Annotated in this window: 48 protein-coding genes, 3 tRNA genes, 1 pseudogene and 2 riboswitches; of the genes and pseudogenes, 45 read left to right on the forward strand and 7 right to left on the reverse strand. The window is 27.2% G+C overall.

Going from position 1 to position 56,533, the window contains the following annotated elements; genetic code table 11:
* The 5 genes and pseudogenes from QZ321_RS10835 to QZ321_RS10855 form a co-directional block, all read left to right on the forward strand.
* Positions 1 to 139, forward strand: a pseudogene (locus QZ321_RS10835) (restriction endonuclease subunit S); the annotation flags it as partial.
* A gap of 43 nt (positions 140 to 182) precedes the next feature.
* Positions 183 to 416 carry a hypothetical protein gene (locus QZ321_RS10840; protein ID WP_290458801.1) on the forward strand — a complete coding sequence of 78 codons (234 nt, stop codon included), beginning with the start codon at positions 183 to 185 and terminating at the stop codon, positions 414 to 416.
* 1 nt (position 417) lies between these two features.
* On the forward strand, positions 418 to 951 hold the full coding sequence (locus QZ321_RS10845) for a hypothetical protein (RefSeq protein ID WP_294196817.1): 534 nt from the start codon (positions 418 to 420) through the stop codon (positions 949 to 951).
* Between the two features lie 406 nt (positions 952 to 1,357).
* Complete coding sequence (xerA, locus tag QZ321_RS10850) at positions 1,358 to 2,338, forward strand: site-specific tyrosine recombinase/integron integrase (protein WP_294196819.1); 981 nt, start codon at positions 1,358 to 1,360, stop codon at positions 2,336 to 2,338.
* 20 nt (positions 2,339 to 2,358) lie between these two features.
* On the forward strand, positions 2,359 to 2,934 hold the full coding sequence (locus QZ321_RS10855; RefSeq protein ID WP_294196821.1) for a restriction endonuclease subunit S: 576 nt from the start codon (positions 2,359 to 2,361) through the stop codon (positions 2,932 to 2,934).
* A gap of 142 nt (positions 2,935 to 3,076) precedes the next feature.
* Here QZ321_RS10855 and QZ321_RS10860 read toward each other — a convergent pair whose 3' ends face one another.
* Positions 3,077 to 3,496, reverse strand: a complete 420-nt coding sequence (locus QZ321_RS10860) for a hypothetical protein (RefSeq protein ID WP_291748490.1) — start codon at positions 3,494 to 3,496, stop codon at positions 3,077 to 3,079.
* A gap of 182 nt (positions 3,497 to 3,678) precedes the next feature.
* Here QZ321_RS10860 and QZ321_RS10865 point away from each other — a divergent pair, with 182 nt between their 5' ends.
* The 3 genes from QZ321_RS10865 (at position 3,679) to QZ321_RS10875 (ending at position 9,908) form a co-directional block, all read left to right on the forward strand.
* A complete protein-coding gene (locus tag QZ321_RS10865) occupies positions 3,679 to 7,020 on the forward strand; it encodes a DEAD/DEAH box helicase family protein (protein WP_291748492.1) in 3,342 nt (1,113 codons plus the stop codon).
* A gap of 183 nt (positions 7,021 to 7,203) precedes the next feature.
* Entirely contained in the window at positions 7,204 to 9,633 is a 2,430-nt protein-coding gene (locus QZ321_RS10870; protein WP_291748495.1) for a heavy metal translocating P-type ATPase, read from the forward strand.
* A 65-nt stretch (positions 9,634 to 9,698) separates the two neighbouring features.
* Positions 9,699 to 9,908, forward strand: a complete 210-nt coding sequence (locus tag QZ321_RS10875) for a heavy metal-associated domain-containing protein (protein ID WP_291748497.1) — start codon at positions 9,699 to 9,701, stop codon at positions 9,906 to 9,908.
* Between the two features lie 228 nt (positions 9,909 to 10,136).
* Here QZ321_RS10875 and QZ321_RS10880 read toward each other — a convergent pair whose 3' ends face one another.
* Positions 10,137 to 11,369: a cation:proton antiporter gene (locus tag QZ321_RS10880; RefSeq protein ID WP_291741594.1), complete on the reverse strand. Its 1,233-nt coding sequence runs from the start codon at positions 11,367 to 11,369 to the stop codon at positions 10,137 to 10,139.
* Positions 11,370 to 11,491: 122 nt separating this feature from the next.
* On the opposite strand from QZ321_RS10880, the gene QZ321_RS10885 reads away from it, so the two are divergent.
* Together QZ321_RS10885 and QZ321_RS10890 are read left to right on the forward strand one after the other, a co-directional pair.
* Complete coding sequence (locus tag QZ321_RS10885; RefSeq protein WP_291741591.1) at positions 11,492 to 11,992, forward strand: DedA family protein; 501 nt, start codon at positions 11,492 to 11,494, stop codon at positions 11,990 to 11,992.
* A 155-nt stretch (positions 11,993 to 12,147) separates the two neighbouring features.
* Positions 12,148 to 14,538 carry a L,D-transpeptidase family protein gene (locus QZ321_RS10890; protein WP_291748500.1) on the forward strand — a complete coding sequence of 797 codons (2,391 nt, stop codon included), beginning with the start codon at positions 12,148 to 12,150 and terminating at the stop codon, positions 14,536 to 14,538.
* A 230-nt stretch (positions 14,539 to 14,768) separates the two neighbouring features.
* On the opposite strand, the gene QZ321_RS10895 is transcribed toward QZ321_RS10890, so the two are convergent.
* Together QZ321_RS10895 and QZ321_RS10900 are read right to left on the reverse strand one after the other, a co-directional pair.
* Positions 14,769 to 15,089, reverse strand: coding sequence for a hypothetical protein (locus QZ321_RS10895; protein WP_291741584.1), 321 nt, complete (start codon positions 15,087 to 15,089; stop codon positions 14,769 to 14,771).
* Positions 15,050 to 15,289 (reverse strand): hypothetical protein, encoded by a 240-nt coding sequence (locus QZ321_RS10900; RefSeq protein ID WP_291741580.1) that lies wholly within the window; start codon positions 15,287 to 15,289, stop codon positions 15,050 to 15,052. Before QZ321_RS10900 ends, QZ321_RS10895 begins: the two co-directional genes overlap by 40 nt.
* A gap of 336 nt (positions 15,290 to 15,625) precedes the next feature.
* Positions 15,626 to 15,726: riboswitch (purine riboswitch) on the forward strand.
* An 85-nt stretch (positions 15,727 to 15,811) separates the two neighbouring features.
* Between QZ321_RS10900 and QZ321_RS10905 the strand changes: the two genes are divergently transcribed.
* Complete coding sequence (locus tag QZ321_RS10905; RefSeq protein ID WP_291741578.1) at positions 15,812 to 16,381, forward strand: xanthine phosphoribosyltransferase; 570 nt, start codon at positions 15,812 to 15,814, stop codon at positions 16,379 to 16,381.
* 95 nt (positions 16,382 to 16,476) lie between these two features.
* On the opposite strand, the gene QZ321_RS10910 is transcribed toward QZ321_RS10905, so the two are convergent.
* A complete protein-coding gene (locus QZ321_RS10910; RefSeq protein WP_291741574.1) occupies positions 16,477 to 16,779 on the reverse strand; it encodes a hypothetical protein in 303 nt (100 codons plus the stop codon).
* A gap of 410 nt (positions 16,780 to 17,189) precedes the next feature.
* Here QZ321_RS10910 and QZ321_RS10915 point away from each other — a divergent pair, with 410 nt between their 5' ends.
* The 27 genes from QZ321_RS10915 to ligA all read left to right on the forward strand — a co-directional run bounded on the left by QZ321_RS10915 (position 17,190) and on the right by ligA (position 50,134).
* A complete protein-coding gene (locus QZ321_RS10915) occupies positions 17,190 to 17,558 on the forward strand; it encodes a metalloregulator ArsR/SmtB family transcription factor (protein WP_291741571.1) in 369 nt (122 codons plus the stop codon).
* Between the two features lie 28 nt (positions 17,559 to 17,586).
* The gene (locus QZ321_RS10920) at positions 17,587 to 19,758 is read left to right on the forward strand and encodes a heavy metal translocating P-type ATPase (RefSeq protein ID WP_291748503.1); all 2,172 of its coding nucleotides are present in this window, start codon (positions 17,587 to 17,589) and stop codon (positions 19,756 to 19,758) included.
* A 430-nt stretch (positions 19,759 to 20,188) separates the two neighbouring features.
* Positions 20,189 to 20,818: a redox-sensing transcriptional repressor Rex gene (locus QZ321_RS10925; protein WP_291740993.1), complete on the forward strand. Its 630-nt coding sequence runs from the start codon at positions 20,189 to 20,191 to the stop codon at positions 20,816 to 20,818.
* A 259-nt stretch (positions 20,819 to 21,077) separates the two neighbouring features.
* Positions 21,078 to 21,887, forward strand: a complete 810-nt coding sequence (locus tag QZ321_RS10930) for a short-chain-enoyl-CoA hydratase (RefSeq protein ID WP_291740991.1) — start codon at positions 21,078 to 21,080, stop codon at positions 21,885 to 21,887.
* Between the two features lie 50 nt (positions 21,888 to 21,937).
* Positions 21,938 to 23,077: an acyl-CoA dehydrogenase gene (locus tag QZ321_RS10935; RefSeq protein WP_291740989.1), complete on the forward strand. Its 1,140-nt coding sequence runs from the start codon at positions 21,938 to 21,940 to the stop codon at positions 23,075 to 23,077.
* Between the two features lie 15 nt (positions 23,078 to 23,092).
* Positions 23,093 to 23,872: an electron transfer flavoprotein subunit beta/FixA family protein gene (locus QZ321_RS10940; protein ID WP_291748505.1), complete on the forward strand. Its 780-nt coding sequence runs from the start codon at positions 23,093 to 23,095 to the stop codon at positions 23,870 to 23,872.
* A 23-nt stretch (positions 23,873 to 23,895) separates the two neighbouring features.
* Positions 23,896 to 24,924 carry an electron transfer flavoprotein subunit alpha/FixB family protein gene (locus QZ321_RS10945; RefSeq protein WP_291748508.1) on the forward strand — a complete coding sequence of 343 codons (1,029 nt, stop codon included), beginning with the start codon at positions 23,896 to 23,898 and terminating at the stop codon, positions 24,922 to 24,924.
* Positions 24,925 to 24,946: 22 nt separating this feature from the next.
* A complete protein-coding gene (locus QZ321_RS10950) occupies positions 24,947 to 25,795 on the forward strand; it encodes a 3-hydroxybutyryl-CoA dehydrogenase (protein ID WP_291748511.1) in 849 nt (282 codons plus the stop codon).
* Between the two features lie 96 nt (positions 25,796 to 25,891).
* Positions 25,892 to 26,317, forward strand: coding sequence for a C-GCAxxG-C-C family (seleno)protein (locus QZ321_RS10955; protein WP_291740981.1), 426 nt, complete (start codon positions 25,892 to 25,894; stop codon positions 26,315 to 26,317).
* Positions 26,318 to 26,396: 79 nt separating this feature from the next.
* On the forward strand, positions 26,397 to 27,320 hold the full coding sequence (locus QZ321_RS10960) for a DNA glycosylase (RefSeq protein WP_291740979.1): 924 nt from the start codon (positions 26,397 to 26,399) through the stop codon (positions 27,318 to 27,320).
* Positions 27,321 to 27,482: 162 nt separating this feature from the next.
* On the forward strand, positions 27,483 to 28,526 hold the full coding sequence (locus QZ321_RS10965; protein ID WP_291748514.1) for a M28 family peptidase: 1,044 nt from the start codon (positions 27,483 to 27,485) through the stop codon (positions 28,524 to 28,526).
* A gap of 240 nt (positions 28,527 to 28,766) precedes the next feature.
* Positions 28,767 to 30,254, forward strand: a complete 1,488-nt coding sequence (locus QZ321_RS10970) for a 4Fe-4S dicluster domain-containing protein (protein WP_291740975.1) — start codon at positions 28,767 to 28,769, stop codon at positions 30,252 to 30,254.
* A 212-nt stretch (positions 30,255 to 30,466) separates the two neighbouring features.
* Positions 30,467 to 30,751 (forward strand): co-chaperone GroES, encoded by a 285-nt coding sequence (gene groES / locus QZ321_RS10975; protein ID WP_291740973.1) that lies wholly within the window; start codon positions 30,467 to 30,469, stop codon positions 30,749 to 30,751.
* Positions 30,752 to 30,768: 17 nt separating this feature from the next.
* Positions 30,769 to 32,397, forward strand: coding sequence for a chaperonin GroEL (groL, locus tag QZ321_RS10980; RefSeq protein WP_291740971.1), 1,629 nt, complete (start codon positions 30,769 to 30,771; stop codon positions 32,395 to 32,397).
* Between the two features lie 275 nt (positions 32,398 to 32,672).
* Positions 32,673 to 33,422, forward strand: a complete 750-nt coding sequence (locus QZ321_RS10985) for an A24 family peptidase (RefSeq protein ID WP_291740969.1) — start codon at positions 32,673 to 32,675, stop codon at positions 33,420 to 33,422.
* Positions 33,423 to 33,496: 74 nt separating this feature from the next.
* Positions 33,497 to 33,594, forward strand: a riboswitch (purine riboswitch).
* Between the two features lie 160 nt (positions 33,595 to 33,754).
* Positions 33,755 to 35,209 (forward strand): IMP dehydrogenase, encoded by a 1,455-nt coding sequence (gene guaB, locus QZ321_RS10990; protein WP_291740967.1) that lies wholly within the window; start codon positions 33,755 to 33,757, stop codon positions 35,207 to 35,209.
* Between the two features lie 190 nt (positions 35,210 to 35,399).
* Positions 35,400 to 36,941: a glutamine-hydrolyzing GMP synthase gene (gene guaA / locus QZ321_RS10995; protein WP_291748517.1), complete on the forward strand. Its 1,542-nt coding sequence runs from the start codon at positions 35,400 to 35,402 to the stop codon at positions 36,939 to 36,941.
* A gap of 302 nt (positions 36,942 to 37,243) precedes the next feature.
* Positions 37,244 to 38,071: a M15 family metallopeptidase gene (locus tag QZ321_RS11000; RefSeq protein ID WP_291748520.1), complete on the forward strand. Its 828-nt coding sequence runs from the start codon at positions 37,244 to 37,246 to the stop codon at positions 38,069 to 38,071.
* Between the two features lie 96 nt (positions 38,072 to 38,167).
* Positions 38,168 to 38,914, forward strand: coding sequence for a DUF6241 domain-containing protein (locus QZ321_RS11005; RefSeq protein ID WP_291748522.1), 747 nt, complete (start codon positions 38,168 to 38,170; stop codon positions 38,912 to 38,914).
* A gap of 104 nt (positions 38,915 to 39,018) precedes the next feature.
* Complete coding sequence (locus QZ321_RS11010) at positions 39,019 to 40,371, forward strand: glucose-6-phosphate isomerase (protein WP_291748526.1); 1,353 nt, start codon at positions 39,019 to 39,021, stop codon at positions 40,369 to 40,371.
* A gap of 307 nt (positions 40,372 to 40,678) precedes the next feature.
* On the forward strand, positions 40,679 to 42,679 hold the full coding sequence (locus QZ321_RS11015; protein WP_291748530.1) for a triple tyrosine motif-containing protein: 2,001 nt from the start codon (positions 40,679 to 40,681) through the stop codon (positions 42,677 to 42,679).
* Between the two features lie 324 nt (positions 42,680 to 43,003).
* Positions 43,004 to 43,216 (forward strand): hypothetical protein, encoded by a 213-nt coding sequence (locus QZ321_RS11020; RefSeq protein ID WP_291748532.1) that lies wholly within the window; start codon positions 43,004 to 43,006, stop codon positions 43,214 to 43,216.
* A gap of 62 nt (positions 43,217 to 43,278) precedes the next feature.
* A complete protein-coding gene (locus tag QZ321_RS11025; protein WP_291748535.1) occupies positions 43,279 to 43,512 on the forward strand; it encodes a hypothetical protein in 234 nt (77 codons plus the stop codon).
* 186 nt (positions 43,513 to 43,698) lie between these two features.
* On the forward strand, positions 43,699 to 44,241 hold the full coding sequence (locus tag QZ321_RS11030) for a hypothetical protein (protein ID WP_291748538.1): 543 nt from the start codon (positions 43,699 to 43,701) through the stop codon (positions 44,239 to 44,241).
* Between the two features lie 361 nt (positions 44,242 to 44,602).
* The gene (locus tag QZ321_RS11035; protein WP_291748541.1) at positions 44,603 to 45,319 is read left to right on the forward strand and encodes a pseudouridine synthase; all 717 of its coding nucleotides are present in this window, start codon (positions 44,603 to 44,605) and stop codon (positions 45,317 to 45,319) included.
* 417 nt (positions 45,320 to 45,736) lie between these two features.
* Positions 45,737 to 48,064 carry a DNA helicase PcrA gene (gene pcrA / locus QZ321_RS11040; RefSeq protein WP_291748542.1) on the forward strand — a complete coding sequence of 776 codons (2,328 nt, stop codon included), beginning with the start codon at positions 45,737 to 45,739 and terminating at the stop codon, positions 48,062 to 48,064.
* A gap of 84 nt (positions 48,065 to 48,148) precedes the next feature.
* On the forward strand, positions 48,149 to 50,134 hold the full coding sequence (gene ligA / locus QZ321_RS11045) for an NAD-dependent DNA ligase LigA (RefSeq protein ID WP_291748544.1): 1,986 nt from the start codon (positions 48,149 to 48,151) through the stop codon (positions 50,132 to 50,134).
* Between the two features lie 120 nt (positions 50,135 to 50,254).
* Here the strand turns inward: ligA and QZ321_RS11050 are convergent, their stop codons facing one another.
* Positions 50,255 to 50,539 carry a hypothetical protein gene (locus tag QZ321_RS11050; protein ID WP_291748547.1) on the reverse strand — a complete coding sequence of 95 codons (285 nt, stop codon included), beginning with the start codon at positions 50,537 to 50,539 and terminating at the stop codon, positions 50,255 to 50,257.
* A 212-nt stretch (positions 50,540 to 50,751) separates the two neighbouring features.
* Between QZ321_RS11050 and QZ321_RS11055 the strand changes: the two genes are divergently transcribed.
* On the forward strand, positions 50,752 to 52,245 hold the full coding sequence (locus QZ321_RS11055) for an ABC transporter substrate-binding protein (protein WP_291748549.1): 1,494 nt from the start codon (positions 50,752 to 50,754) through the stop codon (positions 52,243 to 52,245).
* Between the two features lie 47 nt (positions 52,246 to 52,292).
* Here QZ321_RS11055 and QZ321_RS11060 read toward each other — a convergent pair whose 3' ends face one another.
* Positions 52,293 to 53,993 (reverse strand): hypothetical protein, encoded by a 1,701-nt coding sequence (locus QZ321_RS11060; RefSeq protein ID WP_291742838.1) that lies wholly within the window; start codon positions 53,991 to 53,993, stop codon positions 52,293 to 52,295.
* Positions 53,994 to 54,117: 124 nt separating this feature from the next.
* On the opposite strand from QZ321_RS11060, the gene rph reads away from it, so the two are divergent.
* The 6 genes from rph to QZ321_RS11090 all read left to right on the forward strand — a co-directional run bounded on the left by rph (position 54,118) and on the right by QZ321_RS11090 (position 56,476).
* The gene (gene rph, locus QZ321_RS11065; RefSeq protein WP_291748551.1) at positions 54,118 to 54,861 is read left to right on the forward strand and encodes a ribonuclease PH; all 744 of its coding nucleotides are present in this window, start codon (positions 54,118 to 54,120) and stop codon (positions 54,859 to 54,861) included.
* A gap of 1 nt (position 54,862) precedes the next feature.
* On the forward strand, positions 54,863 to 55,465 hold the full coding sequence (locus tag QZ321_RS11070; protein ID WP_291748553.1) for an XTP/dITP diphosphatase: 603 nt from the start codon (positions 54,863 to 54,865) through the stop codon (positions 55,463 to 55,465).
* A gap of 85 nt (positions 55,466 to 55,550) precedes the next feature.
* Positions 55,551 to 56,027 carry a metallophosphoesterase gene (locus QZ321_RS11075; protein WP_291748556.1) on the forward strand — a complete coding sequence of 159 codons (477 nt, stop codon included), beginning with the start codon at positions 55,551 to 55,553 and terminating at the stop codon, positions 56,025 to 56,027.
* Positions 56,028 to 56,121: 94 nt separating this feature from the next.
* Positions 56,122 to 56,197 (forward strand) — tRNA-Pro (locus QZ321_RS11080).
* A gap of 55 nt (positions 56,198 to 56,252) precedes the next feature.
* A tRNA-Gly gene (locus QZ321_RS11085) sits at positions 56,253 to 56,326 on the forward strand.
* Positions 56,327 to 56,399: 73 nt separating this feature from the next.
* A tRNA-Arg gene (locus QZ321_RS11090) sits at positions 56,400 to 56,476 on the forward strand.
* Positions 56,477 to 56,533: the final 57 nt, after the last annotated feature.

Genomic DNA, 56,533 nt, shown 5'->3' on the forward strand with positions numbered 1-56,533 from the left:
AGAATTACAAAATGAATATATTAAATTTATTGAACAAGTAGATAAATTAAAATTTAAAATGGAGAATAGTTTAAAAGAATTAGAAGATAACTTTAATTCATTAATGCAGAAAGCTTTTAAGGGAGAGTTATTTATTTAAAAATGTAATAAAAATATAAAGTTTAATAGGAGTGGGATAATAAATGGGAATAGAGCAATATGATAAAATAATTAATAATACTAAAATTACATTAGATAAAAGTATCTTAGAAAAAATAACTGAATTTAAATATAAAGAGTTAGATGGTTATTATGTAATAGAAGTCTATGTGAAATCCAATATAAAAGCAAAAGAAATGGGTGAAATTCTTACTAATATTGAAGAGTGTGCAAAAGAGTGTGGATTTAATATTTTAGTGGATTTCTTAAGAGGTTAAAATGGAAAATTTAATTGATAGATTTACACTACAATGTAGAACAAATAAATCAGGAAAATTAAAAAAGTTCAAACCAAACTGTGTAAATAAGGAGTTATATAAATTTTGGAAAGCAGATTCTAATGTAATTATTAGAGATGCCATATTAGCAAATAAAGCAGGATTATCATATCCACGTCAATTAGAGATGATACATGGAGCATTAGAGAGAATACTTAAATCATATATTATTAAGGAATATGGAATAGAAATATTAGTTCATGAAACAAGAGTAATATATGATTCAATTAAGTATGATTTTGAAGTAGAAATTGAAACAGATGATTATGATACTTTAAAACTATTAGATAATAACTTTATTTTATATAGATATCCTACAGCAAATCGATTTTATAATGAGGATATGATTGATTCAGCTTTTAAAACATTAATAAATTTAAATACTTTAATAGAAGAAGCTTTAAATTTAAGTAATAGAGCAAAAATAGTAATTAAAAAGGTTGAAGATGAGATAAGTGTTTCAAAAAATATATAATAAAATATTATATTAAGATGTAAATTAAAATGGAGAATAGTTTAAAGGAATTAGAAGATAACTTTAATTCTTTAATGCAAAGAGTATTTAAGGGAGAGTTAATTTAATAATAATTAAAAATAAATTTTAAAAAATGACTATTGAACTATAGTTCAATAGGGGGATATTAAACTATAGTTCAATATTGAAATTTTAATTGATTAATTTAAGAGTTTAAATAATTTATAAAGGCTAAATATTCGATATGAATATTTAGTCTTTTTCTTATAAATATAACTATTAAAATAAATAATTTTTTAGTGGAAATAGAATTAAAGGTATATAAGGAATATGTTAAAAGGAATATGAGTAAAAGGGGCGTAAGTAAATATTATATTTATAATATTTAAAAGAGAGGTATATTTAAATGATAGAAGTTATTAATAAAATAGAAAAGGAAATGATTGAATTACTTGATAGTGAACAAATGAAAAAGCTACATGAAATATTAATAAATAATTTAAGTGGTTTATCAATCTATAAAGAAAAGGGTGAAAAGAATAAATTAAAATTAAATTATTGTGATAAATTTATATGTGCTAAAAGTATAGAGGGCTGTTCTAGCAAATCAATAAAATACTACAAATCTACAATAGAAAATATGTTAAACAAAATAAATAAATCTATTAAAGATATAAAAACAGAAGATTTAAGATGGTATCTAGCTGAATATAGCTTAAATCATAAATGTAGCAATGTTACTATTGATAATATTAGACGTATTATTTCAAGCTTTTTTTCATGGTTAGAGGAAGAAGATTATATTCTTAAGAGTCCAGCAAGACGTATTCGTAAAATAAAAACTGAAAAAGTAGTTAAGGAAACATATAGTGATGAAAATATAGAAATATTGCGTGATAACTGTATAGAAATAAGAGATTTAGCTATTATTGATTTACTTAATTCTACTGGAATGCGTGTAGGTGAATTAGTTAAATTAAATATTTCAGATATAAATTTTAATGAAAGAGAATGTATTGTCATTGGAAAGGGAAATAAGCAAAGAAAGGTTTATTTTGATGCAAAAGCAAAGATTCATTTACAAAATTATTTAAGTACTAGAACTGATAATAATGATGCTTTATTTGTTTCTTTACTAAAGCCTTATAATAGATTACAAATTAGCGGTGTTGAAATTAGGCTTAGACAATTAGGAAAAAAATTAAATATAAATAAAGTTCATCCCCATAAATTTCGAAGAACATTAGCCACAAGAGCTATTGATAAGGGAATGCCTATAGAGCAAGTTCAACAACTTTTAGGTCATACAAAAATAGATACAACATTACAGTATGCTATGGTTAATCAAATAAATGTTAAAAATTCACATAGAAGGTTTGTTGGATAGTTAAATCACAATTTATTGAGATGTTTGGTGATCCAATTACTAATCCAAAGAGATGGAATACTTGCGAATTAAGGGAAGGAATAAAAGAAATAAAATATGGAACAAGTACACCTCCAGTTTTTTCGGAAGAAGGCGTGCCATTTGTTAGGGCTACTAATATAAAATTTGGTAGAATTATTGAAAATGATATGAAATATATTTCGGAACAGGAAAGCAAAAAATTTGAAAAATGTAAATTGGAGTTAGGTGATACTATTATAGTAAGAAGTGGAGCTAATACTGGAGATAATGCTTTTGTTTCAGAAGAATATGTAGGTGCATATGGAGGATATGATATTATAGTTAAATTAAATAAAAAAATAAACTATATATTTTTAAATGCTATTTTAAATTCTGTTTATAGAGAGATTATAATTGAACCATTAACAAGAAGAGCCGGTCAACCACATTTAAATTCAGGTCAAATACAATCTTTAGTAGTATTTATGCCACCAATAGAACTTCAAAATAAATTTGCGGACTTTGTTAAACGAGTTGATAAATTAAAATTTGAAATGAAGAATAGTTTAAAAGAGTTAGAAGATAACTTTAATTGACTAATTTAATGTCCTAAATAAAAAATTATATGAAAGATGAAAATAATTAGGAGAATAAAATGACAAAAATATTATATTATTTGAATAAAATAAAAACCATACTTATTAAAAGATAATTTTTAAAAGGATGGTTTTTTAAACTTTAATTAACTGGGAAATAGTCTGAGAATGCTGGGTCATAAAAAAATAATCCACCTGTTTCTTCTGAAACAAAAAAGTGGCCGATTTTTTCTTCACCGTTATTACGAGCAGGATTATATATAAGAGCATCAATAGAATATCCTTTAATTTGATTTTGTTTTATATTTTCAATACCCAATGAACGGAAAAATACTTCGTGTTCTCCACCCCTAAGATTTTCTTGGATATTTTTTAATTTATTAGAATATTCAACAATATTAAATGCCTGTTCTAAGGTTACTATATTTGAAGTTGATTCAGAAGTTGTTATATTGCTTTCATTGAAATTATTATTTGAATTTTCATCACTACAACCATAAATACTAAACAATAAAATTAATAAAATACCAACAAAACTAATAGATTTTTTAAACTTAATCATTTAAATCCTCCTTGATTATTTATTAGAACACAATTAATTATATGACATAATATAAATTAAATATAACAATTTAATTTATTAAGTTTTTAGTATTTTTATGTATTAAATAGTTTAATACATAAAAATACTAAAAACATGTTATAATCAAATTGATAAAAATATAAGGTATTAAGGAGATTGAAATGTCGGGGAATTTTAGTTTTTTAAGAGAAAATGATATATTTAAAAGTTTTTATAATGCTTGTGTGGAAGCAGAAAAAAGCATTTTAGTAAGCCCTGCAACTTGTGCAATTCTTACAAGAAGAGCATTAGAGCTTTCTGTTAAATGGGTATATAGTTTTGATGAAAGTTTATATGCTCCTTATCAAGATAATTTATCAAGTTTAATACATGATAATAATTTTATTGAAACAATAGATTCTAAGTTATTGCCACTTATTAAATATATAGTTAAGCTTGGTAATGTTGCAGTACATACAAATGCAAATATTAAAAGAGAAGAGGCTATACTTGCTCTTCATAATCTTCATCAATTTGTTTCATGGATTGATTATTGTTATGGAGATTATAAGGCAGAGCCTTTTAATGAAGAAATATTAATGCATGGAGAAGAAAAGAGAACTAGACCAGAGGAACTTAAAGATCTTTATGAAAAGTTAAGCTCAAAAGATAAAAAGCTTGAAGAAATGATAAAGCAAAATGAAGAATTAAGAAAGCAACTTACGGAAAAGAAAAATATTAATTCTAAAAATTATGATTTTAGTATAGATGAAATAAGTGAATTTGAAACTAGAAAAAGATATATAGATATTGAACTTAAGCTTGCTGGATGGGAGTTTAATAATGATGTTATAGAAGAAGTTAAGGTTGAAGGAATGCCAAACAGTTCTGAAAGTGGTTTAGTTGATTATGTTTTATATGGTAGTAATGGAAAACCATTAGCTTTAGTTGAGGCAAAAAAAGCTAGTAAGGACCCTAGAGCTGGACAAGAACAAGCAAGATTATACGCTGATTGCTTACAAAAGCAGTTTAATCAAAGACCGATAATATTTTATACTAATGGTTTTGAAACGTATATTTGGGATGATTATAACAATTATTCTCCAAGAAGGGTTTATGGATTATTTACAAAAGATGAGCTTCAACTTATGGTTGATAGAAGATTTGAAAAGAAAAGTTTTGTTGATATTAAAATAAATGATAATATTTCAAATAGATATTATCAAAAAGAGGCAATAATTTCTGTGTGTGATTCTTTAAGTAAAAATCAAAGAAAAATGCTTCTTGTAATGGCTACAGGTTCTGGTAAGACAAGAACAGCAATATCAATAGTGGATATACTTACAAAGCATAATTGGGTAAAAAATATTTTATTTTTAGCAGATAGAAAGGCGCTAGTTAAACAAGCCAAAAAGAATTTCTCTAAGCTTATGCCTAATTTATCATTATGTAACTTATTAGATAATAAAGATAATCCAGAACAGGCAAGAATGATATTTTCAACTTATCCTACAATGTTAAATGCAATAGATGATACTAAAACAAAGGATGGTAAAAAGTTATTTACTCCAGCTCACTTTGATTTAATTATTGTAGATGAATCTCATAGAAGTATTTATCAAAAATATAAATCTATTTTTGAATATTTTGATTCTTTATTATTAGGTCTTACAGCAACACCAAAGGATGGAATTGATAAAAACACTTATAGTATATTTGATTTAGAAAATCGTGTTCCTACATTTGCATATGAATTTGAAAATGCTGTTGAAGATAATTATTTAGTTGATTATAAAACAATAGAAATTAAGTCTAAATTAATGGAATCTGGAATTAATTATGATGATTTATCAGAAGAAGATAAAGAACAATTTGAGGAAACATTTGATGATGATGAAAATATAGGAAAAGAAATTTCTAGTACTGCTATAAATGAATGGTTATTTAATTCAAATACTATAGATTTAGTTTTAAACAAGCTTATGGAGGATGGTTTAAAGATTGAAGGTGGAGATAAGATAGGTAAAACTATTATATTTGCTAAAAATATTAATCATGCTAAGGCTATAGTAGAAAGATTTAATAAAATTTATCCAGAGTTTGGAGGTAATTTTGCAAAGGTAATTGCTAATGGAATTGAGTATGTTGATGCAGTTATTGATGACTTTTCAGCAAAGGACAAGTTACCGCAAATAGCTGTATCTGTAGATATGCTTGATACAGGAATAGATATTCCTGAAATATTAAATCTTGTTTTCTTTAAGAAGGTAAGAAGTAAATCAAAGTTCTGGCAAATGATAGGTAGGGGAACTAGATTATGTCCAGATTTATTAGGAATAGGACAAGATAAAGAACAGTTTTTAATATTTGATTTTTGTAATAACTTTGAATTTTTCAGGGAAAACCCAAAGGGGTTTGATGGAGTATTAAGTGAATCTTTAACTGAAAAAATATTTAATAAGAAGATTGACCTTATAAAGGAATTACAAGATATTAAATATGATTATGAAGATTATAAGACGTATAGAAAAGAATTATTAGAAGATGTAATATCTAATATTAAGGCTTTAAATGAAGATAATTTTAGAGTTAGAATGAATTTAAAGTCTGTTCATAAGTATAAAGATAAAGATATATGGAATGGATTAGGCGATCTTGATTTAAGTGAAATAAAACAAAATATTTCACCATTAATAAATTCTATTAAAGATGATGAAGTTGCAAAAAGATTTGATTTATTAATGTATACAATTGAATTTGCTAAACTTCAGGGATTAAATACTAATAGAGCAATAAAAAATGTTATTCAAACAGCTAATGATCTTTCGAGGCTTGGAACTATTCCACAAATTCAAGAAAATAAATATATAATTGAAAAAGTTAAAACTGAAGAGTTTTGGGTAGATATTGATATTCTTGAATTAGAAGAAGTTCGTAATTGTTTGAGAGATTTATTAAAATATATACAAAAAGAAAATCAAACTATTTATTATTCAAATTTTGACGATTTTATTGTTGCAGAAGAATCTAATGAAGCCATGTATAATACAAATGATCTTAAAAACTATAGAAAAAAAGTTGAACATTATTTAAATTCTCATAAAGATGATTTAGCAATATTTAAACTTAGAAATAATAAAAGGTTAACAAAACAAGATATAGACACATTAGAAAATTTAATGTGGAGTGAGTTAGGAACAAATTCTGATTATGAAAAAGAGTTTGGAAATATGCCAGTAGCAAAACTTGTAAGAAAATTAGTTGGATTAGACAGACAAGCAGCTAATGAGGCTTTTTCTGAATTTTTAAATAATGAAAATTTAAATATAAATCAGATACATTTTGTTAAATTGATAATTGATTATGTAGTAACTAATGGATTTATTGAAGATAATAAAATTCTTCAAGAAGATCCATTTAGAACACTAGGAAGTATAACCACATTATTTAAAGATAATATGGAATATGCAAGAGGTATAATTAAAGTTATTAATGATTTAAAAGTTAATACTGAAATAATATAATAAATGTGATGAGCTATAACATATTGAAATTTTTTAATTAAATATGTTATAGCTTGTTTTATTATATAATAAAAAAACTATTGCAAATAATAACAAAAAGAATATAATAATCATATACCCCCCCACCTAGGGGGCGTGATTAATAAATTGTTTTTTAATAATGTATTAAAAGGAGTGATAAAGGTGAAGAGCAAATTTAAAATAACTGGAATGACATGTTTAGCATGTGCTAATAGAATTGAAAAAGTAATTGGCAAAATGGATGGAGTTAAAGAAGCAAATGTAAATTTTGCAACAGAAACATTAACAATTGATTATAATGAACAAGAAGTTAGCAAAGAAGTTATTGAACAAAAGATTGAAAAAATAGGTTATAAAGTACAAAAAAATATTCAATCAGATACTTATAAAATAGAAGGAATGACATGTTCTGCATGTGCTAATAGAATTGAAAAAATTGCAAAGAAAATGCAAGGTGTTGAAAGTTCTATAGTTAATTTTGCAACTGAAAAACTTACAATAAGTTATGATTTAGATATTATAAATTTTATAGATATAAAATCAAAAGTTGAAAAAGCAGGTTTTAAGTTAATAAAAGAGGAAGAGAAGATAAAAGAAAAGAAATTAGATGAACAAGCTAAATTACTTTGGAGATTAATATTATCTTTAATTTTTGCTATTCCACTTTTGACAATAACAATGGGGCATATGGTAGGTATGCCATTACCTACGATTATTGATCCTATGATAAATCCTATTAACTTTGCAATAATCCAATTAGTTTTAACAATACCAGTTATGATAATTGGTTATAAGTTTTATTATATTGGATATAAAAATTTATTTAAGTTAAGTCCTAATATGGATTCTTTGATTGCAATAGGTACAAGTGCAGCTTTTATTTATAGTTTATATGGAACACATAAAATTCTAAATGGTGATAGTTCTTATGCCATGAGTTTATACTATGAAGCAGCAGTTACAATACTTGCTTTAATAACACTTGGAAAATATTTAGAGGCAATTTCTAAGGGAAAAACATCTCAAGCAATTAAAAAACTTATGGGATTAGCTCCTAAAACAGCAACTATTATAAGAAATGAAAAAGAATTAGTTATTCCTATAGATGAAGTTATTGTTGGAGATATAATTATAGTTAAACCTGGTGAAAAGTTACCAGTTGATGGTGAGGTTATTGAAGGAGCTACTGCAATTGATGAAGCAATGCTTACAGGGGAAAGTATCCCAGTTGAAAAGACTGTTGGTAGTAAGGTAATAGGAGCTAGTATTAATAAAACTGGATTTATTAAATATAAAGCCACTAAGGTTGGAAAAGATACTGCATTATCTCAAATTATTAAATTAGTTGAAGATGCTCAAGGATCAAAAGCACCTATTGCAAAAATGGCAGATATTATTGCATCTTATTTTGTTCCAATAGTAATTGGTCTTGCAGTAATTGCAAGTATAGGTTGGTTAATTGCTGGTGAAAGTGGAGTATTTGCGTTAACAATTTTTATTTCCGTATTAGTAATAGCTTGTCCGTGTGCTTTAGGTTTGGCAACTCCAACAGCAATTATGGTTGGAACAGGAAAAGGAGCAGAGTATGGAGTATTAATTAAGGGTGGAGAAGCTTTAGAAATTACACATAAAGTTGATACAATTGTATTTGATAAAACTGGTACTATTACAGAGGGTAAACCTGTAGTAACAGATATTATTACAAATACAATGTCAGAAGAAGAATTATTATCTATAGCAGCAAGTAGTGAAAAAGGTTCTGAACATCCTTTAGGTGAAGCTATAGTAAAGTCAGCAGAAGAAAGAAATATAAATTTGAAGGAAATATCTAATTTTAAGGCTATTCCAGGTCACGGAATTCAAGTTGAAATAGAAGATAAAATTATTTTACTTGGAAATAAAAAATTAATGAATGAAAATTCTATTGAAGTAAGAATTTTAGGAGATGAATCAGATAGATTAGCCAATGAAGGTAAAACACCTATGTATATTGCTGTAGATAACAAACTAGAAGGAATTATTGCTGTTGCTGATGTAGTTAAGAAAAGTAGTAAAGAAGCAATTGAAAATCTTCATAAGATGGGAATTAAGGTTGCAATGATTACAGGAGATAATAAAAAAACTGCTAACGCTATTGCAAATCAAGTTGGAATTGATATTGTTCTTGCAGAAGTTTTACCAGAGGATAAGGCAAATGAAGTTAAGAAACTTCAAGAAAAGGGAAATAAAGTTGCTATGGTTGGAGATGGAATAAATGACGCTCCAGCATTAGCACAAGCTGACGTTGGAATGGCAATTGGAACTGGAACTGATGTAGCAATTGAATCAGCTAATATAGTTCTTATGAAAGGTGATTTAAGAGATGTTTCTACAGCTATAAAATTAAGCAAAGCAACTATTAGAAACATAAAACAAAATTTATTTTGGGCATTTGGATATAATGTTTTAGGTATTCCTGTTGCAATGGGAATTCTTCATATATTTGGTGGACCACTTTTAAATCCAATGATAGGAGCAGCTGCAATGAGTTTAAGTTCTGTTTCAGTTTTAACAAATGCTTTAAGATTAAGAAGCTTTAATCCTAATAAATAAGTATAAATAATTAATAAAATTATTAAAATAATTTTATATTTAAGATATGAAAGTGAGGAGATTTTATGAAAAAGAAAATATTAATTGAAGGAATGAGTTGTAAAAATTGTGTTGCTCACGTTACAGAAGCTTTAGAAGAATTAAATGATGCAAATAACATTGAGGTTAATTTAGAAGGAAAATATGCAGTTGTAGAGACAAATGAATCAGATGATTTAGTAAAAGAAAAAGTTGAAGATATGGGGTATGACGTAATTAGTATAGAAAATATTTAATATAAGAAATGAGTATATCATAGTTTAAAATTAATTATGATATACTCATTTCTTATTTATATAAGTAATAAAATTATTAACTTAAATAATATCTTATAGTAATTAATTTTTAACTTTTGTATTTCATGTTATTAATAACCTCTACATTACTTTTTTCTTTACCAAATTAATTTTTAACTTTTGTATTTCATGTTAAAAGATAACTTACATTAAAAGTTATTTTGATTTTTATATAATTTTCTTTTCTATAATATTATCTTGAGTTAACAATTTTGATGATGAAATTTTAATTCCAATTGCACCAATTGGAGCAGTAATTAATACACTTAAAATTGCAATAGATTGCATTATTTCACCACCGGCAACTCCCATTTGAAGAGGAATACCAGCTTTTGCAGATTGAACTGTTGCTTTAGGTAAATAAGCTATTATACAAAATATTTTTTCTTTAAGTGATAAACTTGTTCCAATTAATGAAATAAAAACACCTATTGAGCGTATGGTTAAAGATATAATAAGCATTAATATCCCTATCCATAAATATTTTAATGCAAGATTTGGATTAATAGCCATTCCTACAAAGGTAAATAAATATATCTTTCCATATTTCCAAACAACATTTATTCTATTTTGAATTTCAACTGCTAAATTTTTTAAAAAGGCTCTTAAAAAAAATCCATAAATCATTATAGTTAATAAAGAATTAAATATTTTTAAATGAAAAATATTTTCTATAATTCTAATTAATAAACAAATCATAAATGTAATAATAGTTCTTAATGTATTATTTTTAATGACACTTAATATATTTTTGCTAAAAATGGCAAGTAAAAATCCTACAACTATACTAATGATAATTGTAATAGGAATTGAAAAAATTTCATTAGCAATAGAAATATTTTCATTATTAATATTGGACATATAAATTCCTAAAAATGTTGTAAACAAGGTGATTGCTACAGTATCATCTGCTGATGCACCAACTAAAAGCATTTGAGGAATTGCTTTATCTTGAGCAACTTTTCTTTTAATTAAATCAACCATAGAAGGAACTAAAACAGCTGGGCTTACTGCGGCTATTATAAATCCTAAAATTGCTCCCTGTACAAAGGTAAAATTAAGAAATATCATTGATAAAAAAGCAATTGTTAACCCTTCTAGTGTTGCAGGTATTATGCTTAATAAAATTGCAGGTCTACCTATTTGTTTCATTTGATTTATGCTTATCCCAAGTCCTCCAATAAATAAAACTGTTACTAAGGCAATATCTTTAATGTATGAAGAAATATTTAAAGTTTGTTTTGGAACAATATTTAAAAAGGAAGGACCAATAATCATTCCAAATAAAATCATTCCTATAAGTGATGGTAGTTTAAAAAGCTCTACTAATTTACCACTGTAATTAGCTAGCAAACCTATTAATATTAAGCTAATTATAATTATTAAAAGATTAATTATCATAAATTATTCCTCCTAAAGTAAAAATATATTAATATTGTGAATTGGTAAATAAATGAATATAGATTATATATCATGGAAACAATATATTTAAGATTATACTAGTAGAAGGTGGGGGAAAGTAAGTGGATATAAATATTATGCTTCAATATATAGCAAAGTATGGGTATATATTTTTAGCTATAATAGTATTTTTGGAATATTTAAATTTGCCAGGTTTACCTGCTGGAATAATAATGCCTGCGGCTGGAATTTTGATTAAATCAGATGGATTAAGTTTTATATATACACTTATAATATCTGTAATTGCGGGTTTTTTAGGAAGTTTTATTTTATATATATTAGGATATTATTGTGGAAATCCAATTTTAAATAAACTACAAAATAAATTTCCTAAATCTAAAAAGGCAATAGATAAAACATATACGTATATAGATAAATACGGAAATACTGGGATTTTTATTGCTAGACTTATACCTGTTGCAAGAACTTTAATATCATTAATTGCAGGTACATTTAATATGGAATTTATAAAGTTTGCCTTTTATTCTGTTATAGGAATTACTATTTGGAACTTTGTTTTTATATATATAGGTTATGCTTTTGGACATTTATTTTTAAAATAGAAAAAATTAAAAATAATTTTTAAATTTGTATATCAAATAATCGTTTTTTATGTTAAAATTGTAATAAATTAACAAACTTTAATTGATATTAGATATATAGGAATAAAAATAATAATAAATTAACTAATGGGATGTTAATGGGATGGGAGGAAAGCATGAACTTTAAGGTATTAAATGGGGATATTTATTTCTCAGATGAATTTATAAATCTAAATGATATAAGATCTGAATTCTTACAATTAGCTTTTGATTCCTTTTCAACGTTTAACGAAGAATGTACTAAGAGATTTAATAGTATTGAGCAACTACTAAAAGATGGAGAAAGTTTTGGAAATGTATATTTAAATGGTTATATTTCAAAGGCAATAAAAATTATTAATGAATTTGGAATTAAAGATATTGATAGTAAAGAATTTACTAAATACTATTTAAATAATTATTCTAGATGGGAAGATACTTTAGAGGAAATAAAGAATAAAAGTAAAATAAATGATAGTTCAGAAGATATAACTTATATTAAGTTAAATATTGATTCAGATTTAATCAAAAAACCTTTTGAATTACAAGAGAAAAATATAATTTTAGATAATAATAAGAAAACTAATATTCCTATAGAAATATTAAATAAATTATCTAGTTCAATGATGGAGAGTATATTTAATATTAATTTTGCTGTAATGGATTTTTTAAAACAAAATAATATAGAAACTGTATCCCAATATAGCAATTCAGAAGATATAATTAAATCAAATAATTTAATTAAAGATTTGTTAGAAAATAAAATTTCAAAAGATAAAGAAATAGACACTATAAAAGAAATAATAAAATTAAATCCATATAATGAAAACATATATAAAGCTTTATTATCTAAGTATGGAGACAAGGACAATCAATTAGAAGAGCTAGGAAAGTTTTTAGGATATGATAATATTTATGAATACAAAATTAAGTTATTAGATAAATACTACAAAGGTTTATCTAAGTCTAATAAAAAAGAAATAAATAAAGCAAAAGAAGGAATCGGTTTATTAGCAAATAAACTAGGAATTAAAGATTATTCAAAATATATAGACGAGCTTGATGATATGATTTCAAATAAAACTAAAATGAAAGATTCAATTGAAACTAAAGAAATAGATAATATTGATGAAACATCAAGCAAGGAAAAAAATAAAAATACTGGGACTCATAAAAAATTATGGATATCAACTGGAATTGTAGTAGCTAGTTTATTAGTAGTATATTTAGCAATGACTGCATATTTTAGTAACCACTTTTTCTTTAGGACTTATATAAATGGAATTAGCGTTGCTGGAAAAAATAATAGTTCAGCACAAGCTTTAATGGCTGAAAGGGCTAATAGTTATATTTTAACTATAAATGGTAGAAATGATCTTACTGAACAATTAAAAGGTACAGATATTAATTTAAAATATGAATTTAATGATTTAATAGATAAATTATTAGAAGATCAAAATCCATTTATGTGGATCAAATCTATAGTTTCTGGAAATAACTATACAATAACTGATGGTGTTTCTTATGATGAACAATTATTAAAACAAATTATAGGTAATCTTAATTGTCTTAATGAAGAAAATGTAACTGCACCTGTAAGTGCAAGTATTTCTTATACAGATAATGGATTTGAAATTATAAAAGAAGATATAGGTAATAAATTAAATTATGATGAATTTTATTCAAAAGTATTAAGTCATATTCAAAATATTAATGATGTTTTAAGCTTAGATGAAGAAGGTTGTTATGAAGCACCTAAGTATACTAGTGAAACAGATGTTGTTGTACAAGCTAAAAACACTATTGACAAATATATGAACTCAAAATTTACTTATACTACATCAGGAGATGATATTGTTATAGATTCAAACCTAATAAGTAAATGGATAAATGTAGATGAAGATTTTAATGTTACACTTAATGAAAGTGCAATTAAAGAAAATGTAAGTGAGTTAGTAGGTGCTTATGATAATATAGGAAGCACTAGAACATTTACTAGAGAAACTGGTGAAAAAATAAAAGTTAGTACTACACCAGGAATATATTATGTAGATAGAAATGCAATGGTTTCGCAATTAGTAGATTCAATAACTAATGGAAGTGAAACAACTAACGAATTACCATTTAAAACACCAACTGCTACAGATGATTATGTAATAAATACATTTGTTGAAGTTGATTTAACTAATCAAACTGTTGTTTACTATAAAAATGGTCAATTAATTACTCAAGGAAGTGTAGTTACAGGAGATCAAAGTAAAGGATATTCAACTCCTCCAGGAACATTTACATTAGATTGGAAAGCTAGAAACTTTACTTTAAGGGGACCTGGATATGCGTCACCAGTTAGCTTCTGGATGCCATTTAACGGTGGAATAGGTCTTCATGATGCAAGCTGGAGAGGTAGCTTTGGTGGAACTATATATCGAAATAATGGTTCTCATGGATGCGTTAATATGCCTCATAGTGTAGCTCAAGCAATTTATAATAATATAGAAGATGAAACTACAATAATTTGTAGATACTAATTAATAACTTCGCAATGCATTAATTAATGCTATTGCGAAGTTATTATTATTTTAATGAAAAATAATATATTAAAATAAATTTTTATATAGCATATTAAAAGATATGTATAATTAAAGGAGCTGTATAATATTGAATTAAAAGTTTTCAATATAATACAACTCCTTATTACAAATTAATAACTTTTTATATAGTTTTTAATTAATATTTAAGTAAAATATTTTTAGTTTAATTATCTATACAATTTATATACTCCAGTTAAAGGAACATATTTTCTATAATAAAATGTACTATTAGTTTCATTAATAATTGTAAATCCAGCTTTTTTAAAAACATCTAAGGAAAAATCTGCTCCAGAAGATTTAGATACTTGTCCAGTAATTACTCCACTTCCTGAATAATCAACTTGAGTAGCTGGAAATTTGTTTCCTGGAACTGTTGCATAAGCTGAAGAATCTTCTAAAGTTGTTGGACTTGAAGATGATGCAAAAATCTTAACCCTACTTATAGAGTTTATTTGTTTCTTAATGCATGAAATAGTATTAAGAAACAAAAAGTAACTGTGATAATAGTTCCTAGAAAAGATAATATAATTAAAAGATTAGAACATACAGTATTTAACCATAAAATAATATTATTATTACTAAAAGGACTTAATATAATAGCCATTGTTTGATAAGTTAGCTCATTATTTATTAACATTAAAACTATTCCGCTAATTAATCCTAAAAATAATCTTATTTCTTTATGCATAATATACTCCTCCATTGCAAAATTTATTAATTTTTGTTGAATTTTAAAAAATATAACAATATAACATTAACATATTTTGGGGTAAGGTTATAGAGTTTATTCAATAAAACAGAAAAGTTTAAACTAATATTTGAATTTTACGTTTTCTAAATTTGAATTAAATTTATGGATTTTTGTAGTAAAATATATGGTTATATAAACTTAGTATAATGGATAATGCGATTAATAAAATTATAGTAAAATTCATCTACAACTATATCTTGAATATGTAAAGTTATTGTTGTATATTATATATAAGATTTTGAAATAAATTTAAGTTTAATAGTAAAATATCAATAAGTTAATTTTTAAAAATCTCGTATAAAATCGGTAATTGGACCGAAAGTTTCTACCTACTGACCGTAAATCAGTAGACTACGAGGAGTTGAAATTATATTTTTTTATATAAAATGATATCAACACCTCGATTTATATGAGGTGTTTATTTTTTTATAAAAATGTTTGCGAAGGAGAAAGTACATAATGGATATATTAAAGGAACGTATATTAAAAGAAGGTCAAGCCTTAAGTGAAACTGTATTGAAAGTTGATTCTTTTTTAAATCATGGAGTAGATGCAAAGTTAATGTATGATATGGGAACTTGTTTTAAGGAATATTATAAAAACCATGGAGTAACTAAAATATTTACTATTGAGAGTTCTGGAATAGCACCTACAGTAATGACTGCAATGCAAATGGAATTACCAATGGTTACTTTAAAAAAGCAAAGCTCTAAAATCTTAAATGGAGATGTATATCAAACAACAGTACATTCATTTACTAAAGGTTCTGATTATGAATTAACATTATCAAAAAAATATATTTCTCCGGAAGATAATATATTAGTTATAGATGATTTTTTAGCTAATGGGGAAGCTGCTTTAGGTGCTATAAGATTAATTGAAGAAGCAGGAGCTAAAGTTGCAGGGATAGGAATAGTAATAGAAAAATCATTCCAACCGGGACGAGCTGTTTTGGATGAAAAGGGATATGATGTTTATTCTTTAGCTAGAATTAAAAGACTAGAAAAAGGAATTATAGAATTTATTTAATAAAATTTTGCATAATAAAAATGGGTTAAATCATATTAAATTTTCTAATTCAATATGATTTAACCCATTTAAATTATATTATTATAAGCTTTACATTAATTTATAAAGCTATAAATTTTATTATATCTTTCTAAGTCCTCGGTTAAGTGAGTTTTATTTTTAACATTAATAAATCTTTCAACTAGACAACAAGCTAAGTTTTTATCAGCTGTATGAAGTACACCGTTAATTTCAACTAATGGACGATTATATTTATCAAATCCCTTTAGTGAAATAGAATAACCATTATTAATTAAATATTTTAAAACTTTACCTAAAAACTCATCTTTATCAGCTATATCTTTATCATTTATATATACATCAAAGCAATCTTCGTTATGTTTATAAATACCCTCCATATTAATCCCTCACTTATTTAATTAAAAATATAATTTTATCTATACATGTATATTTCTATAAACTTTTAATAATTCCTTTAAACGTTTACTTAATGTTATGATAATTTATTTAGATAAATAAAAAAACAGGAGCATTAGCAGACTACTCCTGTTTTAAACCTATTTTTGCCTGGTAGGTTTATATTTAAATTATACCATAAAAATACAAAAACTTAAATAAGATATATAATATTTAGATAAATTTATAAAATTTTGTTACATAAAAAGAATAAAATGGAAAAATAATATTGACTATATTTATTATATAAGCATATAATAAATATATAAACATATGAACAGTTATTCATGTGTTTTCTTTAAAAAAATTTTTGCTTTAGCATCCACACTATTTGAAATTGGAGGAATATACTATGAAAAATAACATTGATAATAATATTGAAAGCTGTTCTTCTAATGTTATACATGCAGAAGTAGTTAAAAAGGTAAAAATGCAGTTACCTAAAGATGAGGTTTTATATGATTTAGCAGAGTTATTTAAAGTTTTTGGAGATAGCACAAGAATAAAAATAATTTGTGCATTATTTGAAGAAGAAATGTGTGTTTGTGATTTATCAGCTTTATTAAATGTTAGTCAATCTGCGATTTCTCATCAATTAAGGGTATTAAAAGCTGCTAGGTTAGTTAAATTTAGAAGGTCAGGCAAAATAATTTATTATTCATTAAATGATGAGCATATTAAGCATATATTTGACGAAGGGTTAAAGCATATCACTGAATAAATATGATATTAATAAGGAGAAATATTCTATGGAAATTAAATTGGTTTTAAGTGGATTAAATTGTGCTAATTGTGCTAGTAAAATAGAATCTAAGGTTAACAAAATAAATGGAATAAAAAACGCTTCATTAAATTTTTCAACAACAGTATTAACAGTAGAGCTTATTGAAGAAAGAGAAAAGAATAATATAATAAATGAAATTAAATTAATAGTTAAAAAATTAGAACCACACGTTAAAGTAATTGAAAAGGCAGATAATAAGAGGGATATATATAATAATCAAAAGTGCAATGATAGTTGTTGTATTAATTTAAATGAGGATAAAAAATACAGTCACTCTAAGAAATCTAAAAATAAATTTTTTGAATACTTTAAAGATAATTTACTATTAATTATCGGAACTGTAATTTATATTGTTGCTTTATTTTATAAAAATAGTGAAAACTTATTATCAGTTATATTATTTGGAGTAAGTTATTTGATAATAGGAGGAAATGTATTATTAAGTGCAATAAAAAATATTTTTAGGGGTCAAGTTTTTGATGAAAATTTCTTAATGAGTATTGCTACTATAGGGGCATTTTTTATTGGAGAATATCCAGAGGCAGTTGCAGTTATGTTATTTTATCAAATAGGAGAAGTATTCCAAGGATATGCTGTAAATAAATCAAGAAAGTCAATATCTTCACTTATGAATATAAGAGCAGATTATGCGAATCTTTTAAAGGAAGATACTGAAATTAAAGTATCACCAGAAGAAGTTAATATAAATGATATTATTGTTATTAAACCTGGAGAAAGAGTTCCTTTAGATGGAATTATTTTAGAGGGAACAAGCTTTATAGATACTTCAGCATTAACTGGAGAGTCAGTACCACGTGAAGTTACAGTTGGAAATGAAATTCTTTCAGGTTCAATAAATAATAGTGGAGTTTTAAAAGTAAAGGTAGATAAGGAATTTGGTGAATCTACAGTTGCTAGAATTTTAGAACTAGTAGAAAATGCTTCAAGTAAAAAAGCTCCAACAGAAAAGTTTATAAGTAAATTTGCAAAAATTTATACTCCAATAGTAGTTATAATTGCACTTTTAGTTGCTGTAATTCCACCTATTTTAATTAAAGATGCAACTTTTTCAAGTTGGATTTACAAAGCACTTTCAATATTAGTTGTATCTTGTCCTTGCGCATTAGTTGTTTCAATTCCACTAGGATTTTTCTCCGGAATAGGAGCAGCATCTAAAAAAGGAATTTTAGTTAAGGGTGGAAATTATTTAGAAGCATTAAAAAATAGTGAAATTGTAATATTTGACAAAACAGGAACTTTAACAAAGGGAGTTTTTAAGGTTACTGATATAAATCCTAAAAATATTACTAAAGAGGAATTACTAGAAGTAACAGCAATGGGAGAATTATATTCAAATCATCCAATAGCAATATCAATATTAAAAGCTTATGGAAAAGATATTAATAAAGAATATATAAAGAATTACAAAGAGATTTCAGGACATGGGATAGAAGTAACTATAAAAGAAAACAATGTTTTACTTGGAAACAGTAAATTAATGAAAAGTAAAAATATAAATTATGAAGAGGTAGATTCTATTGGAACAATAGTACATGTTGCTATTAATGATGAATACAAAGGAAATATAGTTATTTCAGATGAAATAAAAGAAAATGTAAAAGAAGAATTAAAGGAACTAAAAAAAGTTGGAATAAAGAAAACCATAATGCTTACAGGAGATATTAAAAATGTTGCTAATAAAGTGGCAGGAGCTATTGGAATAGATGAAGTATATTCAGAGCTTCTACCAGCAGATAAAGTAAGTAAAGTAGAAAATATATTAAACTCAAAAAGCAAAAAGGGAAAAGTATTATTTGTTGGTGATGGAATAAATGATGCACCATCATTGGCTAGAGCTGATATTGGAGTTGCTATGGGAGGAATAGGGTCAGATGCTGCAATAGAAGCGGCTGATGTTGTTTTGATGAAAGATAACATTAAAGAACTATCCGAAGCTATAAAAATATCTAGAAAAACAAATAAAATTTTGTGGCAAAATATAATATTTTCATTAGGTATTAAAGTATTAGTTATGTTATTAGTTGTATTAGGTTTAACAAACATGTGGGTTGCAGTATTTGCTGATGTTGGAGTAACTCTAATAGCTGTTTTAAATTCAATGAGAATAATTCGATAAATATTGACAAATTATATTTTGTTTATTATAATAAACAAAGTCGAGAACATTTTAGGCGTAAGGGAATAGCATACAACATCATTTCGATGCTGTATAAAAAGTCAAATACTCCATAATATTTGACTTTGCTTCTATAAGAGAGACTTATGTATAACTGATCTGCTAAGTTATACATAAGTCTCTCTTTTTAAAATAATTAATGAAGAGTTAAAATAATTTAAAAAGTTTTCATATAAGAAAATTAAATAAAATTAAATAAAATAGCAAAAAATAAACTGGAAAATTATAAAAATAGAAAATTCCTATATATTAAATAGGAAATACTTATGTATTAAAATATAGTAATAACATAAAAAGTATGTTATTATATTATCAAAGTTTGATTTGTAGTAGGAATATTATTGAAGTATATTAAGGAGATTTATATACAATGGAGAAAAAAAAGAGTGTTTCTATGGCTGTAATTAAAAGATTACCTAAATATCATAGATATTTAAAAGAGCTCATGAGAAATGATGTAGATAGAATTTCATCTAAGGAATTAGGTGAAAAAATTGGTTTTACAGCGTCTCAAATAAGGCAGGATTTAAATAATTTTGGTGACTTTGGACAGCAAGGATATGGATATAATGTAAAAGAATTATATAAACAAATAAGCTTGATTTTAGGGTTAGATAAAGATTATACAGGTGTAATAATTGGTGCAGGTAACTTAGGTCAGGCAATTGCAAACTACAATAGATTTTCTGAATTAGGACTATCTATTGAATGTATTTTTGATGCTAATCCAAAACTTATTGGAATGAAAATAAGAGATATTGAAATTAAAGATATAGATGATTTAGAAGGATTTTTACAAGAGAATAATATAAATATTGGTATTATATGTGTTCCGAGAATAAATGCTCAAAAGGTAAGTGATGTATTAGTTAAAGGTGGAGTAAAGGGAATTTGGAATTTTGCACCGGTTGACTTAGCTGTTCCTGATGATGTTAAGGTAGAAAATGTTCATTTATCTGAAAGTTTATTAACTTTAGTATATTTAATGAAGGATAATTAAAATAGTTGTTGCGTAAGCAACAACTATTTTTTATATAAAAATATTTAAATAAATAAAGAAATTTGCTCGTCTTATAAATGGAAAATATTGGTTGCAAATGATAAATTAAGATATTATAATTATAAATGAGTTATGATTATTCAGAATCTTCTAACCAAAGAAAAAGAGATTTTATAATCTTTTTTATAAGCTTTGTTAATTATCTCACAATAAATTATATATATTTATTGTAGTGAATGATATAAAAGGGGGAGATTTTATGGAGATTAAAAATGTTATTTTAGAAGAAGAGTTAAAAAATGTGACTTTTCAAAAAGAGGGTAATTTAGCAATTATAACAATAAACAGACCGAAGGCATTAAATGCCTTAAATTCAGAAACATTAAGAGAATTAGATTTAGCTATTACAAATATTGAAAATGATAATAATGTTTATTGTGTAATACTTACAGGGGCTGGGGAGAAATCTTTTGTTGCTGGGGCTGATATAGCAGAAATGAAGGATTTGGATTCTAATGCTGGAAAGGAATTTGGTCTTTTAGGAAATAAAATATTTAGAAAATTAGAAAGCTTGGATAAGCCTGTTATAGCTGCTATTTCAGGTTTTGCTTTAGGTGGAGGTTGTGAACTTGCTATGGCATGTGACATAAGAATAGCATCAGAAAAGGCAAGATTTGCACAGCCAGAAGCAGGTCTTGGAATAACGCCAGGATTTGGGGGAACTCAAAGATTACCTAGAATAGTTGGGTTAGGCAAAGCTAAGGAGTTAATTTATACTTGTTCAATGATTAATGCCGAAGAAGCTTTAAAAATTGGATTGGTTAATAAAGTTGTACCATTAGAAAATTTAATGGAAGAAGCTAAAAAAATGGCATTTACTATTTGCAAAAATGCACCAATAGCAGTAAAGCTTTGTAAAGATTCAATTAATAGAGGAATGCAAGTAGATATAGATAAGGCTATTGAAATTGAAGCAGAGGATTTTGGAAAATGCTTCGATTCAGAAGACCAAGTTGAAGGAATGACTGCATTTTTAGAAAGAAGAGCGAAAGATTTTAAAAATAAATAATTAAAATTTATTATAAATAAATGAGGGGATTTTTGGGAGGTAAAAAAGCAATGAATTTTGGATTAACTAGAGAGCAAGAGTTAGTAAGGCAAATGGTAAGAGAATTTGCAGTTAATGAAGTAAAGCCTATTGCTGCTGAAATCGATGAAACAGAAAGATTTCCAATGGAAAATGTGAAAAAAATGGCTGAACTTAAAATGATGGGTATACCATTTCCGAAAGAATTAGGTGGAGCTGGTGGAGATGTATTATCTTACATTATAGCAGTTGAAGAACTATCAAAAGCTTGTGCAACAACAGGAGTTATAGTTTCTTGTCATACATCACTTTGTGCTTCATTAATATATGAAAATGGAACTCCAGAGCAAAAAGAAAAATATTTAGTTCCACTTGCAAAAGGAGAAAAGATTGGTGCCTTTGGTTTAACTGAACCAGGTGCAGGTACAGATGCGGCAGGACAACAAACTACAGCTATATTAGATGGAGATAATTATATTTTAAATGGTTCTAAAATATTTATTACAAATGGTGGTGTTGCAGACACTTTTGTAGTATTTGCTATGACTGATAAGTCAAAGGGAACTAGAGGAATATCTGCTTTTATAGTTGAAAAAGGATTTAAAGGATTTTCAATTGGTAAAAGAGAAGAAAAGTTAGGAATTAGAGCATCTTCTACAACTGAGCTTATATTTGAAAATTGTATAGTTCCAAAGGAAAACCTAATTGGAAAAGAAGGTAAAGGATTTGGAATAGCGATGAAGACTCTTGATGGAGGAAGAATTGGTATTGCAGCTCAAGCATTAGGAATTGCAGAAGGGGCTTATGAAGAAGCTGTTAAGTATATGAAAGAAAGAAAGCAATTTGGTAAGCCTTTATCAGCATTCCAAGGATTACAATGGATGATTGCAGAAATGGAAACAAAAATTGAAGCGGCAAAACTTTTAGTATATAAGGCTGCATGGCTTAAACAAAATAAGCTTCCGTATTCAGTAAATGCTGCTAAAGCAAAATTATTTGCAGCAGAAGTTGCTATGGATGTAACAACTAAAGCTGTACAAATTCATGGTGGTTACGGATATACTAAGGAGTATCCAGTTGAAAGAATGATGAGAGATGCTAAGATAACTGAAATTTATGAAGGAACTTCAGAAGTTCAAAAAATGGTTATTGCAGGCGCAGCATTAAGATAATAGGAGGATTTAATAATGAAGATAGTAGTTTGTTTAAAGCAAGTACCAGATACAACTGTTGTAAAAATTGATCCAAAAACAGGAACTCTTATAAGAGATGGTGTTCCTTCGATAATAAATCCAGAGGATAAACATGCCTTAGAAGCAGCGTTACAATTAAAAGATAATTATGGAGCACATGTGACTGTAATTAGTATGGGACCTCCTCAAGCAAAAAATGCTTTAAGAGAAGCTTTATGTATGGGAGCTGATGAAGCAATTCTTTTAACTGATAGAGCATTTGGTGGTGCTGATACCTTAGCAACTTCAAAAACAATTGCAGCAGCAATTAAAAATTTAGATTACGATATAATATTTGGTGGAAGACAAGCTATAGATGGTGATACTGCACAGGTTGGTCCTGAAATAGCTGAACATTTAAACATACCACAAGTAACTTATGTACAAGGAGTAGAGGTTACTGAAAATGGATTAATAGTTAATAGAGCATTAGAAGATGGATATGAATTAATTAAGGTTCAAACTCCTGTGCTTTTAACTGCAATTGAAGAATTAAATCATCCTAGATATATGAATGTTCAATATATATTTGACACTGTAGAAAAGGAAGTTAAAGTTATGACTTCAGCTGATATAGATTTAGAATCAGATGAGTTAGGGTTGAAAGGTTCTCCAACTAAGGTAAAAAAATCAATGACTAAAGAAACTAAAGGTGCAGGAGAAATGGTAAAAGAGCCAGCTAAAGAAGCTGCATTATATGTATTAGGAAAATTAAAAGAAAAGCACTACATCTAATATAATTAGGGAGGATTTTTAAGATGAATATATCAGAATATAATGGAGTTTGGGTATTTGCTGAACAAAGAAATGGTGAATTGCAAAAGGTTTCTTTAGAAATATTAGGAGAAGGTAGAAGATTAGCAGATGAATTAGGTGTTAGTCTTACTGCTGTATTATTAGGGAATAATGTATCTTGCCTAGCTGAAATTTTAGGTGAAAATGGTGCTGATAATATATTAGTAGCTGAAAATGAGTATTTAGAAAATTATACAACAGATGGATATACAAAGGTTCTTTGTGATTTAGCAAATGAAAGAAAACCGGGTATACTATTTATTGGTGCTACTTTTATAGGTAGAGATTTAGGACCAAGAGTTGCTGCTAGACTTTCAACAGGATTAACTGCTGATTGTACATCATTAGAAGTTGATGTTACTAATGGTGATTTACTTGCAACAAGACCTGCTTTTGGAGGCAACTTAATGGCAACAATTGCTTGTCCAAACCACAGACCACAAATGGCAACTGTAAGACCGGGAGTATTTTCAAAGTTAACAGAAAAGAAAGAAAATTATAATATAGAAAAAGTTAATGTTAATTTAAAACCTTCAGATATTAGAACTACTGTTTTAGAAGTAGTTAAGGCTAATAAAGATATTGTTGATATTGGAGAAGCTAAAGTTATAGTTTCAGGTGGTAGAGGTGTTGGAAGTAAAGAAAATTTTGCATTACTTCAAGAACTAGCAACTGCTTTAGGCGGAGTTGTTGGAGCATCAAGAGGTGCTGTAGATAAGGGTTGGATAGAAAGAGATTATCAAGTTGGACAAACAGGTAAAACTGTAAGACCAACAATTTATATTGCTTGTGGTATCTCAGGAGCAATTCAACACGTTGCAGGTATGCAAGAATCAGATATGATAATAGCTATTAATAAAGATGAAACAGCTCCAATTATGAAAGTTGCAGATTATGCAATAGTTGGAGATTTAAATAAAGTTATACCAGAAATGATAAATAAACTAAAAGAGGATAGTGAGTCTGAAGAAAAATTAGTTTGTAGAATTTAGTGGTAAAAAGGAGAGGTTATTCATGGAAAAGATTTTTGTTTTAGGTGCAGGAACTATGGGGTCTGGAATAGTTCAGGTTTTTGCTCAAAAGGGATATGAAGTAATAGTTAGAGATATTAAAGATGAATTTGTTCAAAGAGGACTTTCTGGAATAAATAAAAACTTATCTAAATTAGTTTCTAAGGGAAAAATGACAGAAGAAACTAAGGAAGAAATATTATCTAGAATTTCAGGAACAACTGATATGAACTTAGCTGCTGATTGCGACTTAGTTGTTGAAGCAGCAATTGAAAATATGAAGATTAAAAAAGAAATATTTGCAGAGTTAGATGGAATTTGCAAAAAAGAAACTATTTTAGCTTCAAATACATCTTCTTTATCTATAACAGAAGTTGCTTCAGCAACAAGCAGACCAGATAAAGTTATAGGAATGCACTTTTTTAACCCAGCTCCAGTAATGAAGCTTGTTGAAATTATAAGAGGTATGGCAACTTCACAAGAAACTTTTGATGCTGTTAAAAATTTATCTTTAGAAATTGGTAAAGAACCAGTAGAAGTTAAAGAAGCACCGGGATTTGTAGTTAATAGAATACTTATTCCAATGATAAATGAAGCTTCCTTTATACTTCAAGAAGGAATTGCATCAGTTGAAGATATAGATACAGCTATGAAATTTGGTGCAAACCACCCAATGGGACCTTTAGCACTTGGGGACTTAATTGGATTAGATGTTTGTTTAGCTATAATGGATGTTTTATATAATGAAACAGGTGATAATAAATATAGAGCTAGTAGCACTTTAAGAAAATATGTTAGAGCAGGATGGTTAGGTAGAAAGTCTGGAAGAGGATTCTATAACTATAAAGCTTAATTAAAAATAAGAGGTAACTATTATGTAAGTAGTTACCTCTTATTATTTTGTGTTATAATGAGAATAAAAATTTTACTAAAGGGAGAAAATTATTAAATGCTAGTAGAAACTATAATGAAATATTATGATAAAAAATACGATTTAAATTGTGCAGAATGTATTGTTAAAGCTGTAAATGAAGTATATGATTTAAATATTCCTAAAGAAACACTAATGACAATGTCAGCATTTGGTGGTGGTATGACAATAGGAAGTGTTTGTGGTGCCGCAACAGGGGCAGTAGCTGCTTTAGGAATAATGTTTACCAATGAAAGAGGTCATAAAAGTCCACATGTAAGGGAAATGACTTCAAACTTTTTGATAAAATTTAACAATAAGATGAATGCTTTAGATTGTATTACTTTAAAAGGTAATTATTACGAAAGTGAAACAAGATGTTCTAAAATTATGAGAGCATCAGCTGAAGTCTTAGAAGAAATAATCGAAGAATATAAAAACATATACCCAATTAATAGAATATAAAAGCAATTGTTTTGAAATAATAGAGTTGTAAATTATAAGAAGTAATATAAGAAAGAAATTTATATAGAAGGGTGAAAAAATGAATTATACAAATATAATAGAAAAAGAAAATTCAATAGTATTAGAAAATGTTAAAGATTTTAACATAAAACAAATATTAGAATGTGGTCAATGTTTTAGATGGGAAAGAATTACTGATACAAATTATATAGTTGTTGCATACAGAAGAGTTATAGAAATAATTCAAGAAGGTTCTACGGTAACTATACTTAATACTAATATTAATGATTTTAATGAAATATGGAAAGACTATTTTGATTTAAATGTTAATTATGAAGAAGTAAAGATAGAATTATCAAAAGATGAACTTTTAAAGAAAAGTGTTGAGTTTGGTTATGGAATAAGAATATTAAACCAAGACCCATTTGAAATTTTAATAAGTTTTATAATATCTGCAAGAAATAGTATACCTTCAATAATGAAGACTATTAAAAAAATATCGGAAAGATGGGGAGATAAAATTGAGTATAAGGGAAATACATATTATGCTTTTCCAACTCCTAATCAATTAAAAGATGTAAGCTTAGAAGAAATAAAGGAAACCGGTGCATCTTTTAGAAGTAAATATATAGTAGATACAATATCAAAGGTTAATGCTGTTATTGAGGCTAAAAGTAATGGTACTTTAGACGAGGAACTTAAACAATTTGATTTAGATTATATAAAATCATTACCTGTTGATGAATGTCATAAAGCACTTCAAAACTTTATGGGGGTAGGAGCTAAGGTTGCAGATTGTATAATGTTATTTTCAATGGGTAAACATTCAGCCTTTCCAGTTGATGTTTGGATAAAAAGAGCTATGATTCATTTTTATTTAGCACCAGATGTATCATTAAATAAAATAAGAGTTTTCGGTAGAGAAAAGTTTGGAGAACTTGCAGGACTTGCACAACAATATTTATTTTATTATGCAAGAGAAAATAATATTAAAGTAGAATAGCCAAGTTTACAAAAACAATTTTATTAGTTTATAAAATAAATACACAACAATAGTCTAAGATAACTTATTGTTGTGTATTTTTTATTTTTAGAATATATTTAACTGATTATGGGAAATATAAGGTGAAAAGGAATAGAGATTTAAAGTTTAGGGGAGGTTATTATGAAGTTAAGAAATAAATTAATATCTATTATATCAAGTGTATTAGTTTTAAATTTATTATTTACAGGTTGTAATGAAATAATAGATAAAAATGTATCTAGTAAATCTATAATTGAAGAGAAAGTAAATCCTGAAAATTTAAATATAGAAGGTATAATGAGGGAACTTACATCAGATGAATATTTATCAAGAGTTGTTGGAACTGATGAAAATACTAAATCAGCAGAATTTATAAAAGATTATTTTGAAGCAATAGGATTAGAGCCATTTAATAATGGTAGTTTTTATCATGAAGTTTATTTAAATAAAGAAATGAGAGCAATATTTAATCCTAATGAAGAAAATAATAACACTGTAAATAATGTTATTGGAGTAATAAAGGGAAAAGATTCTAGTAAGGCAGTTGTAATATCAGCTCATTTAGACCATGTTACTGTAAGAGAAAAGATAGAAGATACATCAACTGAAAATCAATCACCAAAAATAAAAGTTAAAAAAATTGAAGGTGCTATTGATAATGCATCAGGTGTATCTGTATTACTTGAATCAGCTAAGGATTTAGTTAAACATTATAAAGATAATAAACCAGAACATGATATAATTTTTGCATCTTTTAATGCAGAAGAATTAGGATTAATAGGAAGCTCAAAGTTTGTTGCAGATTTTAAAGATAATTATGAAGATTGGTATAATATAAATATTGATTGTGTTGGTATAAAGGGAGATGAGGGGCTGGCAGTTAAAGACATAGATCCTTCATGTGAAGAATTGTATAATGACTTTATAAAAATACTAGATGAAGATAAAGTTGATTATGAGATGGTTCCATATGCTAGAAATAAAGAAGGTAAAATTATAGGCAGTAGTGATCATATGTCATTTAGAAAAGGGCATGATGCATCATTAGTAATTGGGCAAGATGGAATTCATGGAATTGTTCATACTGAAGAAGATAACATGAATATAGTTGATTTTGAGTTAATAGAAAGTATTAAAGATGCTGTAGTTGATTTTATAATAAAAAACGAAAATAAAATTTACTAAAAATAATATAAAAAATCCTGTATCGAAATAGAACTTAACATAGTATGTTAATCAAATAAGCCATATTATATTGAATTAAAAACTTCAAATATAATATGGCTTATTTTATAGTAATTTAATTTGTAATATAATGTAAAATAAATTGGATAAATATAATTATCAGAAAATTATGAAAAGGTAGATTATAAATAGGAAAATATTGTATAATTAAGATTGCACATATTATAAGGGAGTGGTGATATGTTTAAGTTTGAAACTCAGCTTAAAAAATTAAAGCATGAGGTATTAACAGAAGTTGCAAGACTTGCTAAAGAAGATAATATTACCTTAGAAAGTATTGAGAAGGTTCCATATGAAGTTATTAAGGGAGATGTAGCACAATACAGATGTTGCGTTTACAAAGAGAGGGCTATAGTTTTAGAAAGGGCAAAACTTGCCGCTGGATACTTAGCTAATGGAGATAATGCAGAAGAATCATTAATAGATATTAGGCCAGATGAACAAATTATTTATGTAATAGAAGCTGCATGTGATAGATGTCCTATAAATAAGTTTAATGTAACAGATTCTTGTAGAAATTGTATTGCACATAGATGTAAAGAAGCATGTAATTTTGGTGCTATAACAATTGTTAATGGAAGAGCGTATATAAATCAAGAGTTATGCAAAGAATGTGGTGGATGTAAAAAAGCATGTCCTTATGATGCAATATCTGAAGTTATGAGACCATGTAAAAGAGCGTGTCCAACTGGAGCTTTGGATATAAATCCAAACGATAGAAGAGCTATGATTAAAGAACAAATATGTGTTAATTGTGGTTCCTGTATGAGGTCATGTCCTTTTGGAGCTATCTCAGATAAAAGCTTGATAGTTCCAGTTGCTAAAAGGCTTGGAAGGAAAAGAAAGATGTATGCAGTAGTTGCCCCTGCAATTACAGGGCAATTTGGACCTACTATGAACTATGGAAAGGTTAGAAATGCTATAAAGGCACTTGGATTTGAAGATATGATAGAAGCGGCATTAGGAGCTGATGCTGTTACAGTTAATGAGGCAAATGAATTTGTAGAAAGAATGAAAAAAGGAGATAAGTACATGACAAATTCTTGTTGCCCAGGATTTTTAAATTTCATTGAAAAGGTTAATCCAACAGAAAAGGAAAGAATTTCAGGAACAGTATCTCCAATGATTGCTACTGCTAGATTTATAAAGAAAAACGATCCAGAGGCAAAGGTTGTATTTATAGGGCCTTGTACTGCTAAAAAGGGAGAAGCAGTTAGAATCGGAATAGCTGATGCTGTTGATTATGTGTTAACTTTTGAAGAGTTGCTTGCATTATTTGAAGCTTTTGAAGTTAATCCATTCGAATGTGAAGAAGAAAACGTTAATGATGCATCTGTTTTTGGAAGAGGATTTGGTGTAGCAGGTGGATTAACAGCTGCTATTAAAAATTACGTTCAAGATTCAGGAGTAGAAGTTGAATTTAAACCAGTTCAAGCATCAGGATTAGATTGCAAAAAGACAATGATGCTTGCTAAGATGGGTAAATTACCAGGAAACTTTATTGAAGGTATGATGTGTGAAGGTGGATGCATTAATGGTGCAGGTACAATAGTACCACCACTTAGAGCAAAGGTAGCATTTGCTAAAATAAATAATGGAACAACTATTAAAGCAGTTCTTAAAAATGAAACTCTTGAAAAGTTTAAGGATGTTAATTTAGAAAGATAAAATTTTATTGTCATTTAAAATTTTTAGAAATTTAATGAAAATTAAAGCAATATTAAATTAAATCAAAATAATTAGTAATATTTGCCCTTAGTAGGGTAATAATATAGAAAGTAATTGTTGAAAGATTACAAGTAAAATTATATTATAAATATAAAGATATTAGCACTCTGATTGAGTGAGTGCTAATAAAGAAAATATAGGAGGGTTTATTTATGAATATAAAACCATTAGGTGATAGAGTAGTAATACAAAAATTAGAAGCTGAAACAACTACAAAAAGTGGAATACTTTTAACAGGAACAGCAAAGGAACAACCACAAGAAGCAAAGGTTGTTGCTATAGGGCCAGGAGCAATAGTAGAAGGAAAGAGAGTTCCTGTTGATGTAAAAGTTGGAGATAAGGTGTTATATTCTAAATATGCAGGAACAGATGTAAAAGTTAATGGTAAAGAATATATAATTTTAAAACAAGACGATATATTAGCAATAGTAGAATAGTTGGGAGGTAAAATATTATGGCAAAAATGATTCAATTTGGTGAAGAAGCTAGAAGAGCAATGCAAGTTGGTGTTGATAAATTAGCAGATACAGTTAAGGTAACTTTAGGGCCTAAGGGAAGAAATGTAGTTTTAGATAAAAAATTTGGTTCACCACTTATAACTAATGATGGTGTTTCAATTGCAAGAGAAATAGAATTAGAAGATCCATACGAAAATATGGGAGCACAATTAGTAAAGGAAGTTGCAACAAAAACTAATGACGTTGCAGGAGATGGTACTACTACTGCTACTCTTTTAGCTCAAGCTATTATAAGAGAAGGATTAAAAAATGTAACAGCTGGGGCAAATCCAATGTTACTTAGAAACGGTATAAAATTAGCTGTAGAAACAGCAGTTAAAGAAATATTAGAAATATCTAAGCCAGTTAGTGGTAAAGAAGATATAGCTAGAGTTGCAGCTATTTCAGCAGCTGATGATGAAATAGGTAAGCTTATTTCAGATGCCATGGAAAAAGTAGGTAACGAAGGTGTTATTACTGTTGAAGAATCTAAGTCAATGGGAACTGAATTAGATGTTGTTGAAGGTATGCAATTTGACAGAGGATATGTTTCTGCTTACATGGTAACAGATACAGAAAAAATGGAAGCATTATTAGATAATCCACTTATATTAATAACAGATAAGAAAATTACAAACATACAAGAGATATTACCAGTATTAGAACAAATAGTTCAAACAGGTAAGAAGTTATTAATAATTGCAGAAGACATTGAAGGGGAAGCAATGGCTACATTAGTAGTTAATAAATTAAGAGGAACATTTAATTGTGTTGCTGTTAAAGCTCCTGGATTTGGTGATAGAAGAAAAGAAATGCTTCAAGATATTGCTATCTTAACAGGTGGTCAAGTAATTTCTGAAGAGTTAGGAAGAGACTTAAAAGAAACTACTTTAGACATGTTAGGTCAAGCAGAAAGTGTTAAAATAACTAAGGATAATACTACTATTGTAAATGGTAAGGGAGATAGTAATTCTATCAAAGAAAGAATTAATCAAATAAAGAGTCAAATAGAAGAAACAACTTCTGAATTTGATAAAGAAAAATTACAAGAAAGATTAGCTAAGCTTTCAGGTGGAGTTGCAGTAATAAAAGTTGGTGCTGCTACAGAAACAGAACTTAAAGAAAGAAAACTTAGAATCGAAGATGCTTTAGCTGCAACTAAGGCTGCTGTTGAAGAAGGTATAGTACCAGGTGGTGGAACTGCATATATTAATGTAATTAATAAGGTTGCAGAATTAAAATCAGATGTTTCTGATACACAAGTTGGTATAAATATTATAGTTAGAGCATTAGAAGAGCCAATGAGACAAATAGCTACTAACTCAGGAGTTGAAGGTTCTGTAATAATAGAAAGAATTAAAAATTCTGAAGCAGGAATCGGATATGATGCTTTACATGATGAATATGTAAATATGATTAAAGTTGGAATAGTTGATCCAACTAAAGTTACAAGAAGTGCACTTCAAAATGCAGCATCTGTAGCATCAACATTCTTAACAACAGAAGCAGCTGTTGTTGATATTCCTCAAAAAGAAACTCCAATGCCAGGAGCACCAGGAATGGGTGGAATGGACGGAATGTACTAATCTATTAAAAACAAAGTTTTTTAGAGATTGATTATATTTCAATGTTTATAATATTATAGAATTTTAAAATATAACATAATAGTTTATTCTATTATGTTATATTTTTTGTAGATAATTAAAATAAAAAATTAAAGAAATACAAAAAATATTAATTTTTTGTAAAATATTACTAAAATCGTAATTATTATAGAAAAAACATTACGAGAGTGATAAAATAATTATATTAATAAAAAATAAGTGTTTTAATATATGCTTTGAATATGTGGGGAAATTATATGTATATAGCTTTAATAATATTAATGGGTCTATTAATAGGTAGTTTTTTAAATGTTTGCATTTATAGAATTGCTAGAGGAGAATCAATATCATTTCCACCTTCACATTGTACAAACTGTGGATATAATTTAAAACCTAAGGATTTAATACCTGTTTTAAGTTATATATTTTTGGGTGGAAAATGCAGAAGTTGCAAAGAAAAAATATCCATCCAATATCCAATAGTTGAAATTTTAAATGCATTTTTATATGTTATGGTTTATATAAAATATGGATTTACTTTGAATTTATTTAAATTTTGTTTATTATCTTCATTATTAATAGTGATAGCTTTTATTGATTTCAAAACTAAGTATGTATATAATTCAACTATTGTATTCGGAGTTATATCTGGAATTGGCTTTGCTATTTTAGAATGGATTGAAACTAAAACGATACCAATAAATTATATGATTGGAGCTTTTATAGGATTTGGAGTTATTTATCTTATAGTAATTTTAACTCGTGGCATGGGCGAAGGAGATATTGATATAGCTTTAATTTGTGGTTTGTTTTTAGGATTTAAAGGAATTATAGTAACTTTATTTTTATCAATAATTTTAGGTGGAATTGTAGCAATTGCAATTCTAGTTTTTAAACTTAAAGATAAAAAATCAGAAATTGCATTTGGGCCTTACTTAGCAATTGGAGCGATAAGTTCTTTTTTGTTTGGAGAAATTTTAATAGATTTTTATTTTAAAATAATATAATAGTATTATTTTATTATGATATTTATTATATTGACAATTCGTGTAACATAAAATATAATAATAAAAAGCAAAAAAACACGAATAATAAAATAACTCATATAAACCCTGAATATGGCAGGGTGTTTCTACTGAAAACCTTAAATTTTCATCTATGAGTGAATTTGATATATCTTGCCTAAATACGAATGTTTTATAGGATAAAGGCATATTAATGTTCACTTATAGATGTGAAAATTAATATGCTTATTTTTTTTATTTATTAATAATATAACTAAATAATAGTTCAGTTTAATATACATAAAACAAAAATAATAATGATAGGAGCGATTAGTATGGCAAGAATATTAAAAACAGCATACACATTTGATGATGTATTATTAGTACCAAACAAATCAGAGGTTTTACCACACCAAGTTAGTTTAAAAACTAAGTTAACAAGAACAATAACATTAAACATACCATTAATGAGTGCAAGTATGGATACAGTAACTGAATCAAAGATGGCTATAGCTATGGCTAGAGAAGGTGGAATTGGAATTATCCATAAAAACATGCCAATAGAAGATCAAGCAAAAGAAGTTGATAGAGTTAAAAGACAAGAAAATGGAGTAATTACAGACCCAATATTCTTAAATGAAGACCATACTGTAAGAGAAGCATTAGAATTAATGGCTCAATATAGAATATCAGGAGTTCCAGTAACAAGAGGAACTCAATTAGTAGGTATAATAACTAATAGAGACATAGTTTTTGAAACAAATTACGATAAGATGGTTTCTGATGTAATGACAAAAAGTCCTTTGGTAACAGCTCCAGAAGGAACTACATTAGACGAAGCCTTAGAAATATTAAAAAATCATAAAATAGAAAAGTTACCTTTAGTTGATGGAAATAATAACTTAAAAGGTCTTATAACAATAAAGGATATTGAAAAGGTTAGAGCATATCCAAATGCGGCAAAGGATTCAAGAGGAAGACTTCTTTGTGGAGCATCAGTTGGTATAACTAATGATATGATGGATAGGGTAGATGCTTTAGTTAAAGCACAAGTTGACGTTATTACATTAGACACAGCACATGGACATTCAAAGGGAGTTATTGAAGGAGTTAAGAAGATAAAAGCTAAGTATCCTAATCTTCAAATAATTGCTGGTAATGTTGCAACAGCAGAAGCTACAAGAGATTTAATAGAAGCAGGAGCTGATTGTGTTAAAGTTGGTATTGGACCTGGTTCTATTTGTACTACAAGAATAGTTGCAGGGGTAGGTGTTCCTCAATTAACTGCAGTTATGGATTGTGCAGAAGAAGGTAGAAAATATGGAGTGCCGGTAATAGCTGATGGAGGACTTAAGTATTCTGGTGATATAGTAAAAGCATTAGCAGGTGGAGCATGTGCATGTATGATGGGATCAATGCTTGCAGGATGTGAAGAAGCACCGGGAGAAATGGAAATATATCAAGGAAGAAGTTATAAGGTTTATAGAGGAATGGGTTCTTTAGGGGCTATGGAAAAAGGTTCATCTGATAGATACTTCCAAAATGGAACTAAGAAGTTTGTTCCAGAGGGTGTTGAAGGAAGAGTTGCTTATAAGGGTGTAGTTGCAGATACCTTATATCAATTAATTGGTGGAATAAGATCAGGTATGGGATACCTTGGTGCTAAAACTTTAGAAGACTTATTTGAAAATGCAGGATTTGTTGTTCAAACTGCATCAGGAATAAGAGAAAGTCATCCACATGATATAAACATTACTAAAGAAGCTCCAAACTATAGCGTTAGGGAGTAATAGTTTTAATTAAAGAATATTATAAAAGATAATAGTTAAGATTATTATTAATTAAATCTTAGCTATTATCAATTACATAAAAAAACTCCTTATCTTTAGGTTGGGAGTTTACATATAAAGATAATTCTATTTTGTTGAAAAAAATATAAATATGAGAGATAATTAAAGAAAAAACATAGGGAGGATTCTAATGAATAGAGAATTAGTATTAGTGCTTGACTTTGGTGGTCAATATAATCAATTAATTGCAAGAAGAGTTAGAGAATGCAATGTATATTGTGAGGTTCATCCTTATAATTTAAGTGTTGAAAAAATAAAAGAAATGAATCCAAAGGGAATTATCTTTACAGGTGGACCAAACAGTGTTTATGGTGAAAATTCTCCTTTATGTGATAAAGAAGTATTTGAATTAGGAATACCTGTACTTGGTATTTGTTATGGTTCACAACTTATGGCTCATGTTCTTGGAGGAAAGGTTTCTACTGCTCCAGTAAGTGAATATGGTAAAACTGTAGTAAAGGTTGATAATGAATCAAAATTATTTAAAGATGTTCATGAAACAACAATTTGTTGGATGAGCCACACTGATTACATAGAAAAATCCCCAGAAGGATTTAAAATAATAGGTAACACACCAGTTTGTCCAGTAGCGGCTATGGAATGTGAAGACAAGAAGCTTTATGCAGTTCAATTCCATCCAGAAGTTATGCATAGTGTAGAAGGAACTAAGATGTTATCAAATTTCGTTTATAACATTTGTAATTGTTCAGGGGACTGGAAGATGGATTCATTTGTTGAAAAGACAATTGAAGAAATAAGAGAAAAGGTTGGAAATGGTAAAGCTTTATGTGCATTATCAGGTGGAGTTGATTCATCTGTTGCAGCTGTACTTTTATCTAAGGCAATTGGAAAGCAATTAACTTGTGTATTTGTTGACCACGGGTTACTTAGAAAAGATGAAGGTGATGAAGTAGAAGCTATTTTTGGTCCAGAAGGACAATATGACTTAAACTTTATAAGAGTAAATGCTCAAGAAAGATTCTATGAAAAATTAGCAGGAGTAGAGGATCCAGAAACTAAGAGAAAAATAATAGGTGAAGAATTTATAAGAGTATTTGAAGAAGAGGCTAAGAAAATTGGAGCTGTAGATTTCTTAGTTCAAGGTACAATTTATCCAGATATAATTGAAAGTGGATTAGGTGATTCTGCTGTTATTAAATCTCATCATAATGTTGGGGGACTTCCTGATTATGTTGATTTTAAGGAAATAATTGAGCCATTAAGATTATTATTTAAAGATGAAGTTAGAAAAGCAGGCTTAGAACTTGGAATACCAGAAAAATTAGTATACAGACAACCATTCCCAGGACCAGGACTTGGTATTAGAATAATTGGCGAAGTAACTGCTGAAAAGGTAAGAATAGTTCAAGATGCAGATGCAATTTATAGAGAAGAAATTGCAAAAGCTGGATTAGATAAATCTATAGGTCAATATTTTGCAGCTTTAACTAATATGAGATCAGTTGGAGTTATGGGAGATGAAAGAACTTATGACTATGCAATTGCTTTAAGAGCAGTAACTACAAGTGATTTTATGACAGCAGAAAGTGCTGATCTTCCATGGGAAGTTCTTGGAAAAGTAACAACTAGAATAGTAAATGAAGTTAATGGAGTTAATAGAGTAATGTACGATTGTACAGGAAAACCACCAGCAACTATTGAATTTGAATAATAAAAAAATGCTACATGCCTGTTTTTCAGGGGTGTAGCGTTTTTTTTATTATAGGTTTATAATAAATGTTATTATAATTATATGAGTAATAATTAACACGTAAAAGTAAAAATCAATAGAATATTGGAAAAAAATTCATAAAGTATTATAATAAATTTTGAATATTATTATCGGAACTGTATCAATATAGTTTTTTTGTAAACTGTATTAATAAAAATTCAGTATGAATAAAGATGGATTTATTTATAATGAATTAAAAACTTTCAATATGATACAGCTCTTAAGATGTTAAGGAGAATGTTATGAATAATATTTTTAAAAATTCTGGTGCTATGTTAGCAATTGAATTATCTATAGTAGTTGCTGTTTCAGGTGGTTTGATAAATAGTAGAAAAGAAATTATAAAAAAGGATAAAGAAAATGTTGCTATAGAAAGTAGAGAGGTTTTACTTTCTAATACGGAGCATGAAAACTTAGAAAATAAAACTCAAGAAAGTAATTATATAGAAATACAGAGGCTGGAAGGTATGTTAAATAATCAATACTTTATTTTAATTAATAGGGAAAATAGATTATCTGAAAATTATGTTCCAGATAATTTAATAGAAATTAGTTCAAGGTTTTTAAATTATGCAGAAGATGATAATTTAGAGAGTACAGCATCAGAAGCGTTAAACAGAATGTTTAATGCGGCAATGGAAGATGGAATTTCTTTAATTGGTGTATCAGGTTATAGAAGTTATGATATGCAAAGAAGATTATATGATACTAGAATGATGAGAGAGGGAGAGGCTCAAACACGCTCATATACAGCAGAGGCTGGTGCTTCAGAACACCAAACGGGATTAGCTATAGATATTTTAAGTGATGAATACTCTGTATTAGATGAAGGTTTTGAAAATACAAGGGCATTTAAATGGCTTAATGAAAATTGTTATAAATATGGTTTTATACTAAGATATTTAAAAGGTAAAGAAGATATTACAGGATATAATTATGAACCTTGGCATTTTAGATATATTGGTAATGAAGAAGCTGCAATGGAAATAATGAATAGGGGATTAACCTTTGAGGAATATATAAATGAGATAAAAGGTAAAATTGAAAATTTGAAGAATATGGTAAAATAAAAAAGTTAATATAAAAGATATGTTTTTAATAACCATGAATGTAACAATATGGTATAATTGTAATGTAATTAGGTTTAAAATGGGAGGAATTCATTTATGGGAAAAGGGCTTAGAGAGAGATTAAATGAAACTATTAGACGTGATAAGCTAGAAATTAATCAGTATAATAATGATAATAAGAAGGATAATAGTTTAGATGATAAATCTGATGAAGCAAAGGAAGATGATGTTATACAGGAAAATAATGACATTTCAAAATTGCTAGATGATAATGAAATATTAAGAGGGTTAGTAGAAGATGATACTGGATATAATGATGATTTATATGAAGAAGATTATGATAAAGAAAAGTTTAGTAGTAAAAAGTTAATTGTTATACTAGTTGTATTAATAACTTCTCTATCAACAGTATTGGTATTATGGAGCAATGGATATGAAATTGTCAATTTTGCGTTTAATAAAGTAAGTGAAATTAATGAAGATAAAAATATTGATTCGGAAAATGAAGCTGTAGAAAATCAAGATAATCAAGTGGCATCTATAGACATAAGAGAATATTATGAAAAAGTTCATCACATGGCTAATACTATAATAATAGCAAATGATGGTCAAGTTTGGGGAAAAGCTGAAATCACTAAGGAGGCTGTTAATAAAATTATTAATGACTTAAAGGGAAATGATGATTACCTTGCAAATGAATTAGAAAAATGGGCGAATAAAGACTTTTCTAACGGTGTAGAAGTGCATAATTATGTATGGGATAAGCTTGATGGAAGTATAGGAAAAGCTAAGGCTTTAAATGAAGAAAAAATTAAAGAAGTAATTAAGGGAATTGAAGAATAATTTGATAAATGTATAGATATAGTTTACATTAAAATTGTTATTGTAAGAAAATTTGTGCTATAATAAATAATGTTAACAATATCATATTATTCGGAGGTATAGAAATGAGAAATGGTTTAAGTTTAGATTTATCAAAAGTTCAACCATACGCATCTTTATCTGAATTAGATAAGATGGAAGGTTTAGTTAAATTTGCTCATGATACAGTTCATGAGGGTACTGGTGCTGGAAATGACTTTTTAGGATGGCTTAATTTACCTGTTGATTATGATAAGGAAGAATTTGCAAGAATTCAAGCTGCTGCTAAGAAAATTCAATCAAATTCAGATGTTTTAATCGTTATAGGTATAGGTGGTTCATATCTTGGAGCGAGAGCTGCTATAGAAATGTTAACAAATAATTTTTATAATATGTTACCAAGAGATAAGAGAAAAGCTCCAAAAGTATTCTTTGTTGGAAATAATATCAGCTCAACATATATAACAGAATTATTTGAAGCTATCGAAGGTGTAGATGTATCTGTTAACGTTATCTCTAAGTCAGGTACTACAACTGAACCTGCAATAGCATTTAGATTATTTAAAGATTTCATGGAAAAGAAATATGGAATTGAAGGAGCAAGAGAAAGAATATTTGCTACTACAGATAAAGAAAGAGGGGCTTTAAAAGGATTAGCAGACCAAATGGGTTATGAAACTTTTGTTGTTCCAGATAACGTTGGAGGAAGATTCTCAGTTTTAACTGCTGTTGGATTATTACCAATTGCAACTGCTGGAATAAACATTGAAGAAATAATGCAAGGTGCTGCTGATGCAAGAGAAATTTATTCTAATCCTTCACTAAAAGAAAACCCTTGTTATCAATATGCTGCTATGAGAAATGCTTTATACAATAAAGGTAAAGCTATAGAAGTATTAGTTAACTATGAACCATCTTTACACTATTTCAATGAATGGTGGAAGCAATTATATGGAGAATCTGAAGGTAAGGATCAAAAGGGTATATTCCCAGCTGCAGTTGACTTTTCAACTGACTTACATTCAATGGGACAATTCATCCAAGATGGTAATAGAATAATGTTTGAAACTGTTCTTAATGTAGAAAAAGTTTCTAAGGAAATAGTTATAGAATCTTCTGAAAATGATGCTGATGGATTAAACTTCTTAGCTGGAAAAACAGTTGATTTTGTTAACAAGAAAGCATTCCAAGGAACTTTATTAGCTCATAATGATGGTGGAGTACCAAATATGGTATTAAACATTCCAGAATTAAATCCATACTACTTTGGACAATTAGTTTACTTCTTTGAAAAAGCTTGTGGAATTAGTGGATATTTATTAGGAATAAATCCATTTGACCAACCAGGAGTTGAAGCATACAAAAAGAATATGTTTGCTTTACTTGGTAAACCAGGTTATGAAGAATTAAAGAGTGAATTAGAGTCAAGATTAAAATAGTTACATTTAAAAATAAAGATTACATAATAGAGATACCTTTTTAGGTATCTCTATTATTATATATAATTTTATTATTATAGCTTTAATTATATAATAATAGTTAATTATTTGTATAAAAGCATATTTATATTTGACGCAAGATAAAAATATAGAATAAACTGTAGAAAAATATCTATAGTTTGTTCTTTTTTTTTTAGATATTAGACAAATTTCAGTTTTTATTTTAAAGAGGAAATAGTATAATTAAAATAGAAAATTATGTAAAGAATTATGGGTTTAAGTATATAATATGGCGAGGTGGAGAGAAATGAAAGAGCTTTTAATTGATTTTGACAATAAAAGTCCTGCTGATTTAAATAAAAATATAAATATTGCTGTAACATTAGAGGAAAATGATGATGTAGAATATAAGTTTATGGAAGGTATTGAGGGAATATGGAAACCGATACAAGACTTTTCAAAAAGTAATATTTGTACATGGAAACCAACTAAACCAGGAAAATATATGATAATGGTTCAAGGTAAATCAATTAATTGTAAGAATGCATATGATTATCTGGGGAGATCAGAATATGAAATAGTAGAAAATGTAAATTTAATTGCAGATGTTGAAATAAATAAAAGTAAAATAAATGTTGGAGAAAAGTTACATATAAGTGTTGTAGCAAATCAAGATTTAGTATTATATAGATTTTGGATAAAGGGCGAAAACGATTGGGAGCTTTTAAGAGATTATACTACAGAAAATGAATTTGTTTTTACAGCAACTAAAGCTGGTAATATAGAAATATTAATAGAATGCAAAAAGGTAGATTCTGAAAGAAATGTTGATGAATTTAAAACTATAAAATTTGAGGTTATGGAATTAGAAAAGATTGAGATAACTAATTTTTTATGTTTAACAAATAATATGTTAGTTAATGAAGAATTAATTTTTAAAGTAGAAACTAATTATGAAAATAATAGACCTTTATTATATAAGTTTTTAAAGATAAGCAAGGAAGGAAAAGTTACATGTATTCAAGATTTTTCTTCTAAAAATATGGTTACTTTTAAGGAAAAGTTACCGGGGGAATATAAGCTATTATGTTATGTAAGAGATATGTTTTCTTCTAATGCTTTTGATGACAGGGCAGTTATGGTTTATAATGTGAATCCATATAATAAGGTTGAAATTAAATCTTTTAAAAGTGATATTAAATCACCGCAATTAGTTGGAACAAGCGTAGATTTATTAGCATTAGTAGATGGAGGAAGAGAATTATTATATAAATATATAATAGAAGGGCCTATATCTGAAGATAGCGGATATATTAGAGGAAATGAATTTGTTTGGGAACCAAGAGAGGAAGGAAAATATAATATAACACTTAAGGTTAAGGATATTTCATTTGATGGGGATTATGAAGATAAATCTTCTATTGAATATGAAATTTATAATAAGGGAGATAAGCCAGTTAAAATTGTTGATGTTAAGTGCGATAAGGGTAGAAGATGTATAGTAAATGAAACTATAAATATTAAGGTTAAAACCGAAGGTGGAATTAAGCCTTTATATAGTTTTATTTTATACAAAGATGGTATAGAAAAAGAAAAAATAGATTTTGGAACAAATAATTGGACTAATTTTATACCAACAGAAGCGGGACAATATGAAATTCATATTAAAATAAAGGATGAATTTTCATCAAAGGAATATGATTCTTCTACATCTTTATATATTGAAGTAAAGGATTATATATCAGCAAATATTGATTATATTTTATTAAATAGCAAGGAAACTTATTTGGTAGGAGATGCAATCAATGTTGAGGTAATTGCTAAAAATACAAAAGATGTTTTAACTAGGTTTGTGACTAAAATAAATGGATATGAAGTAGAGGATACTGGCTTTGTAAATGAAAAGTCTATAATGATAAAGCCTAAGTGTCCGGGAAAATATACTTTTGTGGTTTATGCTAAAAATAAAAAGTCACCAGAAGATTACGATAGTAAAAAAGAAATTTCTGTTTATGTTAATGAAGTTATGCCTGTGTATTCTACTAAACTACACATTTTATCTAATGAATTTAAAATAGGAAGTGAAGTTACTTTTGAAGTTACATCTAATGGTGGAAAAGAAGTATGTTATGAATTTTATATTATGATAAATGGTGAATGGGCTTTAGCACAAGGATATAGCAGAAAAAATTATTATACCTTTGTTCCATTTAAAAATGGAGATTATAGAGTATTAGTTTTAGATAAAAGTTTTCATAAAGATGTTCCATATGAAGATTATGATATAGTAGAATTTGAAGTTAAATAGTTTATTTTTATTGCCTCTAAGAGCTGTATTTTATATATAATTCTTAGGGGTTATATTTTTAAAATTATCTATATATTTAAAGGAATATAATTTTAGTGTTTATAGAATTTTTTGGATTAATAAAGATATTTATATACTAAAATATACAAAAATGTAAAAAAATTACAAAAATGTTGAATAATAATAAAAAGATGATAAAATATAATTAAGGATAAATATTACTATATTGGATATTTAATTAAAAAATAAAAAAGGGGAAAATTTAGATCTGATAGAATAATCGCTAAATCAAGTTGTACTAGGAAAGACACTGGAAAAAGTTATATGATAGATTTTATTTCAGCAAAAGCAAGACATTATGAAAAGGATGGTACTTATCAAGGTTCAGCAATAGATGAACAATCATATTCGAGTTATGCAGGAGTAAGTTATAATACTGGGACATCTTCTGCTACGGGAACAGCATACGGAAATCATGTTTATAAATCCGCAGGAATGAGTACAACTTATCATGAAACTCAAAAAAAATTTAAATAGAAAAAATAAAGTCATTAATTTATTAATGACTTTATTTTTATAAATATAAGGAGATTTATATAATGAAGTTTAAAATTAGAACATATTTGTTATTAATAGTAGCATTTATAACTATGATAATTGTAGGTTGTTTTTTAAAACAAGATAATAATAGTTTTTCTAAGAAAGTTGAAGATAAGAATAATATAGGGTATTTACCTATTTCAAGAGAAGTTCCTAATATAAGTATTGCATTATTAGATGAGTCAGGAAAAGTAAATAGTAATACAAATTATTATCTGAATAGTGGAGAATAGTTTGAAAAATTTATAAATATAGGAAACTTTATTGATTTAAAAAGAGAATTTAAGTTAATAACCTTTATTGATTATGAAAAAAGAGAATTTTATGTTGATGATAAATTAGTTAATGACTTTAATTTTTTATTAGATAAACAAGAAGATATTCAAATCCCAATAAAGTTACCAGAATTAAGTAAGGGATTGCATGATATTATATTTGCTATTGTAAAAGAACCAAATGACGATTTAGATGAACAATATAGAAGAGATACTGAAGAATTTCATACATTATATATAAGATTTAATTTAACGGTAGAATCTGAAGAATATAATAAACCAAGTTTTAACTTTACTGAATTAACTTATAATAATGACTCAGCAATTCCAGAGATTTTTTTACATGAAAATAAAAATGAATTAAAACAATTACCACTAATTAAAACTAAAGAGGATAAGTTAAATTTATATATGACAGTTGGAAATATATCTAATTCTGAGGTAAAGGAGTATGTTATTATTCTTTTAAAAGATTGGGAAATTATAAATAATAGCTTAAATAATGAGGATAAATTATTTTTGAAAGTGAATCCAATGGAAAAAACGACAATTCCATTAACAATTGATATTTCTGAAAGTGGTTTGCATAATATTAATGCAATTTTAATAGAAAATCCATATCAAAAAATTAAGTTTGGTAGTGTTAAAATAATAAATAGTATTAGAGCAGGTGTTATAAAAGAATAATTTAAAAATAGTGGAGTTAATATATTTAAGATGTACTGTAACAATGGTACATCTTTTTTATATTACAATTAAAAAATAGATAGTTTTAGAAATACATTAATTATATTATTTAAGTATAGTTAACAATAAGATAAATATATAGAATAATTTATATTGTATAGTAATTCTACATAAAGTAAAATAATAAATAACTACTCATTAAAATATCTAAAAATATAAAATTTAGAATGGAAATTTGTTGTATTGTGAACTAGTTTATTGGATTAATAAAAACTTCAGCATTGATACGTTAAATAAAATATTGAGTAGAAGATAGCAAAATAATGAAATCATATGTATAAAAGTTTAAGGAGATGTTTTAATGGAAAGACTAGATAAGGTGTTATCTAATTTAGGTTATGGTACAAGAAAAGAACTTAAAAAAATTTGTAGAAGTGGATTAGTTGAAGTTAATGGGGAAATAGTTAAAGATAGTGGAATGCAGGTTGATCCTGAAAATGATAAAATTGTTATTAACGGTGAAGAAATTTTCTACAGAAAGTTTATTTATTTGATGATGAATAAACCAGATGGAGTAGTATCCGCAACTTTTGATAATAGAGATGAAACAGTAATTGACTTATTAGAAGTTGAACATCAGGTTTTTGAACCATTTCCAGTAGGAAGATTAGATAAAGATACAGTTGGATTATTATTATTAACTAATGATGGGGAATTAAATCATAGATTAATATCTCCAAAATGGAAGGTTGATAAGGTTTATTATGCAAAAATAGACAAAAAGGTTACTGATAAAGATATTGATAAATTTAAAGCTGGAATAACATTAGATGATGGTTATGTTTGCAAGGAAGCAAAGCTTGAAATATTAAATGCAACAGATGAAGGTTCAGAAGTTATGATTACTATTCAAGAAGGAAAGTTCCATCAAGTTAAAAGGATGTTTGAAGCAGTTGATAAAAAGGTTACATATTTAAAAAGAACAGAGTTTGGTACATTACCTTTAGATGAAGATTTAGAGGAAGGCGAATATAGAGAGCTTACAGACGAGGAATTAGCTATATTAAAGGGTTTTTAACGAAAAAAATCAAAAAATGATATAAAAACATTCATATAAATACAAAATAGCAAGAAATTTTTCAAAAATATCTTGCAATATAAATTTTTCTTTACTATAATATTATTGCAAGGATAAATAAAAGGAATTAAATAGCCCCCTTTTTATTTATTGTTTATTGCTGAAGCGCAACCTAGCCCCAAGGGTTGCGTTTTTTTGCGTATAAAAATGTATTAATTTAAATAATATTAGTATAAGTTTTGATTTATTAAATTTAAAAAAGTCTGTTATTATATCGAAGTAATATAATAATAGACTTTTTAAATTTAACGATTAAGGTAATAATATATATTAACTATGTTATAATAACTTTTATATAGATTGTATGTTAGATTAAAATGTATAATTTGGTCGTAAAAATGAAGGGAGGATGTTCTTTTGGATTTAAAATCTTTATTAAATAAAGAACAATATGAAGGTGCAGTAACTGTTGAAGGGCCTGTGCTTATTTTAGCAGGAGCAGGTTCTGGTAAAACTAGAGTTTTAACACATAGAATGGCTCATATGATAGAAGATTTAAATATTTTTCCTTATAAAATATTAGCAATAACTTTTACAAATAAAGCTGCTAAGGAAATGCAGGAGAGGGTTCATGCACTTATAGGGGATAAGGCTAATGATATGTGGATATCTACATTCCATTCAACTTGTGTAAGAATATTAAGAAGAGAAATAGAAAAGTTAGGATATAAAAGGAATTTTACAATATATGATAGTTCAGACCAAAAAACTCTTGTTAAGGAATGTATGAAAGTCCTTAGTATAAATGATAAAGAAATAACTGAAAATGAAATAATGAGTAAGATAAGCAAAGCAAAAGATAATATGCAAAGTGCTGATTCTTATTATAGGGAACATGAACATAATTTTAGAGAAAAGAAAATTGCAGAAGTTTATAAGATGTATCAAAAAAGGTTGAAAGAAAATAATGCCTTAGATTTTGATGATTTAATTTGTAAAACTGTAGAATTATTTAAGAAAAATCCAGAAACTTTGGAGTTTTATCAAAGAAAGTTCCAGTATATTATGGTAGACGAATATCAAGATACAAATGGGGCTCAATATGAATTTGTAACATTACTTGCAGCAAAACATAGGAATATTTGTGTTGTAGGGGATGATGACCAATGCATATACCAATGGCGTGGGGCAGATATTAAGAATATTCTTGGTTTTGAAAAGGACTATCCAGATGCAAAGGTAATAAAGTTAGAGCAAAATTATCGTTCAAAAGCTAATATATTAAATGCAGCTAATGTTGTTATAGTTAACAATTCAAATAGAAAAAGTAAGGTTCTTAGAACAGAGCAAGATTCAGGTAGCAAAGTTAAAGTATATAGAGCATATTCAGATGGTGATGAAGGTACATTTGTAGCTAATCAAATAGAAAAAATAAAGAAGGAGCAAAATAAGCAATATAAAGATTTTGCTATACTTTATAGAACAAATGCTCAATCTCGTATATTTGAAGAAAGTTTAAGAAGATCAGCTATAGCTTATAAAATTGTTGGTGGAACTAAGTTCTATGACAGAAAAGAAATTAAGGATATGTTAAGCTATTTAAAAGTATTAGTTAATCCTTCTGATAGCATAGCATTAAGAAGAATAATAAATGTTCCTAAGAGAGGAATAGGAGATGCAACTATACAAAAAGTTTTAGATTTTGCTGAAAGTTATGAATTACCTTTATGGGATGCGTTATCAGAGGTTAGAACTATTCCAACTTTAACTGCAAGAAATTGTGCAGGGATTGAAAAATTCATGGAACTTATGGAAAATTTAATGATGATTTCTGAAACTGTTCCAGTATCTCATTTAATTCAAACAATTTTAGAAGATACTGGTTATATTAGAGAGCTTGAAGCTTCAAAACAAATTGAGGATAAAAGTAGAATAGAAAATTTAAAAGAACTTGTATCTGATGCTGTTGACTTTGAAAAAAATTATGAAAAAGAAAAAGAAGCAGGTTCAAGTGAATTTGACATAAATAAAACTCAATTAGAAGCTTATTTAGAAAAGGTTTCTCTTGTTCAAGATACAGATAAATTAGAAGATGAAGAAAATGAAAATGGTAGTGTTGTTTTAATGACTATTCATAGTGCAAAGGGATTAGAGTTTCCAGTAGTATTTATGGTTGGTATGGAAAATGGAATATTTCCTGGGCAAGCATCATTTAATAGTGATTCTGAAATGGAGGAATCAAGAAGACTTTGTTATGTTGGTATAACTAGGGCAAAGGAAACTTTATTTATGACTTCTGCTGAAGTTAGAAGAGTATTTGGTAGAACAGTTTCTTATCCTCAATCAGATTTCATTTCAGAAATTAAACCTGAACTTAGAGAATATGTTACAATGATTGGTGAAAATAAGGGCAGCACAGAACTTTTAAAAAATAAGTCCTTTAATAATAGATTTAATTCACAGGTTAGTAATCCACATAGTTTAAGAAGTAATTATGGAACTTTTGAAAATAGAAATTTTGGCTTAAGAAGTAATAAAAATTCTATATCAAATAAAGAGTTAGGATATTCTAATATTAATGCTTCTGAGGTTAGTATTGGAAGAAAGGTTAAACATGATAAATTTGGTGAGGGAACAATAGTTGCTATAACTGATATAAATGGAGATAAGAAGTTAACAATAGCATTTAATCAGCAAGGAGTAAAAAATTTATTGTTATCAATGGCAAAGTTAGAAATTTTATAAGAGTTATATAAAAGAGGTGGCAAGCTTAAGATTAAACTCTTAGCTTACCACTTTTAATTTGTAAGTTAAGGAAGGATGGCTTTAATGGATAAGAAAATTCGTATAGAGGAATTGGTTGAACTTTTAAATAAATATGCTTATGAATATTATTCTTTAGATAATCCATCAGTATCAGATAAAGAATATGATATTAAATATGATGAATTAAAGTCTTTAGAAGAAGAAACAGGATATGTATTACCTTATTCACCAACTCAAAGAGTAGGTGATGTAATTCTTAAGGGATTTAATAAATATACACATAAAGCAAAGCTTTGGAGTTTAGATAAGGCTCAAAATTTTGATGAAATAAGGGATTGGCATAATAGAAATATTAAATTTGTAAATGAAATGAATTATAAGGGTGAAAATTTACCTAGTCTTAGATATGTTATAACTAAAAAATTTGATGGATTAACTATTAATTTAACATATGATGAAAATGGTATACTTCAAAAGGCTGCAACGAGGGGAAATGGTGAAACTGGAGAAGAAGTAACAGCTCAAGTTAAAACAATAAAAGAAATTCCACTTAAAACTTCAAGTAGTGATTTATTTGAGGTTCATGGTGAAGCAATAATGACAGTTGAAGCTTTTAATAAGTATAATTCTATATCTGATGTGCCACTTAAAAATTTAAGAAATGGTGCAGCTGGTGCTTTAAGAAATTTAAATGTTAAAGAAACGGCGAGAAGAGGTCTTTCTGCATTTTTCTATGATGTTGGATACAAAGAGGGAGAAAACTTTAAAACTTATGAAGAAATGCTTAATTTTATAAAAGAAAAAGGACTTCCTATGGATGATTATATAAGATATGCAACTACTTTAGAGGAAATAGATAAATATATAAATGAAATTAAGGATATGAGATTTGATTTAAATTATGATATTGATGGAGTAGTTATTGCTATAGATGATATAAAAACTAGGGAACTTTTAGGGTATACAGTTAAATTTCCTAAATGGGCAATTGCATTTAAATTTAAAGCACAAGAAGTAACTACTAAACTTTTAGATGTTGAATGGAATGTTGGTAGAAGTGGTAGAGTTGGGCCTACTGCAATTCTTGAACCTGTTGAACTTGCAGGAGTTACCGTTAAGAGAGCAACTCTTAATAATATGGATGATATTAAAAGAAAAGGTGTAATGATAGGTGCAGATGTATTTGTTAGAAGATCTAATGATGTTATTCCAGAAATTATGGGAGTTGTTAAAGATAGTTTAGAAAATGCGATAGAAATTAAAATTCCAGAAACATGTCCAGCATGTGGAAGTCATCTAGTATTAGATGGAGCTCATTATTTTTGCGAAAATACATTATCTTGTAAGCCTCAAATGGTAAAAAGTATAGTTCATTTTGCTTGTAGAGATGCTATGAATATTGAAGGTTTTTCTGAGAAAACAGCAGAGCAGTTATTTGAAAAACTTGATATAAGATCAATTGCAGATTTATATAAATTAGAATATGATAAATTAATAACTTTAGATAAATTTGGACCAAAGAAGGCTCAAAATTTGTTAGATGCAGTAGAAAGAAGCAAAACACCTGAACTATATAGGTTTATATATGCTTTGGGAATTCCAAATGTAGGAGTTAAAACAGCAAAGGATTTGGTTAATAGATTTAAATCTTTAGATGGATTAAAAAATGCTACTTTTGAAGATTTAGTGTCTGTACAAGATGTTGGTGATGTTGTAGCTAAGTGTGTTTTAGAGTTTTTCAAAGAAGAAAAGATATTAGATATTATAAATGATTTATTAAGTCTTGGAGTAAATCCTTTATTTGAAGAGCAAGTGATTATTGAAAGTTCATTTAGTGGAAAAACTGTAGTAGTTACAGGAAGTTTGAAAAATTATTCTAGAGGTGAAATAAAAGCTAAGCTTGAATCTTTAGGGGCAAAGGTTTCTGGAAGTGTAAGTAAGAAAACAGATTATGTAATAGCCGGGGAAGAGGCAGGTTCTAAATTAACTAAAGCACAAGATTTAGGTATTTTTATATTATCAGAAGAAGAATTTGAAAAGATGATTTAATATAAAATAAAGGAGCTATATCATATTGAAATTTTTAGATTTAATATGATATAGCTCTTTTTTATATAGATTTATAAATTGTTATTAATAGATTATAAGGATTATTCTGATTATTTATGTTTATTTTATATTATCATCAAACTTTATAATATTATCTCCGTCATTAGAAGCTAAATCTTCCATTAAAAAGTTTGTATCTAAAGAAACTTCATCTGCATTTGATATTTTTTCAAGAGATGATATGCTTTTATTTATTTTTTCTAATAAAAATATTTGTATCCTTTGATTTTTAGCCATTTTAAGAAAGGCTATGAAAGACCATATCCCAATAAACATAAAACAAATCATAAAAATAATAGCTACTGATTGAAAAATTATTTGAACCACTTGCAGTGCAGTTGTCATATTTCATACCTCCATGATTTTATAAAAAAATTAAATATTTATTTAGTAATTTTGTTTACTTTTTAATATGAAAATTTTCAATATTGTTTAGAAGTATTATATCATAAATTGGAAACAATGATATAAAAAAATAGTAACTTAATATTTTAAAAGATTAATTAATAGTAATTATGTCTATAATTAAAAAAAGAATATAGAAAGGAGGAATTAATTTGAAAAAAATAATATTAACTATTTCCATTTCTATTGTAACTATAATTGTTTTATTAAGTTTTATAGATAGAACACCACAGCAAGTTTCAAACAATACAGCAGATATTGTTTATTCTATAAATAGTATACCAAAAAATTTAAAATCTATAGGAGATTTATACAAAAGGCAACAAGATATAGTTTGTGCGACTAGTAAGGGATTAGTAGAGCTTGATTCTAATGGAGACATAAAGCCAGTATTAGCAGAAAGTTATCAGGTGACTGAAGATGGATTAGAATATGTTTTTAAAATAAGAAATGATGTATATTGGAGTAACGGAAATAAAATAACACCAGAGGATATTGTATCTTTTTTTAGGGAAGTGATTACAGAAGATAATGAAATATCAGCATTATTAAATGTTTTTGGAGTAAAAGAATATTTAGAAAGCAATAAAAGTTTTAATGAAACAGTGGCAATTACTATTGATAAAGATAATATAAAAATAAGATTAAATTCAAAGGATGATGGATTTATTGAAGAATTAACAAAGCCACAATATAGATTAAGAAAAGATGTTTTATTTTGGGAAGATATAACTTCAAATTATAAAAAAATTCCTTATTCAGGAGATTATTATATAGATGTTATAAGTGAAAAGGAAATTATATTAAAAAGAAATGAAAAATCTAGTGTAGAATTAGCACAAACAATACACTTAGTTAAGGATGATAGTGAAGACTTAGCATTAGCAGCTTTTGAAATAGGGGATAGGGATATTGTAATCAATCCACCTAAAAGTCAATTGGAAAGATTAAAAAAGGAAAATAAATTAGTGGAGGCAATATCAGATGAGGCATTGTATTTAGCATTTAATGTAAATAGTTCTAATTTTTCTAATGAGGTAAAAAATGAAATTTATAGGCTAGTAAATACAGCTATAGAAGAATATCAAAATCAAAATAAAATATTAGTTGAATTAGCAGAGTGTAGTTATTTTAGAGAAGATAAAGAGGATTTGACAAAACTTCAAAGTCGAAATGTTATGGTAAATACTGAAAAAAATATATCTATGCCGAGTAAAATTGTTTTAGTAGCTGAGGAGAGCTTAGAAAATAAGGATATAACTAATTATATATATAATTGGTTTAAGAATAATACAGATATTATAGTTGTATCTAATTTATTATCAGAAGAAGATATGAACTTAATCAGTGAAAAAAATTATTATGATATTGCTTTAGTTAATGTTTATGCAAAATTAGAAGATGATGAACAACTTTTTAATACTATTTCCAATTTTTTACCGAAGAAAAAAAGAGAAATGATAAATAATTCAAGCTCTAAAGCTGAAAAAGAAGAATTATTTGCAGAAATAGAAGAGGAGCTTTTTAATAATTATAGGATATTACCGTTATTATTTTATAATGATACAATAGCAGTTGATAGTATTATTGATAAAAGTATATTAGATGGAAATGGAAATATAGATTTTAAAAGCATAAAAAAGTAAAGAGGTAATCAAGGAAATATTTATATTCCTTGATTACCTCTTTATAATTAATTTTCATCAGACTCAATAATATCTTCAATAGGTATATTTAAACTTTGAGCAGGTATTTCTCTAGTAGGCTCTTCAATAATTACTTCTTCAACAGTAATCTCAATTACTTCTGATGATTCAATTGGAGCTTCAATAATTTCTTCAGCCTCAATAGTTTCATTAGACCTATCAAGGTTATCAATTTCATCATCTTCTTCAGATTCAACAATTTCATCAAGAGGGGTATCAATATCATCTTTAGGTTCATTTCTTAATAAATCATCATTGTTAATAGGAGGAATATCACCATCTAATAATCCTAACTCATCCATATATTCATCTTTAAATAAATGAATAATTAAAAAGAAATTTAAAAAATTTCTATAACTATCAAAGCTACTTTTGCCAACTGAAAATGAATCTTTACGTTTATTATATGTTACATATTTATTAAATATAGGAGCATTTCCAGTACTATCAGGGGTAGGTATGTTAGGCATCCTAAAGTAACTTTCATCTACCATATCATTAGAATTTAAGGTAAATCCACGATATCTTTCATAATCATCTAAAGTTGGAGCTTCTGGCCAACTTGTTATTAAACCTGAATTTATAATAAATTTTTTATATACTGTAGATATCATCAGCTTATATTCAGTAGAATTACTAATTATATTTTGATAAGTGATAAATGCTAAAACATAAAACGTAATATCAAAGCATGAATATTTGATTTCCTTCTTTGAAGAAAGCTTATAAAAAGCACCCTTTTCTTCATCATATAATGTATACAATCTATTTATAATTTCAGTTGTTTTTTCTGAAAATGTTATTATTTTTGTATGTTTATAAGATAAAGTTAAAACTATAGAACATAATGAAGCTGTATCTAAGGAATCGATGTAATAATCTTTTTCATCAAATTTACCCATAGCATAATCTGAAAGGTCTATAATTAAATCCTTTAATTCTTCGTTATCACCATCACTATAGCTATATAGTAAGTTTAAAGATAAAACAACCTTGCATATTTCATCTAAGGAGCAATCGTAAATTTGATCCTTAAAATCACAAAACATTTTTAAAATTTGATCAGAAAACTCATTATATAGTTCAGCAGATTCATCATTAGGGTTCTTTATAGAATATAAATAGTAAGCAAGCATCATAAAAGCTTGATCAGAAAACTTGAATTTTTTATCTTTATCAACCAAATTGAAGTTTTTAGCATTATTTTCTAATAGATTTTTTTTATCTACAAATACGCCTTCTCTGTTTCTTAAGTGACTTGAATAAAAATCAAGTTGATCTTTTGTTAAATTTTTGTATATTTCATTTATTGAATATATACTTTTATCTGTGTTTTCAAAACTTCTATAATAATCTAATAATTCTAATAAGCATAATGACATTAATGCATTTGTGCTTGGATTGATTTCTTTCTTAAATGTTTCTTCATCAAATCCATTTGAATTTTTGCTATGGATAAAAGTTGGAGAAGCTTTTCTATACACACATAATAGTGGAGAAAAATTACTTTTTGTGGTAATATCAATTGAAGACGATAATTTATTATACTTTTTTATTTGAGAGACTAAACCACATCTTGAGTTTAATACAATAGTTTTTACTGCCTCTTTAGATAAATAAAAAAGTTGTCCGTTAATTTCCTTTTCGGAAAGGCTATTCATTCTAAAAAATGGCCCAATATATCTCAAATTTTTCACCTCTTAATTAATCCTTATATTAATATTATGAGTAGAGTGAGAATTTGTTGCATTATTTTTAAAAAAAGGAGAATTTTATATATATAAAGTAAGTGTTAAAATGGAGGAATTATAAATGAGAAGTGACGGAAGAAAGAACGACCAAGTTAGACATGCAAAAATAACTAGGAATTATATAAAACATGCAGAGGGATCAGTTTTAATTGAAGTTGGTGACACAAAAGTAATTTGTACAGCATCAATAGAAGAGAAAGTTCCTCCCTTTTTAAAAGGTACTGGAGAAGGGTGGATAACAGCAGAATATAATATGCTTCCCCGTTCTACATCAACAAGAAAGCCAAGAGATATATCAAGATTAAAAATTGATGGTAGAACCATGGAAATTCAAAGATTAATAGGTAGGGCATTAAGATCTGTAGTAGATTTAAAGGCATTAGGAGAAAAGACTATTTGGATAGATTGTGATGTAATTCAAGCAGATGGTGGAACAAGAACTACATCTATTTGTGGAGCTTTTGTTGCCTTAGTTGATGCAATGAATAAACTTCATAGACAAAAACCATTTAAAGTATATCCTATTAGAAAGTTTTTATGTGCAACAAGTGTAGGAATTGTTGGGGAAGAAAAATTACTTGACTTATGTTATGAAGAGGATTCAACAGCAAAGGTTGATATGAATATTATTGGAACTGATGAAGGTGAATTTGTAGAAATTCAAGGTACAGGAGAAGAAGCACCATTTAACAGAAAAGAATTAAACGAACTTCTAGATTTAGCTGAAAAGGGAATAAAACAAATGATTCAATTACAAAAAGAAGCATTAAAAATGGATTCTTTATGGATTGGAACAGGAGAATAAAATGAAAAAAATAATTTTAGCAAGCAATAATATAAAAAAGATAAAAGAAATAAAGGAGATACTTAAAGAATATCCTTATGAAGTTTATTCATTAAAAGATATGAATATTGATATAGAAGTTGAAGAAGATGGTTTAACTTTTGAAGATAATGCGAAAAAGAAAGCAATTGAGATACAGCAATATTTATTAAATAAGGGTGAAAGTAATTTTATAGTATTATCAGATGATTCAGGCTTAGAGGTAGATTGCCTAAATGGTGCACCTGGAGTATATTCTGCAAGATATGCCGGTGAGCATGGAAATGATTATAATAATAATATTAAGTTATTAAAAGAAATGAAAAATTTTAAAGGTAATGATAGAAGTGCCAAATTTGTATGTGTAATTGCAGTAGTTTTTGAAGATGGTACTATTAATTGTATAAGAGGAGAAGTTAAGGGAAGTATTATAGAAGAATTAAAAACAGAAGGTGGGTTTGGTTATGATCCATTATTTTTCTGTGATAAACTAAATAAAACCTTTGGTGAAGCAACACCAAAAGAAAAAAATGAAATATCCCATAGAGGAAATGCACTTAAAAGACTTAAAGAAATATTAGCTTAAAAAATTTTAAAAATAAAAAATATGCATTACATAAAATTTTATGTAATGCATATTTTAGAATATTTATAAAGAAAGGATGATTATAATGCTTATTGCTATTATAAGTGATTCTCATGGTAATAGAAGTAGTATAAATAAAATAAAAGAAAAAATAAATAATGCAGAGGTACTTATTTTTTTAGGTGATGGAGAAAATGATTTAAATGAAATAATAAAAGATTTTAATGGTATGGTATATGCTGTTAGAGGAAATTGTGACTTTTCCGGAAAATATCCAGAAGAAAGATTGATAGAAATTAACGGAAAGAGAATATTCATATGCCATGGGCATAGATATAATGTTAAGTATGGTTATAATTCTATTTATTATAAGGGAAAAGAATTAGGAGCAGATATAGTTTTATTTGGTCATTCTCATTTACCTATTGTTGAGGAATATGATGAATTAATATTAATGAATCCAGGAAGTATTTCTCATGGAATGGGTAGAATTAATCAGACTTTAGGCTACATTGATTTAACTGATACTGGAAATGTAATTGCATATATAAAAGAACTATAAAATAAATTTAAAAAAAATAAAAAAAAGTATTGACGTATTAAAAATCATGAGGTACAATAATCATTGTCGCTGCGAGGTACAGCAATATGATTACCGGGGTGTGGCGCAGATGGGAGCGCGCGTGGTTTGGGACCATGAGGTCGCAGGTTCGATCCCTGTCACCCCGACCAATTTAGTTAAAATAAATTAATCTTTAAGAAAGATTGAATTAACTAATAAAAATATGCGGGTATCGTATATCGGTAATACTCCAGCCTTCCAAGCTGGAAAGGTGGGTTCGATTCCCACTACCCGCTCCATTTAAGTTTTTGAAAAAAAGACTTGACATAAAAAAAGAAATGTTTTAAAATAATAAACGTTCTTTGGTATTAAGCGTGTTTAGCTCAGCTGGATAGAGCAACGCCCTTCTAAGGCGTGGGCCAGGAGTTCGAATCTCTTAACACGCACCATTTTACCGGGGTGTGGCGCAGATGGGAGCGCGCGTGGTTTGGGACCATGAGGTCGCA

Source organism: uncultured Clostridium sp. (assembly GCF_910588715.1).
Lineage (GTDB): Bacteria > Bacillota > Clostridia > Clostridiales > Clostridiaceae > Clostridium.

Excerpts from the sequence above, each read along its gene's own strand:
- QZ321_RS10840 (WP_290458801.1), top strand. The coding sequence starts at position 183 with ATGGGAATAGAGCAATATGATAAAATAATTAATAATACTAAAATTACA.
- QZ321_RS10845 (WP_294196817.1), top strand. The coding sequence starts at position 418 with ATGGAAAATTTAATTGATAGATTTACACTACAATGTAGAACAAATAAA.
- xerA (WP_294196819.1), top strand. The coding sequence starts at position 1,358 with ATGATAGAAGTTATTAATAAAATAGAAAAGGAAATGATTGAATTACTT.
- QZ321_RS10855 (WP_294196821.1), top strand. The coding sequence starts at position 2,359 with ATGTTTGGTGATCCAATTACTAATCCAAAGAGATGGAATACTTGCGAA.
- QZ321_RS10860 (WP_291748490.1), bottom strand. The coding sequence starts at position 3,496 with ATGATTAAGTTTAAAAAATCTATTAGTTTTGTTGGTATTTTATTAATT.
- QZ321_RS10865 (WP_291748492.1), top strand. The coding sequence starts at position 3,679 with ATGTCGGGGAATTTTAGTTTTTTAAGAGAAAATGATATATTTAAAAGT.
- QZ321_RS10875 (WP_291748497.1), top strand. The coding sequence starts at position 9,699 with ATGAAAAAGAAAATATTAATTGAAGGAATGAGTTGTAAAAATTGTGTT.
- QZ321_RS10880 (WP_291741594.1), bottom strand. The coding sequence starts at position 11,369 with ATGATAATTAATCTTTTAATAATTATAATTAGCTTAATATTAATAGGT.
- QZ321_RS10890 (WP_291748500.1), top strand. The coding sequence starts at position 12,148 with ATGAACTTTAAGGTATTAAATGGGGATATTTATTTCTCAGATGAATTT.
- QZ321_RS10900 (WP_291741580.1), bottom strand. The coding sequence starts at position 15,289 with ATGCATAAAGAAATAAGATTATTTTTAGGATTAATTAGCGGAATAGTT.
- QZ321_RS10905 (WP_291741578.1), top strand. The coding sequence starts at position 15,812 with ATGGATATATTAAAGGAACGTATATTAAAAGAAGGTCAAGCCTTAAGT.
- QZ321_RS10910 (WP_291741574.1), bottom strand. The coding sequence starts at position 16,779 with ATGGAGGGTATTTATAAACATAACGAAGATTGCTTTGATGTATATATA.
- QZ321_RS10915 (WP_291741571.1), top strand. The coding sequence starts at position 17,190 with ATGAAAAATAACATTGATAATAATATTGAAAGCTGTTCTTCTAATGTT.
- QZ321_RS10920 (WP_291748503.1), top strand. The coding sequence starts at position 17,587 with ATGGAAATTAAATTGGTTTTAAGTGGATTAAATTGTGCTAATTGTGCT.
- QZ321_RS10925 (WP_291740993.1), top strand. The coding sequence starts at position 20,189 with ATGGAGAAAAAAAAGAGTGTTTCTATGGCTGTAATTAAAAGATTACCT.
- QZ321_RS10930 (WP_291740991.1), top strand. The coding sequence starts at position 21,078 with ATGGAGATTAAAAATGTTATTTTAGAAGAAGAGTTAAAAAATGTGACT.
- QZ321_RS10935 (WP_291740989.1), top strand. The coding sequence starts at position 21,938 with ATGAATTTTGGATTAACTAGAGAGCAAGAGTTAGTAAGGCAAATGGTA.
- QZ321_RS10940 (WP_291748505.1), top strand. The coding sequence starts at position 23,093 with ATGAAGATAGTAGTTTGTTTAAAGCAAGTACCAGATACAACTGTTGTA.
- QZ321_RS10945 (WP_291748508.1), top strand. The coding sequence starts at position 23,896 with ATGAATATATCAGAATATAATGGAGTTTGGGTATTTGCTGAACAAAGA.
- QZ321_RS10950 (WP_291748511.1), top strand. The coding sequence starts at position 24,947 with ATGGAAAAGATTTTTGTTTTAGGTGCAGGAACTATGGGGTCTGGAATA.
- QZ321_RS10955 (WP_291740981.1), top strand. The coding sequence starts at position 25,892 with ATGCTAGTAGAAACTATAATGAAATATTATGATAAAAAATACGATTTA.
- QZ321_RS10960 (WP_291740979.1), top strand. The coding sequence starts at position 26,397 with ATGAATTATACAAATATAATAGAAAAAGAAAATTCAATAGTATTAGAA.
- QZ321_RS10965 (WP_291748514.1), top strand. The coding sequence starts at position 27,483 with ATGAAGTTAAGAAATAAATTAATATCTATTATATCAAGTGTATTAGTT.
- QZ321_RS10970 (WP_291740975.1), top strand. The coding sequence starts at position 28,767 with ATGTTTAAGTTTGAAACTCAGCTTAAAAAATTAAAGCATGAGGTATTA.
- groES (WP_291740973.1), top strand. The coding sequence starts at position 30,467 with ATGAATATAAAACCATTAGGTGATAGAGTAGTAATACAAAAATTAGAA.
- groL (WP_291740971.1), top strand. The coding sequence starts at position 30,769 with ATGGCAAAAATGATTCAATTTGGTGAAGAAGCTAGAAGAGCAATGCAA.
- QZ321_RS10985 (WP_291740969.1), top strand. The coding sequence starts at position 32,673 with ATGTATATAGCTTTAATAATATTAATGGGTCTATTAATAGGTAGTTTT.
- guaB (WP_291740967.1), top strand. The coding sequence starts at position 33,755 with ATGGCAAGAATATTAAAAACAGCATACACATTTGATGATGTATTATTA.
- guaA (WP_291748517.1), top strand. The coding sequence starts at position 35,400 with ATGAATAGAGAATTAGTATTAGTGCTTGACTTTGGTGGTCAATATAAT.
- QZ321_RS11000 (WP_291748520.1), top strand. The coding sequence starts at position 37,244 with ATGAATAATATTTTTAAAAATTCTGGTGCTATGTTAGCAATTGAATTA.
- QZ321_RS11005 (WP_291748522.1), top strand. The coding sequence starts at position 38,168 with ATGGGAAAAGGGCTTAGAGAGAGATTAAATGAAACTATTAGACGTGAT.
- QZ321_RS11010 (WP_291748526.1), top strand. The coding sequence starts at position 39,019 with ATGAGAAATGGTTTAAGTTTAGATTTATCAAAAGTTCAACCATACGCA.
- QZ321_RS11015 (WP_291748530.1), top strand. The coding sequence starts at position 40,679 with ATGAAAGAGCTTTTAATTGATTTTGACAATAAAAGTCCTGCTGATTTA.
- QZ321_RS11020 (WP_291748532.1), top strand. The coding sequence starts at position 43,004 with ATGATAGATTTTATTTCAGCAAAAGCAAGACATTATGAAAAGGATGGT.
- QZ321_RS11025 (WP_291748535.1), top strand. The coding sequence starts at position 43,279 with ATGAAGTTTAAAATTAGAACATATTTGTTATTAATAGTAGCATTTATA.
- QZ321_RS11035 (WP_291748541.1), top strand. The coding sequence starts at position 44,603 with ATGGAAAGACTAGATAAGGTGTTATCTAATTTAGGTTATGGTACAAGA.
- ligA (WP_291748544.1), top strand. The coding sequence starts at position 48,149 with ATGGATAAGAAAATTCGTATAGAGGAATTGGTTGAACTTTTAAATAAA.
- QZ321_RS11050 (WP_291748547.1), bottom strand. The coding sequence starts at position 50,539 with ATGACAACTGCACTGCAAGTGGTTCAAATAATTTTTCAATCAGTAGCT.
- rph (WP_291748551.1), top strand. The coding sequence starts at position 54,118 with ATGAGAAGTGACGGAAGAAAGAACGACCAAGTTAGACATGCAAAAATA.
- QZ321_RS11070 (WP_291748553.1), top strand. The coding sequence starts at position 54,863 with ATGAAAAAAATAATTTTAGCAAGCAATAATATAAAAAAGATAAAAGAA.
- QZ321_RS11075 (WP_291748556.1), top strand. The coding sequence starts at position 55,551 with ATGCTTATTGCTATTATAAGTGATTCTCATGGTAATAGAAGTAGTATA.